We start from the raw sequence: 54260 nt of genomic DNA on the forward strand, positions 1-54260 counted from the left end.
TTCAACATCCAGCCCGGCGCCAACGGGCTCTGCCCCAACGGCCTGCCCCCCGCCGGAACCAATCCGTGCTCACCGCCGAATTCCGGGCCGATCAACAACTACAATATCGCTCATAAGAACTGGAACCCGGCCGACTATCTGGGCGGCCGAGTCGAAGCGCTCTACCAGATCAACGACGACTGGAACGTCCTGATCTCCGAAAGCGCCCAGCATCTGGACGCCGAGGGCATCTCCGCGGCGTATCCGATCGGTTCAGATGGCCAGAAGCTTCAACCGCTCCAAATCACGGCCTTCAACCCGTCCTATGAAAAGGACAGCTACGAGAACACCGCCTGGACCATCAACGGCAAGATCGGCCCGCTGAAGGCCGTCTATACCGGGTCCTATATGTCCCGGCACATTTCCGAGCAGATGGACTACGTGAACTATTCCCGCACGGCCGGCGGCATGTATTACCAATGCGTCGGCGGCGGCACAGGCTGGGCGGGATCGCCGAGCTGCTATTCGCCGAACGGCTATTGGCAGGACACGGTCAAGAACACCCACCTGACCAATGAGGTGCGCCTGAGCACGCCGGACACCTGGCGCATCCGGGCGATCGGCGGCGTATTTTTCGAAGATTTCAAGATCTACGACGACCAGAACTTCAACTACAGGACGATCCCCGCCTGCAACGCGACGACCCTCCCCATCGCCCTTGCGGGCGGGGCGACCTGCGTTGGCGACGTGGGGCCCCTGCCGGGCACGACGACCAACCATCCCGGATTGCGCAGCGACAGCACCGCCTTCGGTGAAGACGCCCAGCGCGGCTACGACCAGGACGCGGTGTTCGGCTCGGTCGATTTCGACGTCATTCCCGACGTCCTCACCGTTACGGCCGGCACCCGCTGGTACCGGTACTCGGAATACGAGGTGGGAACTCAGTACGGCACCAGCACCGCCTGCGCCAATGTGCTGGTCTGCTCCGCCGCAGACGTGAACATCGACGCCGCCCACGACCACAAGGTCTACACAGGCTTCCGCAGCCGCGCGAACGTCACCTGGCACATCACGCCCAACGTGCTGACCTATTTCACGTTCTCACAAGGTTTCCGGCCCGGCGGCTTCAACCGCTCGGTCAAGGGCGTGGCCAAGGACGCCGATGGCTTCGCGCAGTACGAAAAGCCCAACTCATACGCGCCGGACTCGCTGACCAACTACGAGATCGGCTTCAAGAGCGAACTGTTAGATCATCGTCTGCAGTTCAACCTGTCCGCCTACTACATGCAGTGGGAAAACGTTCAGTTCCTGTTCTTCAACCCGACCCAGCTGGGCAACACCACCTTCGGCGTCAACGGCCCCAACTACGAGGTCAAGGGCGTCGAGGCGCAATTCGTCGGCCGCGTCACCCACGAGCTGACGGTGCAGGGTTCGGCGTCCTACAATGACGCCACCCAGGCGAACTCGCCCTGCCTGGTAGCCAATATCGCGACGCCGGCCGGCGACACTGATCCCAATCGAGCCAAGGTCGGGCAGTGCATCACCGAGGTGAAGGGAAATCCGTTCCAGAACCCGTTCGGCTCGGTCGGCTCGACCCCCGCGTTTTCGCCGAAGTTCCAGGGCACCATCCGCGCCCGCTACGAGCGGGAGATCGGCGACAAGACGGCCTTCGCCACGGTCGGGGCCAACTATACCGGCAGCATGTTCAATCAGCCGGCCACCTATCAGTCGGGCGAGGGCGTGACCATCCCGACCACAACCTATCTGCGCTACAAGCAGCCGTCCTACACGACCTATGACGCTTCGGCCGGCATCGACATGGGCAAGTACACGGTGACCGTGTTCGGGGCCAATCTGGGGAACTCGCACGCCAGCATGTTCACCTCGTCGGCCCAGTTCATCAAATCGGAGGTGCCACTCCGGCCGACCACCTACGGCGTGAAGATCAACGCCAGCTTCTAGTGTCCGACCCAAACTAGTGTGACTATCCGCGGCGGGCGGCGACGCCCGCCGCGTCTTTACAGGGCTTCATGCAGATCACCCCAGCGACCGCGGCCTCCTCGCCGATCGAACACGAAGTGCGCCGCCTGCGGGCTTTGCAGCAGCAGGGCCAGTACGAGGAGGCCCTGCAGAGCGCCCTCCCCCTGTTGGCGCAGATCCCGGAAAATCGCGATCTCCTACTGATCATTGGCGGCAGCCTGCGGCTGCTCGGCCGCATCGCCGAGGCCCTGGAAGCGCTCGACCGGCTGGTGGCGCTGCAACCGCGCTTCAGCCTGGGCCACCAGGAACGCGGGCTCTGCTTCGTCGCGCTCAAGGATGCCCCGCGCTCCATCGAGGCGCTGTTGCAGGCGGTGAACATCAATCCGGCCCTGCCGATGAGCTGGCGCATGCTGGAAGGGGTCTATCGCATCGCCGGCGACGCCGAAAACGCCGCCAAGGCGGCCGCCCACGTCGCCACGCTGAAGGCCATGCCGCCGGAGGTGGTGACCGCCACCTCGCTGTTTTCCGACGGCGACCTCGTCCCGGCGGAACAGATCATCCGCGCCTTTCTCCTACGCCATGGCGACCATCCCGAGGCGATGCGCCTTCTCGCAAAGATCGGCATGGCCCACGACGTGCTGGACGATGCGGAGCTACTGCTCGAAGCGACCCTGGCGTTGGAGCCCGACCATCACGCAGCCCGTTACGACTACGCCCAGACCCTGATCAACCGGCACAAGCACGCCCAGGCCCGCGAACAGGTCCAGCAACTTCTGGCGATCGATCCCGGCAACCTGGACTACCGCTCCCTTGCCGCCACCGCCGCTGTGGGACTGGGCGAGCAGGAGGTGGCTATCGAGATCTATCGCGGCATGCTGGCGGATGTCCCCGGGTCCGCGGACATCCAGCTCTGGTTAGGTCATGCCCTGAAGACCACTGGACAGGTTCCATCCGCTATCGAAGCCTATCGCGGCGCGGCTGCGGCGCGGCCAGGCTTCGGCGACGCCTACTGGAGCCTCGCCAACCTCAAGACCTACCGCTTCGAGGACGCCGAAATCGCCTGCATGCAGGCCGAGGAGGCCTCCGCCTCGATCTCGACGGAAGACCGCACCCACCTCTGCTTCGCCCTCGGCAAGGCGTTCGAGGACCGCGGAGAGATCGAGCGATCCTGGTCGTTCTACGAACGCGGCAACCGGCTAAGGCGTAATGAAAGCCATTACCGCCCGGAGATCCTGGAGACCAACACCCGGCGTCAGATCGAGGTCTGCAACAGCGCGTTCTTCGAGCGCCGAACCGGCTGGGGCGATCCGCGGCCCGACCCGATCTTCATCCTCGGCCTGCCGCGCGCCGGGTCGACCCTGCTGGAACAGATCCTGGCCTCCCATTCGCAGGTCGAGGGCACTCAGGAATTGCCCGACATCCAGCGTTTCGCCCTGGACCTGCAAGGCCGCGATCCGGACCTCGACGATCCCCGCTACCCGGGCGCGCTCGAAGACCTGTCCGCCGACGACATCCGCCAGATGGGCGAAAAGTACCTGGCCGACACCCAAGTCTATCGCTCCGGCCGGCCGTTCTTCATCGACAAGATGCCGAACAATTTCCGCCACATCGGCCTGATCCACCTGATCCTGCCAAAAGCGAAGATCATCGACGCCAGGCGCGAACCGATGGCCTGCTGCTTTTCGAACCTCAAGCAGCTGTTCGCCCAGGGCCAGGAATTCTCGTACAGCCCTGAGGACATCGCCCGCTACTACCGCACCTATCTCGACCTGATGGAACACTGGGACCGCGCATTGCCAGGCCGCGTGCTGCGGGTGCACCACGAGGACATTATCGACGATCTGGAGAGCGGCGTGCGGCGAATCCTGGATTACTGCGGCCTCGACTTCGAACCCGGTTGCATCGAATTCCACAAGACGAGGCGCAGCGTGCGGACACCGAGCTCCGAACAGGTCCGCCAGCCCATCTTTCGCGACGGGCTGGACCAGTGGCGGGCCTACGAGCCCTGGCTGGGGCCGCTGAAGGACGCGCTGGGCGACGCGGTGATCAGATACAGGAGCAAACGCGCGTGAGCGTTCTCGAAGAGGCTGTCGCGCCTTCGCCCGCGCGCCGCGGGGGCCTGACCGCCTGGCTCGAGCGGGCGCCGCCGGCCCTGTTCTGCGCCTTCGCGGGACTCGCCGCCCTCTCGGCCTATTCGGCCATGTACGCCTTCAGAAAGCCGATCGCGGCGGCCAGTTTCGATCATGTGGCCGGCTGGCCCTTCGCTCTGGACTACAAGACCGCCCTGATCATCGCCCAGACACTGGGCTATGCCTTCTCCAAGATCGTCGGGGTCAAGCTGATCGCCGAGTTCGGACAGCGGCGGCGAGGCGTCGCCATCCTTGGCCTGATCGCCGCGGCCTGGGCGGCTCTCGTACTCTTTGCGATCCTGCCGGCGCCCTGGAACGTGGCCTGCCTGTTCCTCAATGGCGTGCCGCTGGGCCTGATCTGGGGCCTGGTGATCAGCTATCTGGAGGGTCGGCGCACCTCCGAGGTCCTGGGCGCAATCCTCTGCGCCAGCTTCGTGATCTCCTCCGGCGTCGTCAAATCGATCGGCCGCATTTTACTGGACCACTTCCAGGTCACCGAGTTCTGGATGCCGGCGGCGACCGGGGCGGTGTTTTTCCCGCTGCTGATCATCGCGGTCATGGGCCTTTCGGCCATTCCACCACCGAACGAGGCGGACAAGGCCCAACGCAGCCCGCGCTCACCGATGGATCGGACCCAGCGCCGCAATTTCGTGGCCGGTCACTGGGGCGCGCTCGTCCCGCTCGTGCTGGCCTATGTGCTGCTGACCGCCTTCCGCGATTTCCGCGACAACTTCGCCGCCGAGATCTGGCGAGCTCTGGGCTACCGCAACGTCGCGGCCATGTTCACCGGCAGCGAACTGCCGGTGGCGGTGGTGACGCTGGCGGCCGTGGCGGCCCTGATCAAGGTGCGCGACAACCTGAAGGCCCTGATGCTGGTCCACGGCATGATCGGCTTCGGCGCCGTGCTGCTGGCCGGCTCGACCATCGCCCAGACCATGGGGCTGATCGACCCCTTGAGCTGGATGATCCTCTCGGGCGCCGGCCTCTACATGGCCTATGTGCCCTACAACGCCGTGCTGTTCGACCGCATGATCGCGGTGACACGCGAGACCGGCAATGTGGGATTCCTGATCTATCTCAGCGACGCCACCGGCTATGCCGGTTCGGTCGGCCTGATGCTGCTGCGCGACTTCGCCACCCTGCACGCAGACTGGCTGGGCTTCTTCCGCGACGCGGCCTACGCCACGGCGGCGCTGTGCGCCGTTTGCGCGGCCCTGTCGGCGCGGCATTTCCTGAGGAATCACAGAGCCGCCTGAGCGGCGGTGCGCCATCTTCTGCTTCAGGGAGAAAGAATGGTGCCTGGGGGCGGGAGATCAATGACGCATTAAAACATTGGTTTTATTCGATTTTATTTTGAAAAAGCTTGAGAAGGCCAACAGCGAGGCCAACAATCTTCATCGCATCCAGATATGATAATGCATTGATTTATATACAATATTTCCGAGACCCTCTGGCAAAGCGCTTGGGACGATGGTCCAGCGCGTTACGAGGCGCGGCGCTCACGGTGTTGATCGTTGTGCCGGAGGAACGGCGGGCATCTCAACGACCCAAGCTCCATCCTTGAGCTGACCGGGCTCGGCCGTCGTGACGAGTGGCGGCATTTTCGAGCGCAAACGAACAAAGCGAATATGCGGGCACGCAAAGTCAAACGTGCGCTTCAGGTTCTGAGCCACGGCCGCCTCGCTTGGATTCATCTGTGAAGCGATCAGGTCACGGTTTGTTGTCGCCGCGGTCCGGTTTGTGGCATCACTCTCGGGAAATCGAGAAATTGCCCTGTCCATCCAGACCCACGCACCGGGCAAGCTTCGACTGACACCCCACCCAGAGTAGTACATCACACTCATGTGGAATTGCGCGACAGGGTCTTCCTGGCAGGCCGCTTTTTGATAGAGATCGAAGGCGACGCCCCAGTCTCGTGCAACACCTTCACCGTTATCGTAGAGCTGAGCCAGGCTTAGTTGCGCAGGCGCATATCCCTGATCCGCCGCCTTGCGATACCAGCCGATCGCCGCTGCTATGTCTGGCGGCCCATCAACTCCCTTCCTTTGATAGAGATCCGCAAGAGCAGTCTGGCCGTACCGGCTTCCGCCCTCAGCACTCTTTCGCAGCCAGGCTATCGCCTTGGCATGGTCTTTCGAAACCCCCTGACCTTGGTCATAAGCCAATGAAAGCGCGTATTGGGCATCGGCGTAGCCCTTGTCGGCCGCCTTTTGCCACCACTCTGCGGCGAGGGAATAGTCCTGCGAGACCCCGCGCCCATCGCGGTAAAAGACCGCTAGGTTGAACTGCGCCTCGTCATAACCCTGGTCGGCCGCTTTGCGATACCAAGACGCGGCTGCAACGGGGTCGGGGTTCACGCCGAGACCGCGGTCGTACAAGGAACCGATGTTAGATTGGGCCTCCGCCAATCCTTGGTCGGCGGCTCGATGCAACCATTTTTGTCCCTCGACGAGATTTTGAGGAACCCCTAGGCCATTGATGTAGAGGGTTCCAACGTCGTACTGCGCCGATGCGTCGCCAGAACGCGCTAATGGCAGCAGCAGCTTGATCGCTGTCGCATAGTCGCCGTGTTCAAATGCAGCCTTTCCATCCTCCAGCGGTCCCCCAACCGCAGTCCCTAACGCCGGTAGGGCCAGCAGGCAGCCCAATACAATCACAGAAGGGTTGAACCTCACCCTCGCCCCCTTAAGTCGTCTGTATCAGGGAAACAAAATGGGCTGGCGCACGATGTCAATCATCGGACAGCCTTGGCGCTAGCTTTTTAGACTAAGCCGTGCCGGCACGCGGCACCCGCGCAGTGTAGTTCGATTCCGGTAGCGGGAATCGAACCTCCGCCATCGGCGCTCTGGACTCGCTATCCGAGTCCTTGAGAATAGGCACAATTTCAACGTGTTACGGAAACCGCAAACGCGGAATTCTGTTGGCCTCGGCACCGACGCATGTTTGAGGGGGCCAACAAAAAAGCCAACAAATTTGTGTTTCTGATTGGGTCCGGGGGCCGAAGATTCGGCCAACCATCTGATTTTGTTGAATAACCCTTAGTTGAAAATGCAACCCAAAGTTGATGGTGCCTGGGGGCGGATTCGAACCACCGACACGCGGATTTTCAATCCGCTGCTCTACCAACTGAGCTACCCAGGCCCTTGGGAGCGCCGTCTATAAGGGAGGGGCCGCCGGCTGTCCAGGGCCGGTTTCGCGGTTTTCCACGGGCGCCGGCTAGTCGTCGCTGGGGGCCGGTGAGCCGGGCGTGTCCTCGTCTTCGTCCTCGCGGCTCCCGGCGATGACATAGCGACCGGAGAGCCAGCGCTGCAGGTCCACATCGGCGCAGCGCTTGGAGCAGAAGGGTCGAAATTCCGGGGTTTGCGGCCGACCGCAAGTCGGGCAGCGGGCGCTCATTGCGGGCTGATCTCCATCTCTTCGGGCGCCAGGCCGGCATCGGGCCGGATCTCGAACCGGGCGCCGATGCGCGCCGACAGGGCTGCACTATAGGCCGCCGACGCCTGGGCGACAGCCGGGTGACAGCGCGCAACCAAGCGAGCGCCGCGATCGGCCTCGGCCTCGCGCTCCAGGCTGCGCAGCAGGCGAAGCGCCAGGGTTTCGGGCGCAGGCTCAGAAACGCCCGCGCCACAGAGCTGCTCGGCCAGCGGCCGCACGCGCCAGGGAATTGCGAGTTGCAGCAGCCCGAACCGGCTGAGCGGCCCCAGCGCCACGCCCGGTTCATCCGGCGCGAAGGCCTGGCGGGCCACGGTGCTCAAGGCGGCGGCGTCATGGCCGGCGCCGACAAGGTCGATGACCACCAAGCCGCCCAGCCCCTTCAGCCGCAAAAGGCGTGCGGCCTCCTCCAGCGCCTGGTGGTTGACCTGGCGAGCGATGCGGCGGGCGTCGCCCTGGCGGGCGCCGAGGTCGACGTCGACGGCGACCAGGGCCCGGGTCGGCTCGATGGCCAGGGAGCCGCCGCCCGGCAGAGCGTGCTCGACGGTCAGCACCTCGGCCTCGGCGCGGTCGGCCATATCGCGGGCCTCGCGGCCCTGGACGATGGCCGCGCCAGGAACATAGGCCTGGAGCCGCGCGGCCGTGTCTGGGCGCTGGTTCAGGGCGCGGGCGGCCCCCTGCCCGGCCCCGACGAAGCGCGCCAGGGCCAGCTTGCCGCGACGGGCCTCGGCGGTGATTTCGATCTCGACGATCTGACCCTCGGCCAGGGCCTTGGCCTCGCCGCTCAAGGCCAGCAGCGCCTCCTGGCCGTCGCCGAGGTCGAGGAAGGCGCTGGCGATGGCCCGTTCGATGCGCGCCAGGCGAGCGACATGGCGCCCGCCCAGCCAGGGCGTCTCGGGCTCGCCGGCGCGATCGAGAATCAGCCGCTCGGGCCGGCCGCCCAGGGTGACCACGCCGCGGCGCTCGCCGGGGGCATCGTTCAGGTAAAGCTTACGGCGGCTCATGGCCGGCGAAACCCGAGCCCTTCCAAGAGGCAGAGGGTCTCATAGAGCGGCAGGCCCACCACCCCGCTGTAGGAGCCCTGCAGGTCGATGACGAAGCCGGCCGCCTCACCCTGAATGGCATAGCCGCCAGCCTTGCCATGCCATTCGCCGCCCGCGAGGTAGCGGCGGCGCTCGTCCGGGGTCAGGCGCTTGAAATGGACCTTGGTCTCGCTGAGCCGGGCCGAGCAGCGCCCGTCCGGGGCGATCACGGCGACGCCGGTCAGCACCTTGTGCGCTCGGCCGGACAGGAGCTCGAGGCAGGCGGCGGCCTCGGCCTCGGTCTCGGCCTTGGGCAACATGCGCCGGCCGACCGCGACAACGGTGTCGGCGGCAAGGACGAATCCCTCGGGCTCGGCCGCACGCACGGCCTCGGCCTTGGCCCTGGCCAGGCGCAGAGCGGCGAGCCGCGGCGTCTCCCTGGGCAAAGGCGTCTCGTCCAGATGCGCCGGAACCGTACGCGCCGGCTCCAGCCCCACCTGGCGCAGCAGGTCCAGGCGGCGCGGGCTGGCGCTCGCCAGGACAAGAAAGGAGGTGGTCGGGGTCATGAGCGCCGGACTTCTGGCGTCGAAAACATGGCCGGCGGACGAATCACGGTCGGCCGAAAGCCGGTGAAGCTGGCGGCGGGGCGCGCCAGCTATTTGAACCGGTAGGTGATGCGACCCTTGGTCAGGTCATAGGGAGTCATCTCGACCAGCACCTTGTCGCCGGCCAGCACCCGGATGCGGTTCTTGCGCATCTTGCCCGCGGTGTGGGCGATGATTTCGTGTTCGTTTTCAAGCTTCACACGGAACGTCGCGTTGGGCAGCAGTTCGCTGACGGTGCCCGGAAACTCCAAAAGTTCTTCTTTAGCCATACAGCCTCTCAAGCGGTGATCATAAAGCAAGACGGCCCGCGCCGGTTCCTAGGCCGGTGCGCGAGCCGCTCGCTGACGCAATCATACCTTAATTAGCCCCCCATCGTCGATGGTTCGCCGAAATGGCCGACAATGTAGGTTCGAAGTTGGTCGCGGACGGCGCGATAGGCCGCGAGCCGCGCTTCGCGCGAGCCTTCGGCATGGGTCGGATCGGCGGTGTCCCAATAGTCGACCTCGACCGAGCGTCCGCGCGAATAGTCGGCCGCGCGGGCCTGGGCTTCGGGGGTCAGGGTCACGATGACGTCGAACGAGCCGTCGGCCAGATCCTCGAAGCTCTTGGCCTGGTGGGCGGAAAGGTCGGCCCCGACCTCCTCCATCACCTGCAGCACGAACGGGTCGATATCTTCTTCCGGCCGCAGGCCGCAGCTATCGACATAGACCCGGGTCCCGTACAGCAGGCGCATCAACCCCGCCGCCATCGGCGAGCGCACGCGGTTGAAGTTGCAGGCGAACAATACGGCCCCGGGAAGATCGCCCACCGTCAGCCTCGCCAATGCAGGGCGCAGATCAGGGTGAAGAGGCGCCGCGCCGTGTCGAGGTCGGTGGCGACCTTCCCTTCCAGCCGGGTGCGCAGCAAGGTCGATCCCTCGTTGTGCAGGCCGCGGCGGCCCATGTCCAAGGCCTCGATCTGCGCCGGCGTCGAATTGCGGATGGCGTCGTAATAGCTTTCGCAGACCAGGAAATAGTCCTTGATCACGCTGCGGAACGGCGACAGCGAGAGCAGGTGCCGGTGCTGGTAGTTCGGGCCGGTGATGTCGAGCGCCAGCCGGTTGTCGATCAGGGCGATCTTCAGGTCGTAGGGGCCGCCCTCGGCGCCCTCGGGCTTGAAGGAATTGGCTTCCAGAAGGTCGAAAATAGCGACCTGGCGCTCGTGCTCCTGGTCGCGCGAGATCGAGCCCAGCGAGGCTTCGTCCAGCACGACGCTCTGCAGGAAATGCTTTGAGCTGTCCTCGGTCATCCAAAGCCGTTCAAAGGGAGCCGGCCGCGAGCGCCGCCGTAGGTCAGGTTTAGTGCATCCGGGGCCGGTTCGTCATCCAGGCGAATGCATTGCCGGCCGCGCCGTGGGCTCGAGGCCACACTAGGCTCTCGGGTTGAGGCGGATCGAGGCCGAGCGCGCGTGGGCCGGCAGGCCCTCGGCCTCGGCCAGGGCTACGGTCGGCGGCCCAAGGATCGCAAACGAGGCCGGATCGCACTTCACGATCGAGGTCCGCTTGATGAAGTCGTAGATCGACAGGCCCGAGGAGAACCTCGCCGCCCGGCTGGTCGGCAGGACGTGGTTGGAGCCGGCCACATAGTCGCCGATGGCTTCGGGGGTGTGCCGGCCCATGAAGATGGCGCCGGCATGGCGTACCCGGTCGGCCAGTCGCTCGGGCGCGTCGACCGCGAACTCGACGTGCTCGGGCGCTATGCGGTCCACCAGGCCCGGCGAGGCGTCCAGCGGGGACAGGATCACCGCGCCATGGTCGCGCCAGGAGGCGCGGGCGTCCTCGCCGGTGGCCAGGACCGCGAGTTGCCGATCGACCGCCTGCTCGACCTCGGCGGCGAAGGCGGCGTCGTCGGTGATCAGGATCGACTGGGCGGCCGGATCGTGCTCAGCCTGGGACAGAAGGTCCGCGGCGATCCAGTCGGGGTTGTTGGCCGCGTCGGCCACCACCACGATCTCGGACGGCCCGGCCAGGGCGTCGATGCCCACGACGCCATAGAGCCGGCGCTTGGCGGCGGTGACGAAGGCGTTGCCGGGACCGACGATCTTGTCCACTGGGCGGATCGGGCCGGCGCCGTAGGCCAGGGCCGCGCAGGCATGGGCCCCGCCGACCCGCCAGATCTCGGTCACCCCCGCCGCCTTCGCCGCCGCCAGCACCGCAGGCTGCAGCTTGCCGGGCGGCGTGACCATGGCGATGCGGCCGACGCCCGCGACCTTGGCCGGGACGGCGTTCATCAAGACGGTCGAGGGATAGGCCGCACGTCCGCCGGGCACATAGACCCCGACCGCCTCGAGCGGCGTCCAGCGCCAGCCGAGTTCGACCCCGGCCTCGTCGACGAAGCGGGCGTCGGCGGGGCGCTGGCGCTCGTGATAGGCGCGGATGCGCTCGGCGGCGAAGGCGATCGCCTGGCGCACATCCTCGGCGCAGTCGGCGGCGCCGGCCTCGATCTCGGCCGCGCTGACCCGGATCGATTGCTCGGTGAGATCGGCCCGATCGAAGCGGCGGGTGTAGTCCAGAAGCGCGGCAAGCCCGCCCGTGCGCACGCCCTCGATGATCTCGGCGGCGGCGGCGTCCACCTCGGCCGGCTGGCCGCGGCGCTCGTTCAGGTAGGCGTCGAAGGCGGCCTCGAAGCCGGCGTCTCGGGTGTCAAAGCGGCGCATGGGGCCTAGATGAAGATTACGCCCCGAAACTCAAGGGAAAATGTCGCCGCCCTCATTCGTGCTGCGGCGCGCGACGCGCCGGCCAGGCTTCGGAGACATCGGACAGCACGGCCTCGACGCACTCCACCTCCAGCTTCAGGTCCGCCCCACCGGCGAAGGTCAGGGTGATCGTCCCGCCTGGCGCTTCGCCGGGCTCGAACCCCAGGGTCAGGAGTTCTACCACGGCGCTCGGAGCGTCTCGCTTCAGCTTGCGCGACCTGACCGCCAGCACGCCGCCGAACTGCAGGCCGGTGCGCACCCGCTCGCGGGTCTTGGAGGCTGCTTCCCAGCGATAGCGGTTGAAGCCGATGGTCAGGCGCCGCGCCGAGGCCTCCCAGGCGATGTCGCCCAGCTTGGCGACCGCGTCCTGCAGGGCGGCCGCGATCACGCCGAGGTCCTCGGCGTCCTCGGCCAGCAAACGCAATGGTCCCCGCCCCTCGGCCATGCCCGTCCCTCTAAGCCTCGTCCTCGACGCCCTCGCCACCCTTCAGGCGGCGGACCTGGGCGCCGCAAGCGCCCAGCTTCTCCTCCAGGCGCTCGAAGCCGCGGTCCAGGTGATAGACGCGGTTGACGATGGTCTCGCCCTCGGCGGCCAGACCGGCGATCACCAGGCTGACCGAGGCGCGCAGGTCGGTGGCCATCACCTGTGCCCCCTGCAGGCGTTCGACGCCGCGCACCCGCGCCTCGCCCCCCTGGACCGTGATGTCGGCGCCCAGGCGCATCAGCTCGGGCACGTGCATGAAGCGGTTCTCGAAGATGGTCTCCTTGATCACGCTCTCGCCATCGGCGGTGGTCATCAGGGCCATGAACTGGGCCTGCAGGTCGGTGGCAAGGCCCGGATAGGGCTCGGTCTCGATGTCGACCGGCTGCAGCCGAGCGCCGTTGCGGCGGATGATCACCCCGTCATTCGTATGGTCGACCTCGGCGCCGGCGGCCTCGATCTTGTCCAGGAGGGCCTGGATGAAATCGCCGCGGGTCTTGGTCAGGCGAACCTCGCCCCCGGCCATGGCGACCGCCACGGCGTAGGTGCCGGTCTCGATGCGGTCGGGGATCACCGAATGGGTCGCGCCGTGCAGGCTGGTGACCCCGGTGATGGTGACGGTCGAGGTCCCCGCCCCTTCCACCTTGGCGCCCATGGCGTTCAGGCATTCGGCCAGGTCTTCCAGCTCGGGTTCGCGGGCGGCGTTCTCCAGCACGGTGACGCCCCTGGCCAGGACCGCGGCCAGCATTGCGTGCTCGGTCGCCCCGACCGAGACGAAGGGGAAGTGGATCTCGGCCCCCTTCAGGCCCCGCGGCGCCTGGGCGTAGACATAGCCTTCGTGCAGGTCGATGTGCGCGCCCAGGGCCTCCAGGGCCTTCAGGTGCAGGTCCACCGGCCGCGCGCCGATCGAACAGCCGCCCGGCAGGCTGACCTTGGCGTGCCCGGTGCGGGCCAGGAGCGGCCCCAGGACATTGAAAGAGGCGCGCATCTGGCGCACCAGGTCATAGGGGGCGAAGGCGCTGGTGACCTCGGGCGCGTGCAGCACGGTCTCGGATCCGTCGGGGCCGTCGCGCTCGACCACCTCCACGCCCAGGCGGCGCAGCAGCTGGCCCAGGAACCTTGTGTCGGCCAGGCGCGGCATGTTGGTCAGGCGCAGCGGCTGGTCGGTCAAGAGCGAGGCCGCCATCAGCTTGATGGCCGAGTTCTTGGCCCCGCTGATCGGGATCTCGCCATGAAGGCGGGCGCCGCCGGAGATCGCGATTCGATCCATGGATATTCCCGAGAAGGCTCGTCCCGTTGCGCCGGGGCGAAGGGCCAAAGAACTGGCTTCTACAAGACGCTAGGGGATGCGCAAGACCCGCTCAGCCCTCGGATGGGGACGTTTTTGCCCCGCCCTGTTTGCGTCGGCGCAGATTGGCGCGCAGGGCCTCGGCCAGGCGGGCCTCACGCGCCGTGGGCGGGGGCTTTCGCGCTGGCGGCGCGGCGGGTTTTTCGGGGCCGTTCGGATCCATCCACAACAAGAGTTGGTGGGTCAAAGCGTCCCGGTCAATGTTTTTGCTTCACCTCGCAGGCAAGGTTCGCTATAGCCCCGGCCTCCTGATCCCGCCGCCGTAGCTCAGTGGTAGAGCGCATCCTTGGTAAGGCTGAGGTCGGCAGTTCAATCCTGCCCGGCGGCACCATCGGAACCCAAGCCTTTTCGAGGGCTTGGGTTCCGGCCATTCCCCAACCGACATTGTCAGGAGCGGCCCGCGCCCTGCCTGAACGCGCGCGGCGATTGCCTTTCTCGCTGGGCGAAGAACCTCGAGAAATAGGCCGGATCGTCGAATCCCAGGTAGTAGGCGGTCTCGGCCACGGTCATGTTCGAATAGAGCAGCGCCCGCTTGGCCTCGAGCAGCAGGCGGTCCTGGATCAGCCTCGAGGGCGTGGTGCGCGCCGCCGACCAGCAGGCGCGGCGCAAGCGGGTGGGCGTCACCCCGAGCCGTTCGGCATAGGCGTCGACCGCAGCGCCGGAGCGATAATCGGCCTCCACCGCCTCTCGGAACCGGGCCACCAGGCGCGCGGCGCTGAGATCTTCGGCCGGCGCGGCGTCGGCGGCCTCGTGGCTGGCGCGCAGGGCGGTGACCAGCACCGAAAGCAGCTGCGCCTCCACCGCCGCGCCGTGGCCTGGCGCGGTCCAGGCCAGTTCGCGGTGCAGCCGAGCCAGGCAGTCGCCGACGTCGTGATCGGCCGCCAGCGGCAGCTGGGCCGCCGAACCGCCGAACAGGGCGCGAAAGCCCGACTCGCGACGCATCAGGTCGCGCAGATAGGCCTCGGCCATGGTCAGGACCCTGCCGGTGGTTTCGGGCTCATAGGCGAAGCCGTGCACCACGCCGGCCGGGATCACCAACAGGCATGGTGCGACGAAAGGAATGCGCTGCGCCTCGGCGAACATCTCCCCGCCGCCGGTCTCGATCAGGAAGACGTGGTTCAGTTCGGCATGGGCATGGGCGCGGATGTTCCAGTGGCTCGGACGGCTGCGATCGTCCAAGGCCTCCAGGTGAATGAAGCGGTCGGAGACCTCCTGCGGCGCTTCTCCAAACAGGAAAAAGCTCGGCACTACAGAATCTTGTAACACGACGGATCGTCCTCACCGACGCCAGCCGCGCCATGCACGGGTGTATCATTTGCAAGAATAGTCCAATTTTATGCGCGCTCTGTCCATCGCCGGGAGCGCGCGGGCGGCTATTCTCGGGCTATCGCGGAGGCGGAAAAGAGCCTCCGAGGCATGGGAGGATCGATGCACACCCAGGTGGCCATCATCGGCGCCGGACCGGCAGGGCTGCTCCTGTCCCAGCTCTTGCAGGGCGCCGGGATCGACTGCGTGGTGCTGGAGCGCCACGACCGCGCCTATGTGGAAAGCCGTATCCGCGCCGGCATCCTGGAACAGATCACCGTCGACCTTCTGGCCCGCGTCGGCGTCGACGCCCGCATGCGCCGCGAGGGCCTGCCCCACGACGGCTTCAACCTGGCGGTCGACGGCTCGACCTTCCGCATCGACATGACTGGCCTGACCGCGGGCTCCAAGGTGATGGTCTATGGCCAGACGGAGGTCACCCACGACCTGATCGAGGCGTGCCTGGAGCGCAATACGCCGCTGGTGTTCGAGGCGCAGGACGTGGCCCTGCACGATATCGAAAGCGACCGCCCCTTCGTCACCTTCACCAAGGATGGCCAGGCCCGGCGGCTGGACTGCGACTTCATCGCCGGCTGCGACGGCTTCCATGGGGTCAGCCGTCGCTCGATCCCCGAAGAGCGCCTGGCCGCGTTCGAGCGGGTCTATCCCTTCGGCTGGCTGGGCATACTGGCCGATGTGCCGCCCTGCGGCGAGGAATTGACCTACTCCAATCATGAGCGCGGCTTCGCCCTGGCCAGCATGCGCTCGCCCACCCGCAGCCGCTACTATGTCCAGTGTGGCCTGGATGAGCGGCTGGAGGACTGGCCGGACGAGCGCATCTGGGACGAGCTGGCGACACGCCTCGGCCCCGAGGCCGCCAGCCACATGACCCGCGGCCCGTCGATCGAGAAGAGCATCGCACCGCTCCGCAGCTTCGTCTGCGAGACCATGCGCCACGGCCGCCTGTTCCTGGCCGGGGACGCCGCCCACATCGTCCCGCCCACCGGCGCCAAGGGGCTGAACCTGGCCGCCTCGGACGTGGCCATCCTGTCCGACGCCTTGATCCGCTGGTACGGCGAGGGCGAAGCCTGTGGCCTGGACGGCTACGCCCGCCGGGCGCTAGCCCGGGTGTGGAAGGCCGAGCGGTTCTCCTGGTGGTTCACCGGTCTCACCCACCGCTTCCCCGACATGGACAGTTTCGCCCGCAAGATGCAGTTGGCGGAGCTGGACTACATCCGCGGCTCCCGCGCCGCCCAGACCACCTTGGCCGAGAACTATGTCGGCCTGCCCCTCGCCTGACTGAGCCTCCTGAGAGAGCCCTATGAGCCGCAAGATCTATGACAGCCCGGAGGCCGCCTTGGAGGGCGTGCTGTTCGACGGCATGACCATCATGTCCGGCGGCTTCGGCCTGTCCGGCAACCCCGAAAACCTGATCCCGGCGATCAAGGACGCCGGGGTGAAGAACCTGACGGTGATCTCGAACAACTGCGGCGCCGACGGCTTCGGCCTGTGGATGCTGCTGAACAACGGGCAGATCAAGAAGATGATCAGCTCCTATGTCGGGGAGAACAAGCTGTTCGAGCAGCTCTATCTGTCCGGCGAACTGGAGCTGGAGCTGAACCCTCAGGGCACCCTGGCCGAGCGGATCCGCGCCGGCGGCGCCGGCATCCCGGCCTTCTACACCAAGACCGGCGTCGGCACCGTGGTGGCCGAGGGCAAGCCGGTCGAGGAGTTCGAGGGCGAACTCTATGTGCGCGAACGCTGGCTGAGGGCGGACCTCGCCATCGTCAAGGCCTGGAAGGCCGACCCGGAGGGCAACCTCGTCTATCGGAAGACCGCGCGGAACTTCAATCCGGTGATGGCCACCGCCGGCAAGGTCACCATCGTCGAGGTCGAGGAGATCGTCGAAGCCGGCGCCCTGGGCGCCGACAACATCCATACCCCCGGCATCTATGTCGACCGCATCATCAAGGGCGCGCGCTACGACAAGCGCATCGAGCGGGTGACCACCCGGCCGCGTCCCGAGAAGGAAGCCGTCTGATGGCCCCCCTGCAAAAAGGATGGACCCGCGAACAGATGGCCGAGCGCGCCGCGCGCGAACTGAAGGACGGCTTCTACGTCAATCTCGGCATCGGCATCCCGACGCTTGTCGCCAACTACATCCCCGACGGCGTCAGCGTCACCCTGCAGAGCGAGAACGGCATGCTGGGCATGGGCCCCTTCCCTTTCGAGGGCGAAGAGGACGCCGACCTGATCAACGCCGGCAAGCAGACCATCACCGAGCTCGAGACCTCATCCTTCTTCTCGTCCGCCGACAGCTTCGCCATGATCCGCGGCGGACATATCGACCTGACCATCCTGGGCGCCATGGAGGTGGCCGAGAACGGCGACATCGCCAACTGGACCATCCCCGGCAAGATGCTGAAGGGCATGGGCGGGGCCATGGACCTGGTCGCCGGGGTCAAGCGCGTGATCGTGGTCATGGAGCACGCCAACAAGGCCGGCCAGTCCAAGGTGCTGAAGCGGTGCGCCCTGCCGCTGACCGGCGCCGGGTGCGTCGACCGGATCATCACCGACCTCTCCGTGTTCGACGTCGACCGCAAGGCCGGCGGCCTGATCCTGGTCGAGCTGGCGCCAAGCGTCGGACTCGACGAGGTGCGGGCCAAGACCGAGGCCCACTTCGAGATCGCCCTGGAGGCTGCGGAATGAGCGAAACCATCGAATATGCGCGCGAGGACGCCGGCCAGCCGCCGTCGCTGCATCCGCCCTACGCATCCACCGTGGCGCGATCGCCGCGTCAGCCGCTGGTGCGCATCCCCCAGACCCTGACCGAGACCACCGGCCCCGCCGACTGGAGCCGGCTGATGGGCGGGGCGATGGCCGACCTGACCAAGCAGCACGCCGGAGAGCCTCTGGGCCAGCGGATCATCGTCTCCGGCCGGGTGCTGGACGAGGCCGGCCGACCGGTTCCCAACACCGTGGTCGAGATCTGGCAGGCCAACGCCGCCGGCCGCTACATCCACAAGAAGGACCAGTGGGACGCGCCGCTGGACCCCAATTTCACCGGCGCGGGTCGTGTGATCACCGACACGGAAGGCCGCTATCGCTATGTCACCGTGCGGCCGGGCGCCTATCCGTGGAAGAACCACCACAACGCCTGGCGGCCGTCACACATCCACCTGTCGCTGCTGGGACCGGCCTTCGCCACCCGGCTGGTGACGCAGATGTACTTCCCGGACGATCCCCTGATTCCGATCGACCCCATCGCCGGCGCCGTGCCCGAGCCCTATCGCCAGCGGATGGTCTCGCGCTTCGACCTCGCCACCACCCAGCCGGAATGGGCCCTGGGTTATCTGTTCGACATTGTGCTGCGCGGCCCTGCGGCCACGCCCATGGGACTCTGATCATGGCCCAGGACAACCAGAGCCCCGAACTGTTCGGCCAGACCCCCTGGCAGACCGTCGGCCCGTTCTTCCACTACGGCCTGCCCTGGAAGGGCGGCGCCGACCTGACCGGCCGCTCGGACCTGGGCGCACGGCCGGAACTGATGCCGGACGAGAACTATGTGCTGGCCGAGCCTCGGGAGCGCGGCGCGATCGCCGGCCAGAAGATCGAGATCGTCGGCCAGGTGTTCGATGCGGCCGGCGCGCCGGTTCCGGACGCCATGATCGAGATCTGGCAGGCCAACGCCGCCGGCCGCTACGACAGCCCGGCCGACGACCGGGGCGAGCTGGCGCTGGACGAGGGCTTCACCGGCTTCGGTCGCGCCTCCACCGGCGACGACGGCGGCTTCCGTTTCCGCACGGTTCTGCCGGGCCGCGTTCCCGGCCCCGGCAACAGTCAGCAGGCGCCGCACATCGCCATTGGCGTGTTCGGTCGCGGGCTGATCAAGCGCCTGGTCACCCGGCTCTATTTCGAGGGCGGACCCGGCAATGACGAGGACCCGATCCTGGCGCTGGTCCCGGCCGCGCGGCGCGCGACCCTGATCGCGCGACCGGTCGAGGGCGAACCCCAAACCTGGCGCTTTGACATCCGCCTGCAGGGCGAGCACGAAACGGTGTTCTTCGACTGCTGATCTCAAGGAGCCTGCCCTGGCCTCGCTGCTTCGGGACCGACCGGCGACCACCCCCGCCATGCTCGCCGCCCTCGGCGATGAGACGCTGCTGCGCGCCGCCCTCGCCTTCGAGGCCGCCCTCGCCCGCGCCGAGGCTGCCGAAGGTCTGATTCCGGCCACAGCGGCGGAGGCGATCGCTGAGGTCTGCGCTGGCGCTGTGTTCGACATTGCAGAGCTGGCCGAAGAGGCGGCCCATGCCGGGACCCTGGCCATTCCGCTGGTCGCGCGCCTGCGCGGCCTGCTGGCCGAGCGCGATCCGGCGGCGTCGCAGCTCGTACACAAGGGCGCCACCAGCCAGGACCTGGCCGACACCGCCCTGATGCTGCAGGCGCGCGCCGGGAGCGACCTGGTCCTGGCCCAGGCGCGCAACCTGACTCACGCTTTGGCCGACCTGGCCGAAACGCATGCCGAGACGCCCATGCTGGGCCGGACCCTGCTGCAAGGCGCGCTGCCGATCACCTTCGGGCTCAAGGCGGCCGGCTGGCTGGTCGGCGTCGACGGCGCACGCCGCCGTTTCGAGCGGGAGGCCGCCCACGCCCTGCAGCTCCAGCTCGGCGGCGCCGCCGGGACCCTGGCCGGGCTCGAACTCGCCGTCACAGACCGCATGGCGGCCCAACTCGGCCTCAAAGCGCCGCCCCTGCCCTGGCACGCCAACCGTGAAGGCATGGCGGGCCTCGCTGCGGCGCTGGCCATCCAGGTCGGCGAAGTCGGCAAGATCGCGCGGGATCTGTCGCTGCTGGCCCAGAACGAGGTCGCCGAGGCCTTCGAACCCCGTGTCGCCGGTCGCGGCGGCTCCTCGGCCATGGCCCACAAGCGCAATCCCACCGGATGCCAGGTGGCGCTGTCGGCGGCGACCCGCGCGCCGGGTCTTGTCGCCGGCATCCTCGCCGGCCTGCCGCAGGAGCATGAGCGCGGTCTGGGCGGCTGGCAGGCGGAGGCGCCCGCCCTGGCCAGCCTGTTCGAGCTTGCGGACGGGGCGCTGACGGCGATCACCCCGGTGATCCAGGGGCTGGAGGTCGACACCGAAGCCATGGCCCGCAACCTAGCCGCCGCCCGGGTCGGACATGACGTCGGCCAGTCCGTCACCCTGGTCCGGCGGGCGCTCGATCACTACCGAAAGGAAGCCTGATGGCCTTTGCGGACAATGGCGGGGTGCGGCTCTACTGGAAGCTGGAGGGCGCGGCGGGCAAGCCAGTGCTGCTGCTGCTCAACTCCATCGGCACAGACATGAGCCTGTGGGACAGGGCGGCCCCGCACCTCCTGCCCCAGTTCCGCCTGCTGCGGATGGACACCCGCGGACACGGCGCATCCGATGCGCCCCCCGACGACTACAGCCTGGAGACCTTGGCGCGGGACGCCCAGGTGGTGATGGATGCGGCCGGGGTCGAGCGCGCCTGCGTCTGCGGCCTCTCGCTCGGTGGCATGATCGCCATGACCCTGGCGCTGCAGGCGCCGCGCCGGATCGAGGCCCTGATCCTGGCCTGCACCTCGCCCCAGATGGACAAGGCCCTTTGGACCCAGCGGGTGGAAACGGTGCGCACGCAAGGCCTCGCCGCGATCGTCGACGGCGCCATGGCGCGCTTCTTCTCGGAAGGGTTCGTCAGCCATCATCCCGAAGTCACCGATACCGCTCGAGCCGGCCTCCTCGCCATGAACCCGTGCGGTTATGCCGCCTGCGGGGCGGCCATCCGCGACATGGACCTGATCGGCCGGATCAGCGCCATCCAGGCGCCGACCCTCGTGATCCATGGCCGGCAGGATATCTCCACCCCTTATGCGGGCCACGCCGACCAGCTCCTGGCCCGGATAGAGGGCGCACAGGCCGCAGCGCTGGACGCCGCCCACCTGGCCTGCGTCGAGGCGCCGACCGCGTTCGCCGGCGCGATCCGGGGCTTCGTCTCGGGCCTGGCCGAGCAAGCGACCGGCGAGGCCGCTGAGACCCTGTTCGAGGCCGGGCTGAAGGTCCGCCGCAAGGTCTTGGGCGACGCCTGGGTCGACCGATCCCTCTCGTCTCGCACCCCGTTCAACGCCGACTTCCAGGCCATGATCACCCGCTACGCCTGGCAGGAGATCTGGGGCCGCCCCGGCCTGGATCATCGCACCCGGCGGCTGATCGTGATCGCCATCACCACCGCCCTCGGCCGCTGGGAGGAGTTTCGCCTGCATGTGAGGGCCGGCCTGGAACAGGGCGGCTTCACCGAGGACGAACTGAAGGAAGTCCTGATGCAGTCGGCCATCTATGCCGGCGTGCCCGCCGCCAACACCGCCTTCGCCGAAGCTGCGGCGGTGATCCGCGGTCTCGAGGCCGAAACACCCAATTCGGGTTGAAGCGGCCCCCAGGGCCGTGACAATGCGCCGTCTGGCTCCGCACGCGTACAGACTCCATTAAGGGATGCGCCCGCTCCTAGTCGCATGGCGGCGACTCGGGCGTAGTAGGCCGTCAACGGGAGGCAGACCTCGCTTTGAGATCGTCGCTTCGATTGAAATCCACCTTGACCGCGGCCGCCGCCCCCGAAGCCCGCGCCGGGAGGATGGCTGCGCCCCGAGCGGCGGTAGGTTCGGCCGACTATCTGTTCCACCTCCTGACCGTGGTCTCCCAGCTTCGCGATGCAGAGCTGGACCGGCGGCTGCAGCCGCTGCAGCTGAATGTCGGGCGCTATCGGGCCCTGGCCATGATCGACGCCTTCGGCCCCTGCACTATGTCGCTGTTCGCCAGCCACAGCCCGCTCGACCGCACCACCCTCTCACGGACCATCGACCATCTGGTGAGAGCGGGATGGGTCGCACGCAGCAAGGACTCGGAGGACCGGCGCCAGGTCTTCATCGACCTGACCCCGGAAGGCGCCGAGATCTTCAGCCGGGCCAGGGACATCGTGTCTGCGCACAACGCCACGCTGATCGAGGGCGTCGACGACGAGCTTCAGGCCCAGATCATCGCCGCCGAACTGATGCTCGCGGCCAAGCTGGAACCGCGCGGCGGCCAGTTCGTCGACCGCCAGAGCGAAAGCGGCGCCAGCCTGTCCAAGACGGCGATCGTCTCCTAGACCGAGGCTCGCGGCCGGTCGGCCCAGAAGGGGCCCATCCGCAGCCTGCACGCGCAGATTGTCGCACCCTCGGGCTGCAAGAGAAAATAAATTCAACGATTTAAAAGAGTTATCGAAGCGCGCGCTCTGCAACCCGCCGCGCCCCAGGATGGGGACCTGTGCATTAACCACCCATTAGCCTCCTCCGCGCCATGGGTACGCGGTCGAAGCGAACTCGCAAGGTGAAGCGGAGACCTGCCGCACAGCAGAAAAGTAACTGATTACGACGCCACGCGAATATATCGCGCGGCGACGCTGAACTTCTGACTAATCCAGGCAAAAATTGGAAAGCGCTTTCCAACTGTGGCGAGCGTTACTGAAGAGCTACGAGCAGATGGCGCGGAAGGGGTCCTCATGAGCTTCGATGATCTGAAACTGAGGACCAAGGTCCTGATCCCGCTGGTCGGCATGGCCGCAGTGTTCGCCTGTGTCGTCGCCGGCGCCACGCTGAAACTGAACGACCTGACCCACCGCTATGGCCAGATCACTTCCGGCGTGGATCCAGCCATCCTGCGCGTGAACCGCGTCCTGCGCATCGCCAACGAACTCGACCGCGACGTCTATGGCATCGTGGTCTACGACCCGGCCGATCCGCGTCACAAGGATGTCGAGGATCACTACGCCACGGCCAAGGAACAGGCCGAGAAGGCCCTGGACGAGGCCACCAAGCTGAACCCGGACAAGGCGGACACCTACGCAGCCTTCAAGCAGAGGTTCGACGCCATCTTCGAAGAGACCAAGGCGCCTAAGGCGATCGGCGACGCGGTGCCGGGCCTGGCCGTCGGCTCGAAGCTGTCGGCGAAGGATCTCGACCAGATGGCCGTCGCCGCCAAGGAGATGGAAGACCTGGACGGCCACATCAGCGCCTTTTCCAACGAGGTGCAGGCCTTCAACCACAAGGAAGAGGCCGACGACGAAGTGGTCGTCGAGACCCTGAAGCGCCAGTCGCAGCAGACCATCGCCATGATGATCGGCCTGGGCCTGCTCTCGATCCTGGGCGGGCTCGGCATCTCGGCCTGGATCGTCGGCGCCAAGGTCTCGGGGCCGCTGGTCAAGGTCGGCGAGCGGATGAAGGCCCTGGCCAATGGCGACCTGAAGGTGGTGATCGAGGGCCAGGAGCGCGCCGACGAGGTCGGGGCCATGGCCAAGGCGGTGCAGGTGTTCAAGGACAATGCCCTGAAGGCCGAGGCCATGGAGGCCGAGGCCGCGGGCCTGCGCGACCAGTCCGAGGCCGAGCGCCGGGCCGCCGAGCGCGAGCGCGCCGCCCGGGCCGCCGAACTGGCCAAGGTGGTCGAGGCCCTGGCGTCCGGCCTGGGCGCCCTGGCCGACGGGGTCCTGACCCATCGCATCGACGCCGCCTTCACCGGCGAATACGAAAAGCTGCGCCACGACTTCAACGCCGCCGTGGCCAAGCTCGAGGGCGCGGTCGGCCAGGTGGTCGGCTCGGCCCAGGCGATCAGCTCCGGCGCCGGCCAGATCACCCAGGCCGCCGACGACATGTCCCGCCGCACCGAGCAGCAGGCGGCCAGCCTGGAAGAAACCGCCGCGGCCCTGGACGAGATCACCGCCACGGTGAAGAAGACCGCCGAGGGCGCCCAGCACGCCCGAAGCGTGGTGGCCAAGGCCAAGGGCGACGCCGAGGCCTCCGGCGAGGTGGTGGAAGGCGCGGTCAAGGCCATGAGCGCCATCGAACGCTCCTCCAGCCAGATCAGCCAGATCATCGGGGTGATCGACGAGATCGCCTTCCAGACCAACCTTCTGGCCCTCAACGCCGGGGTCGAGGCGGCCCGGGCGGGCGAGGCTGGCCGCGGCTTTGCCGTCGTGGCCCAGGAAGTGCGGGCCCTGGCCCAGCGCTCGGCCGACGCGGCCAAGGAGATCAAGGGCCTGATCACCGCCTCCGCCGGCGAAGTCGGCCAGGGCGTGCAGCTGGTGGGCGAGGCAGGCGAGGCCCTGCGCCGCATCACCGACCAGGTGGCCGAGATCAACGCCATCGTCGAGGAGATCACCCACTCCACCCAGGAACAGGCCACCGGCCTTTCCCAGGTCAACACCGCCGTCAACCAGATGGACCAGATGACCCAGCAGAACGCCGCCATGGTCGAGGAGTCCACCGCCGCCAGCCACAGCCTGGCCAATGAATCCCGCTCTCTGGAAAGCCTGACCCGCGGCTTCCAGGTGAGCGGTGGCGGCCGAGCCGGCGCACCGCCCCCGCGCCGGCCGGCCGCCAACCCCGTCCATGCCGCTCAAGGGCGCGTGGCCAGCTTCGCCAAGTCCAACCTGGCCGTCGCCCAGGACCGGGACACCTGGGAGGAGTTCTGAGGCGGAGCTGATGCTCCCCTCGCCCATCCCCCCTCGACCCTGGAGCCAAGCCGCATGACCGAGACCGATCCGACCTTCGATTCCAAACTCGAACTGATCTCGTTCGAGATCGCCGGGCAGGAGTTCTGCATCGACATCCGCGCAGTGCGCGAGATCCGTGGCTGGACACCCGCGACCCCGATCCCCCAGACGCCCAGCTACGTCAAAGGCGTGATCAACCTGCGCGGAGCGGTGATCCCGGTGCTGGACCTGCGCAACCGCCTCGGCCTGGGCATGACCGAGCCCATGTCACGGCACGTGATCGTGGTCATACAGTACGAAGCCAATGTCGTCGGCCTTCTGGTCGACGGGGTGCAGGAGACGTTCCAGGTGGACGCGACGATGCTGCAGCCGCCGCCGGCCGTGGGCTCGACCGCGACCACCCGCTTCGTCGATGCGATCATTCCTATGGAAGGACGCATGCTGAGCCGGCTGGTGGTCGGCTCCCTGCTCCCGGCCGAGCAGCGCGAAGCCGCCTGACTACCGTGTCGAAAACCAAGGTGAAGGCGGCGGTCGCCGGGGCGCCGGCGACCGACCGCAACTCGATCAAGGTCAAGAACCGCCTGCGCGAGCTCATGCAGCAGCCCGGCGGCCGTTCCGTGGTGGAGGCCCTGCGCGGCGCCGACCAGCGGCTCGGCAAGATCCGCGACCAGTGTCTGGACGGCCTGGACCGCTCCCTGGCCCGCATGACCACGGCCTCTCAGGCCCTGGGACAGCCGCCCAGTCCCGACCTGATCGACGAAATCTATGCGTCGGCCAACGAGATCATCATGGTCGCAGGCCTGTTCGGCTTCGAGGCGCTGGACGAGCCGGCGCACGGCCTTTGCGAGTTGATCGACCGGTTCCGCGACGGCCTGCCTTGGAGCACCGAGGCCATCCAGGTCCACGTCGCCGCCCTGCAGCTGATGCGCGGACTGGACAAGGCCGACGAGGCCGAGGTCCGGCGCGTCAGCCTGGCCCTGCGCGAAGTCTGGGTCCACTTCGGCCTGATCTCGCCGCCCGCCAGCTGAACTCGGGTCACATCACGCGCGCCGCCGCCCGCTCCGCGCCGGCCAGGCGGTCGGGCAGCAGCTTGGCCATCCGCGCCTGGACCAATTCCAGCACTTCTTTGGGCGCGGTCTCTGGCCGGCCGGCGTTGAACGGCGGGGCGGGCGCATACTCGATATTGAGCTGCAGGGCCTGGGCGAAGGTGTCGCCGGCCAACTCCGCCGCCACCACCAGGGCGAAGTCGATGCCGGCGGTCACCCCGCCCCCGGTGATGATGTCGCCGTCACGCGCCACTCGCGCCGGGTCCGGCTCGGCGCCGAACAGCTTCAGCATGTCGCGCCAGCCCCAGTGACAGGCGGCGCGCCGGCCCTTCAGCAGCCCCGCAGCCCCAAGAACCAGCGAGCCGGTGCAGACCGAGGTCAGATAGCGGGCTGTTCCGGCGAGGCGCTTGAACTCGGCCATGAAAGCCAGGTCGTTGATCACGTCGGTCGTCGCCAGCCCACCGGGGACGAACAGCAGGTCGCAGCGTTCGATCTCCGCCAGACGCTTTGTGCCGGCAAAGACCAAGCCACCCTCGGACTCGATCTCGCCGCCGGGCTCCGAGGCGACGATGGTCTTCGTGTTGGGGATACGGCTGAACACCGTGTGCGGCCCGGTGAAATCGAGCTGGGTCATGCCCGGATAGAGGGCTTCGACGATGACGAAGGGCTGGTCGGACATGGGCGGCTCCAAACATTGACAGCCCACTATCGCTGCAAATAGCCTTGGCTGAAATGACAGGCTTCCCACGATATAGGCCATGATCCGCCAGATCGGCTTCCTGATCTTTCCCGATTTCCAGCTCTTGGACGCGACCGGGCCGATCTCGACCTTCGAGATCGGCGGCCGCTACGGCGGCGATCGCTACGCCCTGTCCGTGCTGGCGGCCGAGGCGGGGCCGGTGATCAGCTCCGCCGGCGCCAGCCTGAACGCGGTCGGGATCGAGGACGCCCCGCCGCTCGACACCCTGATCGTCTCCGGCGGCGATGGCACCCGCGTCGCGGCCCGCGATCCGGCGGTGCTGGACTTCGTACGGCGCATGGGCGTCTCGGCGCGGCGAGTCGCCAGCGTCTGTTCGGGGACCTACGTCCTGGCCGAGGCGGGGCTGCTGGATGGGCGGCGCGCCACCACCCACTGGAGCCGGGCGGCCGACTTCGCCCGACGCTATCCCAAGGTTCAGCTGGAGGCTGACCGCATCTTCATCCGCGACGGGACGGTCTGGAGTTCGGCCGGGATCACCGCCGGCATCGACCTGTCCCTGGCCCTGGTGGCCGAGGACCTGGGCGAGGAGATCGCCCAGCGCACCGCCCAGCAGCTGGTGGTCTATCGCCGCCGCCCGGGCGGGCAGAGCCAGTTCTCGGCCCTCCTCGAGCTGGAGCGCCCCGGCGGCCGCTTCGGCCCCCTGCTCGCCTGGGCGCGGGAGCGGCTGGACGAGCCCCTGACCGTGGAGCAGCTGGCCGAGCGGGCGGCGATGAGCCCGCGCAACTTCGCCCGCCGTTTCGCCGAGGAGACCGGCATGACCCCCGCCCGCGCGGTCGAGCGTCTGCGGATCGAGGCCGCGCGCGAGCGGGTCGAGGCGGGGCCTGAGCCGATCGACCAGATCGCCCTCGTGTCCGGCTTCGGCGATCCGGAGCGCATGCGCCGGGCCTTCGTCCGCGCCTTCGGCCAGCCGCCCCAGGCCCTGAGGCGCGCCGCCAGACGCTGATCGTGGCTTGACTCGCGCGTAAGCTATGACTTACGGTAAGTCATGCCTAACCAATCTGCCCTGTTCGCCGCCCTCGCCGACCCCACGCGCCGTCAGGTGCTGGAGCGGCTGCAGGCCGGGCCGGCGCCGGTGGGGCGCATCGCCGAGGGCCTGCCGGTCAGCCGGCCGGCGGTCTCCCAGCACCTGAAGGTCTTGAAGGAGGCAGGTCTGGTGACCGACCGGCCCGACGGGACACGACGGGTCTATCACATAGACCCCAAGGGCCTGGGCGCCCTGCGCGCCTGGCTGGACCAGTTCTGGACCACGTCGCTGGACGCCTTCGCCGCCGAGGTCGAGCGTCAGGAAAAGGCCGAGCGGACCAAGGAGGACCAATGACTCGAACGATCACCCCCGCCCCGGTGCGCCGCTCGGTCACCGTAAAGGCCTCGCGCGAGCGGGCCTGGGCCGTGTTCACCCATGACATCGGCCTCTGGTGGCCCCGCACGCACCACATCGGCGCCGCGGCGATGAAGACCGCGACCATCGAACCGCGAGCCGGCGGCCGCTGGTACGAGACCGGCGAGGACGGCTCGCAATGCCCCTGGGGCGAGGTGCTCACCTGGGAGCCGCCCAGCCGGCTGGTGCTGGTCTGGCGGATCGGCGGGGACTTCACCTACGACCCGACCCTGCACACAGAGGTCGAGGTGGTGTTCACCGAAACGGCCGACGGCGTGCGGGTTGACCTGGAGCACCGGTATCTGGAGCGCATGGGCGAGGCCGAGGGACGCGCCCGGGCCGCCTTCGAATCTCCCAACGGCTGGGGCGGTGTCCTGGCCCTGTTCGCCGAAGCCGTTTGACCAATTCACGCCAAGGAAGGAACCGCACCATGTCCCGTTCTCCCGTCACCCTGCATACCGTGCCCGGCAGTCCCTATGGCCGTGTGGTGATGATCGCCCTGGAGGAGAAGGGCGCGTCCTATCGGATCGCCCCGCTGGCCTTCGGCGACCACAAGAAGCCTAACTATCTGGCCCTGCAGCCCTTCGGTCGCATCCCGGTGCTGGATGACGGCGACTTCCGGCTCTACGAGACCCAGGCGATCCTGCGCTATGTCGACCGGGCCTTCGAAGGGCCGGCGCTGCAACCCAAGGAGCCCAAGGCCCTGGCGCGTATGGACCAACTGATGAACATCATCGACTGGTACCTGTTCCCGCAGGTGACCGTCACCATCCCCTACCAGCGCATCGTGGTCCCGCTGATGCTAGGCGGCCAGCCGGACGAGGCCGTGGTGGCGGAGGGCGTGCCGAAGGCGCGGCATTGCGTGGGCGCGATCGAGGATTTGATGGCGGGCCAGCCATTCCTGACTGGCGACAACTTGAGCCTCGCCGACATCATGATGTTCACCCACATCGACTATCTGGCGGCCACGCCGGAGGGCCGCGAGATCCTGGAGGGCCGGCCACTCCTGGCCTGGCTGGGCCGCATGCAGGCCCGCGACAGCGTCAAGGCCACCAACCCGCCGGCGCAGCCCGCCGCAGCCTGAGCGACCTCAGACCTTCAGGCGCATCGGTCCTGTGTAGTCGCGCTTGCCGATCGGCGCGCCCTTCATACGCAGGATGTCGTAGGCGGTGGTGGCGTGGAAGTGCAGGTTCGGCAGCGAGAAGGACAGCAAAAAGCCTTCCGCCACGAACGGCATCCTGTAGTCGCGGAACTGGAAGGTGACGTCCCGGCCCTCCAGGGCGTCCACCTCCTCCCGGCTCAGCGCCTTCAGGGCGGACAAGGAGTCGGCCACCACGCCCTGCAGGGCGGCGTAGTCGTGCGGGCGGCCGTCGCTGGGCGGCCCGAACACGCCTGCCTTGACCCCTTCGATGGCGCCCAGCGAGTGGTGCGCCACCGAAACGATCTGGAAGCGGAACGGGAACATGTCGGAATGGAGCCGGGTCTCGACGATCTCGTCCGGGTTGATGCCGTTCTCGGTGCAATAAGCCAGGCCCCGGTCGAGGAAGCCGGACACCCCGGTCAGGGTCTGGATGAAACAGGCGACGCTCGCGTCGTAGAGTGAAATCGCCATGGTGGACCACCTCCCGGAGATTCGATTGTGATTGGCGGCGAGCCTATCGAGGCGAGACCTGCTCGGGCAAGGAAAAGCGGCGGCCGCTCTTGAAAGCCGGACGCCCGATCATAACTCCGGTCGCCACCCCCTGCCCGGTTTCGCCGCCATGATGGACGCTGTCACGCTTCGCGCCCTGGAAGCCTTCCCCGATCAGCTGGAGGCCCATTTCGCCGCCTTTCCGCCAAGCTTTCGTCATTGGGCGCCGCCGTCCTGGGACGGTGTCCCCAGCGAGGCCTTCACCGCGATCGAGCAGGTCTGCCATGTGCGCGACATCGAGATCCTCGGCTATCACTTGCGCCTGCGCCGCACCCTGGCCGAAACCGATCCGATCCTGGCCTCGATCGACAGCGAAGTCCTGGCGATCGAGCGCGACTATGGCTCAGCCGACGCGCAAGCCGCTTTGGCCGCGTTCCGCGCCGCGCGCCTGGAGACCCTGGCGATCATCAGTGGACTGAGCGACGCCGATTTCGCCCGAACCGCCGTGTTCGAGGGTTACGGCCCGCTCACGCTGAGAAGCCTCATCCACTATCTCTGCAGCCATGACCAGCAGCACCTGGCCGGGTTGCAGTGGCTGCGGGGCAAGATCGACGCCGCCGGCCTGTCAGGCCACTGACGCCAGCAGGGCCGGCGGACGTTTCTTCGGCCACTGGGTGGCCTGGTCATAGGCGTAGGCCAGCTGGAGACAGGCCAGCTCGGCGTGGTTCGGGCCGACGATCTGCAGCCCCATCGGCAGGCCCTGGGGGCCGAACCCAGCCGGAACAGCCAGGGCCGGGCAACCAGTCATGCTGATCGGCAGCACCACCTTCATCCACTCGTGATAGGTCTCCATCTGGCGCCCGGCGATCTCGCTCGGCCAGTGCATATCGACGTTGAACGGGAACACCTGGGCCGTCGGCAGGACGAAATAGTCGTAGCGTTCGAACAGCTTGCGCACAGCCTGGTACCATTCGGCGCGCACGACCTCGGCCCGGGTCACGTCATAGGCCGAGAGCTTCATGCCGCTCTCGACCTCGAAGATCGCCTCGGGCTTGAGCAGGGCCCGATGGGCCGGATCGTTGTAGTGCGCCAGGAGCCCGCTGCCTTCCTGCCAGGCGCGAAACACCAGCCAGGCGCGCCAGACCTTGTCGATCGGATAGTCGGGAACCGCCTCCTCGACCACGCAGCCCAGGCTCTCGAAAGTCTTGAGGGCCACGCGACAGGTTTCCAGCACGCCCGGCTCGAACGGCAGATAGCCGCCGAAGTCGCCGCCCCAGGCGATCTTCAACCCCTTGACCTCCCGCTTCAAAGGCCCCGCGAACTGGGCTGGATCCTCGGGGATCGACAAAGGCGCGCGGGCGTCATAGCCAGCCTGGACCGACAGCAGCCAGGCGAGATCGGTCACGGTGCGCGCCATCGGCCCGGCCACGCCCATGGAGGGCAGGAAGATGTCCGGGCTCGCCGAGGGCACGCGGCCATAGCTGGTGCGGAAGCCATAGACGTTGTTCCAGCCCGCCGGGTTGCGCAGCGAGCCGCCATAGTCGCTGCCGTCCGCCACCGGCAGCATCCGCAGGGCCAGCGCCACCGCCGCCCCGCCGCTGCTGCCGCCGCTGGTGCGGCTCTGGTCGTAGGCGTTGCGGGTGGCGCCATAGACGTTGTTGTAGGTCTGCGAACCCAGGCCGAACTCCGGGGCGTTGGTCTTGCCGATCAGAATCGCGCCGGCCCTGCGCAGTCGCTCGACCATGATGCTGTCGAAGTCGGGGACGAAATCCTTGAAGATCGGCGAGCCGAAGGTGGTGCGTATGCCCTTGGTCGGCTGCAGGTCCTTCACGGCCAGCGGAAAGCCGTGCAGCGGCCCCAGCCGTTCGCCGCGAACCGCCCGCTCGTCGGCCTCAAGCGCCTCGGCCAGCAGCACCTCGCGCTCCCGCAGCGCGACGATGGCGTTGACCTTGGGGTTGAGCCTGTCGATCTGGTCCAGATAGGCGCCCATGGTTTCCCGCGCGGACAGCTTGCGCTTGCGCAGCGCCACCGCCAGGTCGACCGCATCCATCTCTACGAGGCCGGGCGCCTTGCCCACAGCCGTTCCCGCCGAGGCCATCACCGCCGCTCCCGAAAAGCCGAGAAAGTCGCGGCGGTCGAAGCCAGCCGAGTCGGCGCCGCAATCGTCCTTGCCCATGGCGCCCTCCAGCCCCGATCCGCCCATCTCTTGGGCGCCGATTTAGAGGGGTAAGCCAGTCGCTGCGCAAGCCGCCGTGATCGCCGCTCGCGCCCCGGCCGCGGTCACCGGCGCCCGCTGACCTTTTCGGGCAGGCCGCCTCGCACGCGGGGCGGGCGCGCACGTGAAGCATGCCCCAGGGGCGAGCGGCGCTTTACCGCTCCACGATGTCTCGTTCTTGCGGCGCCAGTTTGGCGAGCAGGCGGTTCTGGGCGCGAAACGGCACGCCCTCCCGGTCCATCGCCGTCTGCAGGTTCTCGACCAGGGCGTTGAAGTCGGTGCGCTGGATGCCGAGGTCCTTGTGCGACGCCTTCATGGTCCGGCCGGTATAGGCGCAGCCGCCGTTCAGGATGTAGCAGAACTGCTCCTTCAAGGTCCGGCGCAGGCGCTCGATGTCCTGGTTCTTGAAGATGTCCGAGATGCGCGGGTCGGCGAGGTTCAGGTCGACCATCCGATCGACGATCCGGCCTATGCCCTCACGTCCATGAAACGCCTTCAGCATGGCCTCGCCCTCGAACGGCCTCGCCCCGGCGTTGGCGTTCGACTGGACGTAGGGATCTACGGGCTGCTCTTCGGCGAAGGCGGCGACGGGCGCCAGGATCAAGCCCACAGCCAGGGCGATCGGCTTCAGCATCCTCAAAACCCCGTCTGCAGCGAAACATAGACCCCGTCCTGGCGGCGGAAGGTGGCGATGTCGCCGAGGTTCACATAGGCCAGGGTCGCCGAGACGTGCTTGTTCAGCGCATAGGCGGCGAACAGGTCCCACCAGTCGTTCTCGCGGGCGAAGCGCAGGTTGTCGGGCTTGGTCCTGTACTCCCCGCCCACGACAAGGCGGCGGCTGAGCATCACGCCGACCGAGCTTTCACTCTCCAGCGCATAGCCGCCCGAGCGGTCGCCGCCGAAGCCGAGGAGGCCGGTCTGGTTGGCGCGCGTCTCGCGCAGGGCCTCGTTCAGCACCAGGCTCCGGTCCAGCAGCAGCTTGGTCGCCGCCACATAGTAATCGACCCCGTCCGCCTGCCTGGCCCCCACTGCATGCAGCACGGCGGCCTGGCCGTTGTGCTTGTACTGCACGCCGACCGAGACCTGCGGCCACCAGCGGTCCTGGTCATAGACCGCATCGCCCAGTACATGCAGCTTGGCCCCGACCACGTCCTGGTCGAAGGTGAAGCCCTTGCCCAGGCCGAGCTTCGCCCCCGTCTCGCCGGTGTCGAACGACTGGCGGGCATAGGACAACTCCAGCCGGTCGCGGATCCCCATCGCCGCGCCATAGCTGGTCAGGGTGAAGTTCGGCAGAGCGATATAGGTCGCGTGCAGGTTCGCGCCATAGCCGTCTCGGGTGGCGTAGCCGGTGGTCACCGCCCAGGTCGCCAGCCCCCCGCCGCCGGCCCCCTCGATGCTGCTGACCCCGCCGGTCAGCAGCAGCTTGCCCTGATAGGCGATCTCTTCGGCGGCCTCGGCGGCGCCGGCCGGGAGCCCGAGGGTCACGGCGAACAGGGACAGCAACAGGACGGGCGTGCGCATGCCCCATGCCTTGCCAGACGCCGCCGCACAATTCGGTTAACGCCGCGACGTCAAACCGCCGCGCCAACTGGATTCGCGGGCGCCGCCGCATCGCCCGCTACCGCTCGGCGACGCCGGTCCCCTTGACCACGCCCTGGACGTTGACGTCCTCGGCGTCCCAGCGCCAGACCCAGGCGGTGTCGTCGCCGGCCGTGCGGCGACGCATCTGGATGATCCCGCCGTCGATGCAGTCGCCCTTGGTGATGTGCTCCTTGTAGCGCCAGGTGGTCCCGTCCGAGCCCAGGAACGAAAGGTCGCCGTCGCAGGAGACGGACGGATAGCTGATGCGCCCGCCGGCCCCGTCCAGGGTCATGGCCATCGGATAGGTCTCCGAGGTGTCGTTCTGCGTCACCCGCCCCTGCAGGGAGCCGCCGAGCCCGGACGCCCAGGCCCCGCCGGCCGCCAGCAGAGCCGCCGCCGCCACGCTGGCGCCCAAGGCCGAAAAGACTGCACGCTTCATCTGAAGTCTCCTCCTCGCCGTTCGCATCGTTTCTCGGGCCCGAGCGGGCGCCCGGGTCGCGACGATCCTTCCACCGTCAGGCCGTAGGCGCAAACGAATAGCCGCGGGCGCTCGGAACGCCCGCGGCCATGGCGACCCGGGCCGAGCCCGCGCCGCCTTCGTTCGCAATCGCAGCGGCCTGGACGGCGACGCTGCAAGGCGCCGCCGCTGGCCTGCCGGGTCAGGTCGCCGGCTTGGCGGCCACTGTGGCCGGCGCCGCCGCCGCAGGCGCCGCAGCGGGCGCCGGCGGGGTTGCGGCCGGCGTGGCCGTCGCGGCCGGCGCAGGCGTCGCAGCCACAGCCGCAGGGGCCGCCTCGGCCGCCTCGAGGTTCACGTGCAGCGGATTCGGGTCCAGATCCAAGGTCGCGCCGCTGCCGACGTCCACTGCCGCGCCGATCACGCCGCCGATCAGGGCGTTGCCGAGGAAGCCCGCCGCGCCGTTGCCGGCGATCTTCGGCTTTACGTCGACCGTCACCGACTTGTAGCCGGCCTTGGTCACGGTGACCGAAAAGCCGTCCTTGCGCGGCATGCGGATCGTGCATGGCGTGGACTCGCAGTTGAAGCCGCTCGTCGTCCGGGCCTGCGCCCCCGGCGGAGTCGATTCGATGGTGAATTGCTGGCTGGTGCCGCGCGTAACCGTGGCGCAGCCGCCCAGGCCGGCTGTCAGCGCAACGGCTGACAGCCCATAAATGATGGCTCGCATAAGTCCCCCCTTGAGAAACACGCCGCGCGGGCGCCCCGCCCCGCGGCTCCCGCGAGCGTAGCAAGCTTGGCTTTGGCTCGTCAACGGACAGCATGTTCGGGGGCGCAGACCCCAGCCGGTTGCCGAAGCTTTGCCTTGGTGTATAGCCGGTCAAGCGATTGGGGGGAATCAATGCAGCGTTCAATCTTGACGATCCTTGCGGCCGTTGCCGCGGCGTCCGCCGCTTCACCTGCGGCCCTGGCCCAGTCCGCAGCTATGGCGCAGCCCGCAGCGCCGGCGACCGCCGAGGCGCCGGCCGCTCAGCCTGCCGCCCCGTCTTCGGCGACTCAGCCCGCCGCGCCTTCCCCGTCGGCGCCGACGCCAGCCCCCGCCGCGCCCGGGCCGGACTCGGCGGCCCAGACCGCCGCGCCCCAGACCACCGCGGCTCCCGCCGCCGCCAGCGCCACGACCCAGCCGGCGCCGGCCCAGGGCGCGACCGCGGGCGCAGTCACCGTCGCCTATGTCAAACACACCAAGCCGCCGCTTCTCTCCGACACCACCCCCGGCAAGGCCGGCATGGCCATGGTCGGCGCCATCGTCGCCCTGTCCACGGGCAAGGAGATCGTCGAAACCAACGACATCCAGGACCCGTCGGGGGCCATGGCCCACGACATCGCCGCCGCCTACGCCGCCGCGCACGGGGCGCAGGTTCAGGACGCACCCATCTCCAGCGACCGCGCCATGACTCGCGCCAAGCCGGAAGAGCTGGCGCAGCAGGCCGCCGGCGCGCGCTATGTCGTGGACGTCGACCCGCCCGGCCTCAACCTGATCTATTTCGGCCTCGACTGGGGCAAGTACGACCTGATGTTCATGGACTACGTGCGGATCATCGACACCTCCAGCAACACGGTGGTGGCCCACGCCAAGTGCTTCCTCAGGACCGAGAAGACCCCGGACAGCCCGAGCCACGACGCCTTGCTGGCCAATCGGGCCGAGAAGCTGAAGGCGCTGCTCGCCAAGAAGAGCCAGACCTGCGTCGAGCGCATGAAGGCCGACCTCAAGCTCTGAGGCTGTCGAGCTCGCGCCCCTAGCGCCGTCGATCGCCAGACGGTCCCGCTGCAAAGGCCGGCCGTTTCTCCCCGGTCACCCGTCGTCCCATCCGGCCGCCCAGCGCGCCTTGCGGCGGGCTTCGGCGGCGTAGGGGGAGCCGCGGGCGCGGGTCTCGGCTTCCCGGCCGGCCCAGGCCTCGTCGCGCCACAGGCCCCAGTCGGGCCGGAGGCCGAGATCGGCGCAGATGCGGGCGATGGTCTCGCTGACCGGCCGGTCGGCGAAGTCCGCCTCGGTCGGCTCGTTCAGCCGCTCGGCCAGGGCGTCCAGCAGCGGCTCGATATCGCACGCCTCCGCCTCGGTCTCGATCAGGGTCTCGATCGCCTTGCGCGCCGCCGCCTGGTTGTTCACGGCGATGATGTTGCGCCCGACCCGTTCGGTCAGGGCCCGGTCCTCGGCCCGCGCGCGCCTGGCCGCCTCGGCCTCGCGCCGCGCCTCGACCTCAGGGCCCGACGCCCTCTCCGCCGGCCCCTCGGCCAGCCGCGCCTCCAGCGCCAGGGTCAGGCGCACGGCCCGGGCGATGCGCGAGAAGGCTAGCCCGGGATCGCCCGCCGCCGCCGGCCCGGCCTCACCGGCCTCCGCCGCCTCGGCCCGCGCCCGGGCCTCGCGCCCCAGCGCCTCGGCCATCTCCATGCCGATCTCGGCCAGCCGCGCCAGCACCCGCCCATGCCGCAGCGCCCGCGCCTCGGCGGGGCTGAGGGCGGGGTCGGCGTCATCGAAACCTGACTGCGGGACCGGAGCGTTCATGCGCGCCAGCGCACCAGAGATTCAAGGCGCGGTCAAGAAAATGTTGCTGTTTTGTTCTTAAACCGATTTGAGGCCGCCGAAGACTTGACGCTACGGCCAAGCCGGCCTGAGATGCACGCGGGCGTAAGGGCCGGGCGCAGACCACCTCAAGGGTTGCGCGCCGTCGGTTCGGGATTGGGGGACAGTTCATGACCATGGCGGCCAGCGTCGGCGCGCGCTCGGGCGGCGACATGGGAGATGTGGTCCGCAGGGCCGTGGCGCTGGTGCGCCGCCATCCCCTCGCCTTCCTCGGCGGGGGCGCGCTGCTGGTCGGCCTGCCGCGCGTCGCACAACAGGCCTTCGTGCTTCACCTTTCCAAGCTCGCACCCGGCATCTTCGTCCGGCCGGACAGCAGCCATGTCGTGCTCAGCGTCCTGCTGCTCGCGGCTCCGTTCGCGGTCACCCTTGCGCTCACGGCGCTCTACAGTGCGTGGATGTGCCGGTTGGCTCTGGCCAGCGCTGCGGGTGGGCCGGCCACGCCCGCCTCGAGCCTGGTCGAGTGTAGCCGCCGCGCCGGCCCGATCATTCTGGCGGGCCTCGCCGTCGCGATCCTGACCCTGCTGGGCGCTGTTGTTCTGATCGTGCCCGGCGTGTTCTTCAGCCTGGCGAGCTTCCTCACGATTCCAGCCCTGACGATGGAGGAGTTGAGGCCGTTCGACGCCATCCGGCGCAGTTTCGACATCACCCAGGGCCGCCGCGGAACCATCTTCCTGCTCAGCGCCGCGATCGTGATCGCCGAGCTCGTCGCCACCATCCTGGCCGAGCTCGCGTTGGTCGCCAGCGGTCACTGGAACTTCGGCAACGCCGCCATTGCGCCCCTGTTCGCCTACGCCCTCAATCCGCTGATCATCGCCATCAGCCAGATCGCCTTCGCAGCCGTGGCCGTCGCCCTCTATGACGCTCGGACCAGCGGCGCCTACCGTCCGGCGACGGCCATCGCCGACGTGTTTTCGTAGGGCGGGAATGGGCTTGCAGGAGCGAGGATCGCGGTGACTTCAGCATGGACGCCAGGCCCGGCGCCACGCGCCCGTTTCGGCCAGGTGTTCGCTCGCGCAGTCATGGTGCTTGGAACCGCCTGGCCCGCTCTGGCGGGGCTCACCGTGCTGCTGGCCCTTGCGCCCAGCCTCGCGGTCGCCGCCTTCCTGGCTCCAGCCTTGGCCCGCACGACGCCCGCCTGGGCCGATATCGTCGTGCGAGAGCTGATCTGGCGCGTCACCCACGCCCTGTTCGCCGCGGCGGTGAGCGGCGTCGCCCTCAGCCGTCTTGCGTTCGAGCCGCGACTGGATCCGGGGGGCATCCTCCGCTCCACGCTGAAGGCGTTCCCGATCGCCATCGCCTTTGGCCTCGCCCAGCACTGGGTTTCGCTGGCGGACGCCTGGCTGAAGGGACCCGTCGCCGTCCCCAGCGACCGCGCCACGCTGCTGGCCGTCGTCACGGTCGCCGGCTTCATCACCACCACGGCCCTGATGGCCTGGTTTGCCCTCGCCGTCCCCGCGGCGGTCGCAAACAGAGGCGGCCCAGGCCGCGCGGTCGCGGCGAGCCTGGCGGCCGTTCGTGGTTTCCGCTGGCCGATCCTCGGCGCCTACCTGTTCGTGCGCCTCGCCGAAACCCAGGCCACCGTCTTCATGCACCTGACTCTGCTGTCGCTGTTCCACCCGGCCAGCGGCACGCCCCTCGCCTACCTCAAGGCCTCGCTCGCCGTCTTACCCAGCCGGGTGATCGACCTCGCCTGGATCGTGTTCATCGCGGCGGCCTATTACAGTCAGGCGGAACTGCAGGGGCGCGCCCAGCCGCAGGGGATCGCCGAGGTGTTCGATTGAGTCCCGGCCCCGAGCCTGTGACACGCGGCACAAACACATCATAACATCGCCGAAACAAACTTGACCGTAGAGGCGACGCAGACCACACGCCGCCCCCGGCAGCCTTGGGTTGCCTTTTCAAATGGGGGACTTTGTGAAAGTTGTTGTCTTCGCCGCCGCGGCCATTGCGGCTTCCATCGCCACCGCCGCGCAGGCCGCCGATACCCACACCACGCTGGAGGTCGGCTACACCCGTTCCGACTTCAGCAACACCAGCCCGAACTTCGGCCTGAACACGGTCGACGTGCGCGGCGGCTATCAGATGACCAAGCACTGGGGCGCGGAAATGGAAGGCGCCTTCGGCGTCGGCTCCACCGACGTGTCGGTCGGCGGCGTCAATGTCAGCGTCAAGCAGGACTGGGAAGTCGGCCTCTATGGCGTGGGCTACCTGCCGCTGCCGCACAACTTCGACCTGATCGGCCGGGTCGGCTATTCGCGCACCCAGATCACGGCCAGCGCCGGCGGCTTCTCGGACAAGGGCCAGGACAACGGCGCCGCGGCCGGGGTCGGCCTGCGCCAGTTCCCGGGCGGCGGCGCCAACGGCTGGCGGGTCGACTACACCCACCACTTCTACGGTTCGGACAACCTCGACACCTTCAGCGTCGGCTACGTGCGCCGGTTCTGATCCGAACAGGGCCTGGCGGCGCCTCGACCAGCGTCGCCAGGTTATGGGCTACCGGGGGCACGGCCTACCTCAATTACGCGATGTCACCGTCACCGTAATTCCGTAATCTTATTCGTTGCCCTTAAAGCCAAGCTTGCCTCTATAGGCACAAGGACGGGCTGGTTCCGTCGCGAAGCTTGGGGCGGGTTTCGAGGGCTGGGATTTCGCATGGTGGCTGCGGCCATTGATTCACCTCGCGTCGAGTTCGGAGCCGGCCAATCTATGGGCCGCGCCATCGCGCTCGTGAGAAGCCGTCCCGCAAGTTTCCTGGTCGGGGCGCTGCTTTTGGCAGGATCCGCCCAGGCGGCTGAGAACGCCTTCCATGTCTACCGCGACACTTTTCTGACGCTGTTGCTACAGCGGCCGGTGAAACTGGGTACGTTCAACGGAATGGCGGCCGACTTTGTCGACGACATTGCGCCGGCGGTGGTCAATACCTTCTACTTCGCCTGGATCAGCCGCCTTTGCCTTGCGACGGGTTCGGCTGGCGCCGCTGCTACGCCGGGGGCAAGCTTGGCCGACTGCGGCCGGCGCTTCTGGCCGATCGCGGCGTTGTCTGTCGTCATGTACGTCCTGACGCAGCTAGGCATGCTGCTTGTGCTGGCGCCCGGCCTGTTCTTCATGATGGCCAGCTACGTCGCTGTACAGGCGTTCGTTGTGGAGCGGTTGCGCCCACTCGTCGCCATCCGACGCAGCTTCGACCTGACCAAAGGTCGGCGATGGAACCTGTTTGGCCTGACGCTCGCCATCAGCATAGCTGCGCTCATAGCCATGACCATCTTGAAAATGGCCCTGGTGCCAAAGGGCGTGAAGCTCAACACCCTGGCCGCGCCGCCGCTGTTCACCTATTTCGTCAGCCCGATGATCGCCTCGGCGAACCAAGTCATATTCGCTGCGCTCTCAACGGCGATCTACGAGCAGCTTACCGGGACCTCGCGCCAGCCGGCGACGGTCATCGCCGAGGTTTTCTCCTAGACTCCAAGCCCTTGGCGCGATCGAAGCTACAGCCTGGAGCTGGGACACTGGTCGGCCTGCAGGGCCAACCGCCCAGCGGCGGCGCTTGCGCGCCGCCCTTGAGGCGAGCTCAGGGCGTGGCAGGATAGTGATCAAAGGGCTGGGCGAGCAATTTTGTAAACTGTCACCGTAATTCCTAGCTGCCCACCGCACGGCGCAAAATGTCGTTGATCCGGCTCTGCCAACCAGGACCGGAGGCACGAAGGCTGTCAACTAGATCGCTATCCAGCCGAATGGTGACCTGGCGCTTTGGATGCTCCATCCGGGGGCGGCCGCGGCGGGTCAGCGTGCCCGTAGCAGGCCTCAGCACAGCCTCGCCCTCCTTCAGGGCGGCGCGCGCGAAGACTTCGCCCGTCAGTTCCGGCGCGTCGTCAGGGTCCACCCAAGCGGACTTTAAATCTTTTACGTTCCTTGGCATTGCACTTTCTCATCGAAATGATGCGACGCGCTTCGCCCCTCGGGGTCCAGACGATGGCAACCATGGCGCGACCTAGCCGCCCGACGGTGATCCATCGCGTCTCCCCATAGTTCTGCCGATCATCTTCGATCTCGAAGTGAACACCAGCAAAGACTTTGGTCGCATCCTCGAAGTCGAGTCCTCTTTCCTTAAGCGTTACTGCCCGTTTGGCGGGATCGAACTCGATGCGCATGGAGCAGCACCCTTTCCTTAATGATACGTTTGATCATGGCGCTCTCCCTTTCCATTTTGAGGACAAGGCTGCCGTAGCGGCCTTCCTGATATTTTTGTAACGACATTTATTCTATGGGTCAAGATTTTTTGTGGCTACAGAAATCCGGGGAAATTCTGAAATTCGGGAAATTCTGGGGACAGGAGCACAATTCCCCAAAACCAACCACATCAAGCAACCCCCCTACCCCGGCCGCCACTTCCCGCCCTTCGGCTTGCCGCCCTTCCGGAACCGCTCCGCCGCCTCGGCCCTCGCCGCCGCGCGCATCTGCTTCGGCGCGCTCCGGTCCACCGCCTCGCCGCCCGGGGTCAGGATGTCGTTGGCGAATTCCAGGTCCATCAGTTTCAGGCGCTTGATCTCGTCGCGCAGGCGGGCGGCGGTTTCGAATTCCAGGTTGGCGGCGGCCTCGCGCATCTTGGCTTCCAGGTCCTTGAGCGTGGTCTGGAAGTTGCTCCCCAAGAACGGCTTGGCGTCCTCGGCCACCCCGGCCGGCACGGTGACCCGGTCGCGCTCGTAGGGGCTGGCGAGGATGTCCTTGATGTGGCTCTTCACGCTCTCGGGCGTGATGCCGTGCTCCATGTTATAGGCGTTCTGCTTCTCCCGCCGCCGGGCGGTCTCGGCCATGGCCCGCTCCATCGAGCCGGTGAGGTGGTCGGCATAGAGGATCACCTTGCCGTCGACGTTGCGGGCGGCGCGGCCGATGGTCTGGATCAGGCTGGTCTCCGAGCGCAGGAAGCCCTCCTTGTCGGCGTCCAGGATCGCCACCAGGCCGCATTCGGGGATGTCCAGGCCCTCGCGCAGCAGGTTGATGCCGACCAGGATGTCGAAGGCCCCCAGGCGCAGGTCGCGGATGATCTCGATCCGCTCCAGGGTGTCGACGTCGGAGTGCATGTAGCGCACGCGCAGGCCCTGCTCGTGCATGTACTCGGTCAGGTCCTCGGCCATCTTCTTGGTCAGCACGGTGACCAGGGTACGATAGCCGCGCCGGGCGGCGTCGCGGGCCTCGGCGATCACGTCGTCGACCTGGGATGCGCCGTCCTTGGCCACCGGGCGGATCTCCACCGGCGGGTCGATCAGGCCGGTGGGGCGGATCACCTGCTCGGCGAAGACGCCGCCGGCGCGCTCCATCTCCCAGGGGCCGGGGGTGGCGGAGACGAACACGCTGTCCGGCCGCATCGCGTCCCACTCCTCGAACTTCAGCGGGCGGTTGTCCATGCAGCTGGGCAGGCGGAAGCCGTATTCGGCCAGGGTGAACTTGCGGCGATAGTCGCCGCGGTACATGGCCCCGATCTGCGGCGTGGTCTGGTGGCTCTCGTCGACGAACAACAGGGCGTTGTCGGGGATGTATTCGAAGAAGGTCGGCGGCGGCTCGCCCGGGCGGCGGCCGGTGAGGTAGCGGCTGTAGTTCTCGATGCCGGCGCAGGAGCCGGTGGTCTCGATCATCTCCAGGTCGAACTGGGTGCGCTGCTCCAGCCGCTGGGCTTCCAAGAGCTTGCCGTTGGCGATCAGCCAGTCCAGGCGCTGCTTCAGCTCCTCGCGGATCGCCTTGGTCGCCTGGTTCAGGGTCGGGCGCGGCGTGACGTAGTGGCTGTTCGCATAGATCTTGACCGCCGGCAGGTCGGCGGTCTTGCGGCCGGTCAGGGGGTCGAACTCCATGATCGCCTCGACCTCGTCGCCGAACATGGAGACGCGCCAGGCGCGGTCCTCGTAGTGGGCGGGGAAGATCTCGATCACGTCGCCGCGGCGGCGGAACGTGCCGCGCTCGAAGGCGGCGTCGTTGCGCTTGTACTGCTGGGCCACCAGGTCGGCCAGCAACTGGCGCTCATTGACCTTCTGCCCCACCTCCAGGGTGAAGGTCATGGCGGTGTAGGTCTCCACCGAGCCGATGCCGTATATGCACGAGACCGAGGCGACCACGATCACGTCGTCCCGCTCCAGGATCGCCCGCGTCGCCGAGTGGCGCATGCGGTCGATCTGCTCGTTGATCGAGCTGTCCTTCTCTATGTAGGTGTCGGTGCGCGGGACGTAGGCTTCCGGCTGGTAGTAGTCGTAATAGCTGACGAAATACTCGACCGCGTTGTCGGGAAAGAACGACTTGAACTCGGAATAGAGCTGGGCGGCCAGGGTCTTGTTGGGGGCCAGGATCAGGGCCGGGCGCTGGGTGGCCTCGATGATCTTGGCCATGGTGAAGGTCTTGCCCGAACCGGTGACGCCCAGCAGCACCTGGTCGCGCTCGCGTCCCTCCAGCCCGGCGACGAGCTCGGCGATGGCGGTCGGCTGGTCCCCGGCCGGCTCATAGTCCGACTGCACCCGGAACCGCCGCCCCCCCTCCGACTTCTCCGGCCGCGCCGGCCGGTGCGGCGTCCACAGCGCGGGCGCGAGGTCCGGAGCGTCATGCATGAACCGGGCGGAAACCTCGCCCACGCCGGGATTTTGGATGTCGCTGGGCATGGGAGGAAGTTAGGCGCCCAGCCGCGCCCTGGCTAGTGGGCCTGCTGACAGGGTTGTGTCAGCAGGATGGCGGGAGGAGTGCGTGGTTCGAGACGCGCCCCCGAGGGTCGCTCTCACCATGACGAATTTCGCATACTCAAGACCACGTCATGGTGAGGAGGGCGCGAAGCGACCGTCTCGAACCACGCCCCCTACCCGATCGCCCTCTGAAAGAACGCCACGACCGCCGCGTCGAAGTCCTCGTGGAACTTCACCCGGTCGAATCCCGGGCGCGAGGTGCAGATCTCCGGCAGCCGCTTGGCCATGTCCGCGCTGCAGGGGGCCAGGAAGTCGTAGTGGTCGGCGTTCTTCGCCACATGATAGTCCGCCGGCCCCGGCAGGGCGTCGCGGGCGGCCTCGGCATAGTCGGGGCTGGGCAGCACGTGGTCGTACTCGGCCCGCCAGATCTGCACGGGGACCGTCACCCCCTTCAGTCCCCCATGCAGGAAGGTGAAGGCCAGCCCAGGCGCGGCCGAGACCACCGCCTTGACCCGCAGATCGTGGGTCCAGGCCGAGGCCGGCGGCGGCGGGGCGTCCAGCTTGCCGGTCATGCGCGACAGCTTGCAGTCGAAATTGTCCGGCAGAGCGTCGCAATGCGGCCGGATGGTCGAATAGTCCGGCACGCCCCCGGCCTCCACCAGCACCGTGAAGCCGCCGGCCGAAAAGCCGAACGCCCCCACCCGCGCCGGGTCTATGGCGTCTTTTTCCCGCGAGGCCTCCAGCATGAAGTCGATCAGCCGGTGCAGGTCGCGCGGCCGGTCGGGCATGTCGGTCTGGCGGCTCATGTCCTCGTAGTTGTCGCCGGGGTGGGTGAGGGCCGCGACCACGAAGCCGGCATGGGCCAGGGCCAGGGCGGTGTCGTAGTGCCCGCCGGCCCAGCCGCCGTTGCCATGGCTGATCACCACCAGCGGATGTCGCCCCGGCGCAGGCGCGGCGCCCGGCGCCACCGCCTGGGTCCAGCCGCCCAACCGCTGCGGGCTGGCCGCCGCGTCGGTCGGATACCAGACCAGCATCTCGAACGCCGGCCCGGCGCCCGAGGGCACGGTCGCGCTATCGAAGCCGACATTGGCCGAAGGCTCGGCGGCCCGCACGAGCGCCGGCGCGAGGACCAATAGGCCGATCAGGGCGAGGCGGTTGAGCATGGCGATCTCCGGCAATGTTGACGGCGCTGACATTTGCGCTCCAATGTTAGACGTGTCAACATTCACCCATGAGCAAGGACGGCTACCACCACGGCGACCTGCGCCGCGCCCTGATCGAGGCGGCCCTGGCCGTGGTCGAACAGGCCGGCGCCGAGGCCGTCTCACTCCGCGAACTGGCCGAACAGGCCGGAGTCTCCCGCGCAGCGCCCTATCGCCACTTCGCCGACCGCGACGAGCTCTTGGCCTGCGTGGCTGCGCGCGGGTTCGAGGACCTTAACGCCGGCTACGAGGCCGCCCTCGCCGCCCCTGGCGACGGGCGCGAGCGGCTGCGGCGGGCCAGCCTGGTCTATGTTGACTTCGCCGCGCGCCGCCCTGGCCTCTTCAAGCTGATGTTCGAGAGCGACCTCCTGGCTCCCGGCAAGGTGCCTGCGGTGATGGTCCCGGCCGCCAATCAGTCCTACTACCTGTTGTGGCGCGCCGTGGAGGGCGCCGACCCGTCGGCCGACGACAAGACCGTCAAGGCGCGCACCATCACCCTTTGGTCGACCCTCTACGGCTTTCTGGCGCTCGACGGCGCCGGCCGCTTCAAGCCGTTCATGACCGAGCCCCTGACTCGAGAGGAGATCGTCGAGGCGGTGGTGTCCGCCGCCACCAGGGGCTGATCCGGCGACTTATCCACATTTTGTCCAAGGCCAAACGCGCCTTCGACCAAGGGCCAAGGCGCGCCGATAACGCATTGAAACAATGCGAAAAAATGTGTGAAAAAATCCTTAATGCGGCGCTTGACACCATGGTGCAGTGCAGCATGGGGTTGCGACTCGGTCATAGAGGCGCCATAAACCTCGCGGAATTAGCGTTCGTCTTGGCCAACCGTGTTGCGGCCGAGCGCCCGTTTTGAGGCGTCTAGCGGGATGCAGGCGACTTGAAACGTCGATGTCGGGGGGCGTGTTCGCCCTCGCCGAATAGGACACGTAAGGTTTGATTTTTACAGATTTAGCGCGAGCGGATGCGCGCGCGCTGACAGGTGGCCTCGTCGCTGGGGCCGCTGTCGGCCTCGTATTGGGCGGCGCCTACATGGCTGGGGCGTCCGCCCGATCATCCGATGACCATCTGCGCGCCGCGCGCCTGGCGAATGCGGCTGCGCGTCAGTTTTCCGAAGGCGCCCTGCGCGCCGAAACCCAGGGCATGGCCCCGGGCGCCGTCGCCCTGGCCCAGCGCCACGACCCGCTTTCAGCCGCGGCGCATGACGCTCCGACCAATCTACAGATCGCCTCGCCGGCCGCTGTGGCCGGGGTCACCCCCGCCGCCCAGGCGTTGGCGCACCCGAGCGTAATGCGCGTCAGCCTGCCGGCCGCCGCCGGCCCCGCTGCACGGCCCTTCCGCCTGCCCACCGCCGACACCCTGCAGTCGGCCCGCGACCTCGATTGCCTGACCGACGCGGTCTATTACGAGGCCCGCGGCGAGACGGCCGCCGGCCAGGCCGCCGTGGCCCAGGTGGTGCTGAACCGCGTGCGCCATACGGGCTTCCCCAAGTCGGTCTGCGGCGTGGTGTTCCAGGGCGTCAGTCAGGACGGCTGCCAGTTCAGCTTCGCCTGCGACGGCTCCATGCACCGGCCCAAGGAGGCCGAGGCCTGGCGCCGGGCCGAGCAGGTCGCCGCCCGCGCCCTGACCGGCTTCGTCATGCCCGCCGTCGGCAACGCCACCCACTTCCACGCGGTCGGCGCGGATCCGGGCTGGGGCCCTGGCCTGCTGCGCGTGGCCCAGGTCGGCCTGCACGTCTTCTATCGCTTCGGCGGCTACAATGGCGCCCCGGCCAGCTTCAAGGGTCAGCCCCAGGGCTCGACGCCGGAAGACGCCGGCCAAGCCGCCCCGCCGCCGATCCAGACCGCCTCGGCCGACGGCGCCCGAGCCGGCGGCCAGTACATCCTGGCCAGCGCCACCGTGGCCCAGCCGACGCCGCAGAGCGCCCCGACCGCAAAGCCGGCCGAGTCCGCGTCTCAGCCCAAGACAGAAGCACCCAAGAAAGCCGACAGCGGGGCCTGACCAGCCCCGCCCCTACCCGTCCAGCTGCGCCTCGATCGCCGCAACAAGCCGCGGGTCGTCCGGCTTGACCACAGGCGAGAAGCGGCCGACCACGGCCCCCTGGCGGTTCACCAGGAACTTCTCGAAGTTCCACGAGACCTCGCCGGTCTTGGGCGCATTGTCCGGCGCGCCCACCGCCTCGGTCACCGCGGCGGTCAGGGCCTTGTAGAGCGGGTGCTGGCCCTCGCCCTTGACCACGATCTTCTCGAACATCGGGAAGGTGACGCCGAAGCTGGTCTCGCAGAAGGCGGCGATCTCGGCGTTGCTCCCCGGCTCCTGGCCGGCGAACTCGTTGGCGGGGAAGCCCGCCACCACCAGCCCGCGGCCGCGATAGGCCTCATAGAGCTTCTCCAGGCCCTCATACTGCGGGGTCAGGCCGCATTTCGACGCCACATTGACCACCAGCACCACCTTGCCGGCGAACTCGCCCAGGGAGCCCGGCGAGCCATCGATATGATTGACGCTGATCTCCTGCAGGCTGGCGGCCATGATTCCTCTCCTGTGCTCGATGATGCGTCTTCAACGCTATCGTGCGGCCTGTAGTTTGCAAACGACCGCTCTGCGGCAACGCTTGATCGCTTCGCGCGTTCAACCCGCCGAAGGGGGCTTCAATGAAAGACTTCGCCATGAAGAGAGCTTGCCTGCCCCTGATCGCCGCCCTGGCGGCGACCACCGCAATGACCGCGCCGGCCCTGGCCCAGCCCTACGGCCCGCCGGCGCCTCCCGGCTACGGGGCCGCTGAGCGCCATGAGGGCTGGGAGATCGACCGCCGCATCGACTGGACCCAGGACCGCATCGATCGCGGCCGCGCCGACGGCTCGCTCGACCGCCACGAATTCCGCCGGGTCCAGGGACAGCTGAACCGCATCCGTCACGATTTCGAGCGCGCCCGTTACCGCAGCGGCGGTCGCCTCGACGGTCGCGCCCGCGCCTCGCTCGCCGGCCGCCTGGACCGGCTGAACGACGAAATCCACTGGCTGAGGCACAACGACGAACGCCGGCCCTGGTAAGTCAGGACAACGCCTTCAGAACCCTTCCCCGCCGGGGAAGGGTTCTCTCTATGCGAGGATATCCTCGTGCTCCCGATGCCGGCGCATCCAGGCCTGGGCATAGGTGCAGACCGGCACGATCTTCAGGCCCGCCTCGCGGGCGTGGGCCACGATCCCTTCCATCAGCCGTGCGGCGACGCCATGGCCGCGCAGGGCCTGCGGGGTCTCCACATGCGGGATCACCAGGCGGTCGCCGTCGCGCCAATAGTCGGCGAAGGCGACCTGGCCGTCGACCGCCAGCTCGAAGCGGCTCTTGCCCTGATTGTCGGTCACGGACTGGTCGGCCAAGGTTTCAGCTCCCGCCTTGCATGCAGCGCCCTACCCTGGGCTGCCAATGCGATTGATCTTGGCCAGATTCTGGCGTTCGAATTGTGTCATCGAGCACGGCCCGGCGACAGACCGGCCGCACGGGAGGAGACCGTCATGCGCCCCTGGATCCTGGCCGCCCTGAGCTTTGCCGCCCTGACGCCCCTGGCCGGCTGCAACAGGCCGGTCGTCGCCTCCAGCGCGGCCCCGGCGGCGGCCTCGGCCGCGGTGTCCGCAGCCCCCGCGCCCCAGGCGGCGGCCTATCCGCACCGCAAGGCCGGCCTCTGGCGCCAGACCATGTCCATGGCCGGCGGCCCCGCCATGCCCGCCACCGAAATGTGCCTCGACGACGCCAGCCAAGCCAAGCTGTCCATGGTCGGCCAGGAAATGAGCCGCAACCATTGCAGCCCGCCTCAGTTCACCCGCAATCCGGACGGATCGTTCAGCTTCACAGCCAGCTGCGACATGGGCGAGGCGGGCCGGAGCACCACCACCGGAACCGTCACCGGCGACTTCAATTCCAGCTACCAGACCATGATCGACTCCAAGATCACCGGCGCGGCGACCGCGGCCGCCAATGGCGAGCACAAGATGACCATGACCGCCACCTGGCTCGGCCCCTGCACAGCCGACCAGAAGCCCGGCGACATGATCATGTCCAACGGCATGAAGATGAACATGCTGGACCGCGCCGGCGGTTGATCGGCCGGGGCTGTCAACGGTTATATGAAACCATCGCCTGAGCCGCGCGTTGACCCGGACGCCTGTGTCAAACCTCGGCGCAGGCCCGTCTCAGCCGCGGCGATAGGCGTTGCGGCGACCGCCTTGGACCTCGATTTCGTTCGTGCCGCGTCTTCGTAAGAGATCCATCAGTCTGTCCGGCCACGCCACCTCGCTGGCGCTGGAGCCCGAGTTCTGGGAGGCCCTTAGCGCCATGGCCGCCGCCCGGGCGATGAGCCTGGCTGGCCTGATCGTCGACATCGACGCCGGCCGCGCCGATCGCCCCTTGGCCTCGGCCTGCCGCGTCGCCGCCCTCGCCTGGGCCCGCAACGGCGGCTGAGCTCTCAGGCGCCGGCGCTTCTGTCGGGCCGCCAACGTGCTACATATGTTCCAGATTCTTCCTGTTTCTGGTCCATCAGCTTGTCCGACATCCCTACGCCCCGCATCAGCGACCTCGCCCGGGTCGCCGCCCCCGCCGCCTCGCACCTCGACGGGCTGAACCCCGAGCAGCGCCGGGCGGTCGAGGCGATCGAGGGGCCGGTGCTGGTGCTGGCCGGCGCCGGCACAGGCAAGACCCGGGTGCTCACCAGCCGCCTGGCCCAGATTCTGGCCACCGGCCGCGCCCGGCCGTGGCAGATCCTGGCCGTCACCTTCACCAACAAGGCCGCGCGCGAAATGCGCGAGCGCACCACCGCAATGGTCGGTCCCCAGGCCGAGGGCCTGCGCTGGCTGGGCACCTTCCACTCCATCGCCGCCCAGATCCTGCGCCGCCACGCCGAGCTGGTGGGGATGAAGTCCAACTTCACCATCCTCGACACCGACGACCAGGAACGGCTGATCAAACAGCTCTTGGAAGCCGAGAACATCGACCCCAAGCGCTGGACCCCGCGCAACTTCGCCGGCCTGGTCGACCACTGGAAGAACCGGGGCTGGACGCCCGAGCGCCTGCCGCCGGCCGAGGGCGCGCATTTCGCCAACAACCGCGGCGCGGCCCTCTACAAGCTGTACCAGGAACGGCTGAGGGTGCTGAACGCCTGCGATTTCGGCGACCTGTTGCTGCACAACATCACCATCTTCACCGCCAACCCGGACGTGCTGGCCGACTATCACGACCGCTTCCGCTACATCCTGGTCGACGAGTACCAGGACACCAATGTCGCCCAGTACCTGTGGCTGCGCCTCCTGGCCCAGAACCGGCAGAACATCTGCTGCGTCGGCGACGACGACCAATCGATCTATGGCTGGCGCGGCGCCGAGGTGGACAACATCCTGCGCTTCGAGCGCGACTTCCCCGGCGCCGAGGTGATCCGGCTGGAGCGCAACTATCGCTCAACCGAGCACATCCTGGCCGCCGCCTCGGGCCTGATCACCGCCAACAAGGGCCGCCTGGGCAAGACCCTGTGGACCGAGGCCAAGGGCGGCCAGAAGGTCCAGGTGCGCGGGGTCTGGGACGGCGAGGCCGAGAGCCGCCTGGTGGCCGACGAGATCGAGCGGGCCAAACGCGCGGGCCGCCGCTTCCGCGACATGGCCATACTGGTGCGCGCCTCGTTCCAGATGCGCGCCTTCGAAGAGCGCTTCGTGCTCTTGCAGATCCCCTACACCGTGATCGGCGGCCCGCGCTTCTTCGAGCGCGCCGAGATCCGCGACGCCCACGCCTATCTGCGCCTGATCCAGTCCGAGGACGACGACCTCGCCTTCGAGCGCATCGTCAACGTGCCCAAGCGCGGCATCGGCGACACCACCGTCTCGCGCCTCTTGCAACTCGCGCGCGGCCAGGGCCTGTCGGTCGCGGTCGCCTCCCGCGCCCTGGTGCACACCGACGAGCTGGCCGCCCGCACCCGCACCGCCCTCTCCAACTTCCTGCGCGATCTCGACCGCTGGCGCTCGCTCAGGGACACCACCGACCACGCGCGGCTTTTGGAAATGGTGCTGGAGGAGAGCGGCTATACCGACGCCCTGCGTCTCGACAAGGGCCCCACCAGCCAGACCCGCCTGGAGAACCTGAAGGAGCTGGTCCAGTCCATGGCCGCCTTCGAGAACCTGCAGGCCTATCTGGAGCACGTCTCCCTGGTCATGGACCTGGACCGCGGCGCCTCGGAAGACGCCGTGCAGATCATGACCCTGCACGCGGCCAAGGGCCTCGAGTTCCCCCTGGTCTTCCTGCCCGGCTGGGAGGAAGGCGTGTTCCCCTCCCAGCGCAGCATCGACGAGAAGGGCGAGAAGGGCCTCGAGGAGGAGCGGCGCCTGGCCTATGTCGGCATCACCCGCGCCCGCGAGGACGCGCGCATCACCTTCGCCGCCAACCGGCAGGTCTACGGCCGCTGGACCAGCCAGCTGCCCAGCCGCTTCGTCGACGAACTGCCCATCGCCCACGTCGAGGCCTCCAGTGAGACCGGCTACTATGGCGGCGGGCCGGGCATGCAGGAGCCCAAGAGCCGGTGGGACGAGGCCCCCGCATTCCGCTCCAGCTACGACAGCCCCGGCTGGCGGCGGGCGCAGACCCGCGGCTCTGCCGGCGGCGGCTCGCGCCAGCCGGTGATCGAGGGCGATGGGCGGCTGGTGGCGGTCTCCGAACCCTCCGCCAGCGGCGCCTACGCCCGCGGCGACCGGGTGTTCCACCAGAAGTTCGGCTACGGCTTCGTCCGCGCCATCGAAGGCAACAAGCTCACCGTCAGCTTCGACAAGGCCGGCGAGAAGAAGGTCATCGACAGCTTCGTGGAGAAGGCGTGAGCGAAGCCGACCGCCTGATCGCGGCCCTCGGCCTTCAGCCCCATCCGGAAGGTGGCTGGTACGCCGAAACCTTCCGCGCGCCGTCCCCGGACGGCCGGCGGCCCGCCGCCACGGCCATCCTGTTCCTGCTCAAGGCCGGCGAGGCCAGCCATTGGCACCGGGTCGATGCGGTCGAAATCTGGTGCTGGCATCGCGGCGCGCCGCTGGAGCTGAAGATCCACGATGGGACCGGCCTGCGCACCCTAAGCCTAGGACCAGGCATAGAATCCGGCGAAACACCCCAGGGCGTGGTCCCCGAGAGCGCCTGGCAGGCCGCCCGCTCCCTCGGCGACTACACCCTGGTCAGTTGCGCCGTCGCCCCCGGCTTCGACTTCGCCGGGTTCGAACTGGCGCCGCCAGGGTTCGAACCTACCCCTTGATCGCGATCCGCGACCGCGCCTTCTCCGCCGTGGCTTTGCGCGGCAGGGTTATGTGCAGCACCCCGTCCTTGTAGCTGGCCTCGATCGCGCTGCGGTTCACGTCCGCCGCAATCGGGAACCGCCGCTCGAAGCGGCCGAAACGGCGCTCGCTCAGGCGATAGGTGGTGGTGGCGTCCTTGTGTTCCTCGCTCTTGTGGCCGCAGACCACCAGGTTGTCGCCCTCGACGGCCAGGTCGAGGTCAGCGAGGGTCATGCCCGGAACCTCCAGCGCCAAGCTGTAGGCGGCGTCGGTTTCGGTCAGGTCGACCGGCGGCTGGCCGAACAGCCTGCCCGGGCTGAAGCCGGCGAAGGGTTGTGTGGCCCGCATCGCCGGCAGCGCGCCCAGGCCCATGGCCGAGCGCCAGAACTCGTCGAACAGCCGCCCCGCCTCCATCTGCATCGCTGGCAGGCTGTCGAACGGCGCGCGCCAGAACTCCAGAAGGTCCGCGGGCGCCCCGGTCTGAGCGGCTCGCTTCCCCGCCTCGGCGGTGCGATGCGCGACCTGCAGTCCGAGCGGCGAGCCCGCTCCGTTGTCAGCGAAACTGCGGCGTTCGCCCTCGGCGGGCTTGCCGGCGGCGGTCTTGGTCTGGGCCGTCTTCTCCGCCGTTTCAGGCCGCTGGGCGGCTTGCGATTCGAGATGGTCAGCCATTGGAAACTCCCGGGTCTGGAGATAAAGGCGCCTCCCGCGCCCGCCCCGGATCATAGGCGCCCCAGGTCACAGGTCCGCTACAACCTGAATCAAGTTATTTTGATTTTCCCGCAAAGGTTGATTTATCCCGGGGGCAGCCGCGCCCACACCGCTTCGATCGGCTCGGGGGTCGTCAGCCCGAACAAATCGTCCAGCACCGCGCCCAGTTCGGCCGCGCTGGCCAGCAGCCGCTCGCGCGCCTCCCCATCCCGCCGCTCGATCAGCCGGTTGTTGAGCAGGCTGTAGCGCGCTTCCGGCGTCAGCCGCTCCATCAGGAGCGCGTTGCGGAACAGCGAGGTCGGGTGGGTCGAGGTCCACCAGTTGCCGGCTTCGTAGTCGGCCTGGACCGCCGGCTCCAGGGTGAAGCGATAGACATCCTGCCAGCCGGACGACAGCAGCACCTGCAGGGTGTGGAGCGGCCCGTCAGCGATGATCCTGTGACGACCCCCGGGAGTTTCCTGCTCCACGTTCAGTTCGTAACGCAGCGGCTCGGCGACCAGGTAACCGCCGAAGCCGACATCGGCCAGAAACGGCCCTTCGGGCAGTTCGACCCGCATCAGCGTGTGGCTGCGCGGCCCCTCCGGCCGCTCCGGCGGGGCCATCCAGCGCACTCGCGCGATCAGCGGGGAAAGCTCAAACCCGAGTTGCTCCAGCACCGCCCGGAACAGGCCGTTGATCTCGAAGCAGTAGCCCCCGCGCCGCCCGCGAACCAGCTTCTCCTGCAGGCTGTCCAGGTCCAGCCGAACCGGCCGCTCCAGCAGCGGATCCAGGTTCTCGAACGGAATCGCCGCCGGTTGAAGCGTGTGAAGCCGCCTCAGCACCGCCAGGGTCGGCTCGCGCGGCCCGGTATAGCCGATGCGCGCGAAATAGGCGTCCAGATCCAGGCTCATTTGCGGCCCTCCCCGCAGGCACATATAGGCGCAGCGACGGCATTTCCATGGCCGAGGTTTGCCCTTACTAAGCCCGCCATGACCGACCCCGCCTACCAGATCATCGCCCGCGGCCCCCGCGCCGACGCCGAGGCCGCCGCCGTCGCCATCGACAGCGACCCGATGCTGGAGGGCGCCACCTATTCGATCCTGGAGGAGGACGAGGACAAGGGAATCTGGCGCATCGACGCCTTCCCCACCTCGACCGAGGAGACCGAGGGCCTGAAGGCCGTCCTGACCGGCTTCCCGACCCTCAAGGTCACCCAGGAGGTCCTGGCCGACGCCGACTGGCTGGCCATGGCCCTCTCCGGCCTGCCGCCGGTGCGCGCCGGCCGCTTCTTCATCTACGGCGTCCACGACCGCGGCCGGGTCCCGGCCAACACCGTCAACCTGCGCATCGAGGCGGGGGCCGCCTTCGGCACCGGCCACCACGGCACCACGGTGGGCTGCCTGCTGGCCTATGACCGGCTGCTCAAAGCCCATCGCTTCGCGCGCGTGCTCGACGTCGGCTGCGGGACCGGGGTCCTGGCCATCGCCGCCGCCCGCACCGCCAGCCGCGCCTGCGTCGGCACCGACATCGACCCGGTCTCGGTGCGCATCGCCCGCGAGAACGCCGCCGTCAACCAGACTCGCGCCCGCTTCGTCCACGCCTCGGGCCTGGGCCACGCCCGGGTGCGGGCCAGCGCCCCCTACGACCTGGTCTTCGCCAACATCCTGGCCCGGCCGCTGGTCCACCTGTCCCACGACATCCACGGCGCCCTGAAGCCGGGAGGCCTCGCTATCCTCTCCGGCCTGCTACGCACCCAGGAGCGGATGGTGCGCGCCGCCTATCTGTCCAAGGGCTTCCACGTAGTCCGTCGCATCCACCGCGACGCCTGGGCCACCCTGGTGCTGCGGCGGGGTTAGCCCCCTGGCGGCGGCGTGCGCGGACGGCTAGAAATCCGCTCATGCTCCAGACCTTCGACGAAACCACCGATCCGTCCTTCGGCCCGCGCCACGTCCCGCTGATCCGCCAGGCCATGCAGGCCCAGGGCCTGGACGGCTTCCTCGTCCCGCACGAGGACGAGCACCAGAACGAATACCTGCCGGCGGCCAACGACCGCCTGGCCTGGGCCACCGGCTTCACCGGCTCGGCCGGGGCGGCAGTGATCTTCGCCGACAAGGCCGCCGTCTTCGTCGACGGCCGCTACACCCTGCAGGTGCGCGACCAGGTCGATCACGAACTG

The 54260-nt window shown here is 68.1% G+C and carries 60 protein-coding genes and 2 tRNA genes (2 of these 62 cut by a window edge); 34 read left to right on the plus strand and 28 right to left on the minus strand.

Annotation, left to right across the window (positions count from 1 at the left end; genetic code table 11):
• The 3 genes from KCG34_RS04595 to KCG34_RS04605 form a co-directional block, all read left to right on the plus strand.
• Positions 1 to 1941: the 3' portion of a TonB-dependent receptor gene (locus tag KCG34_RS04595; RefSeq protein ID WP_211939220.1), read on the plus strand. It extends 747 nt beyond the left edge of the window; only the last 1941 of its 2688 coding nucleotides appear in the window; its start codon lies beyond the left edge, outside the window; it ends in the stop codon at positions 1939 to 1941.
• 68 nt (positions 1942 to 2009) lie between these two features.
• Entirely contained in the window at positions 2010 to 4031 is a 2022-nt protein-coding gene (locus KCG34_RS04600) for a tetratricopeptide repeat-containing sulfotransferase family protein (RefSeq protein WP_211939221.1), read from the plus strand.
• On the plus strand, positions 4028 to 5344 hold the full coding sequence (locus KCG34_RS04605) for a DUF5690 family protein (RefSeq protein WP_249138217.1): 1317 nt from the start codon (positions 4028 to 4030) through the stop codon (positions 5342 to 5344). The genes KCG34_RS04600 and KCG34_RS04605 overlap by 4 nt, the downstream gene beginning before the upstream one ends.
• A 243-nt stretch (positions 5345 to 5587) precedes the next feature.
• Here KCG34_RS04605 and KCG34_RS04610 read toward each other — a convergent pair whose 3' ends face one another.
• The 11 genes from KCG34_RS04610 to murA all read right to left on the minus strand — a co-directional run bounded on the left by KCG34_RS04610 (position 5588) and on the right by murA (position 13631).
• Complete coding sequence (locus tag KCG34_RS04610) at positions 5588 to 6763, minus strand: tetratricopeptide repeat protein (protein WP_211939222.1); 1176 nt, start codon at positions 6761 to 6763, stop codon at positions 5588 to 5590.
• A gap of 390 nt (positions 6764 to 7153) precedes the next feature.
• Positions 7154 to 7229: transfer RNA gene (locus KCG34_RS04615), tRNA-Phe, on the minus strand.
• 75 nt (positions 7230 to 7304) lie between these two features.
• Positions 7305 to 7484, minus strand: coding sequence for a DNA gyrase inhibitor YacG (locus KCG34_RS04620; RefSeq protein WP_211939223.1), 180 nt, complete (start codon positions 7482 to 7484; stop codon positions 7305 to 7307).
• Complete coding sequence (locus tag KCG34_RS04625; RefSeq protein WP_211939224.1) at positions 7481 to 8524, minus strand: ribonuclease E/G; 1044 nt, start codon at positions 8522 to 8524, stop codon at positions 7481 to 7483. The genes KCG34_RS04620 and KCG34_RS04625 overlap by 4 nt, the downstream gene beginning before the upstream one ends.
• Positions 8521 to 9108 carry a Maf family protein gene (locus tag KCG34_RS04630; RefSeq protein ID WP_211939225.1) on the minus strand — a complete coding sequence of 196 codons (588 nt, stop codon included), beginning with the start codon at positions 9106 to 9108 and terminating at the stop codon, positions 8521 to 8523. The genes KCG34_RS04625 and KCG34_RS04630 overlap by 4 nt, the downstream gene beginning before the upstream one ends.
• Positions 9109 to 9197: 89 nt before the next feature.
• A complete protein-coding gene (gene infA, locus KCG34_RS04635) occupies positions 9198 to 9416 on the minus strand; it encodes a translation initiation factor IF-1 (RefSeq protein WP_211939226.1) in 219 nt (72 codons plus the stop codon).
• Between the two features lie 92 nt (positions 9417 to 9508).
• On the minus strand, positions 9509 to 9955 hold the full coding sequence (locus tag KCG34_RS04640; RefSeq protein WP_211939227.1) for an arsenate reductase ArsC: 447 nt from the start codon (positions 9953 to 9955) through the stop codon (positions 9509 to 9511).
• Between the two features lie 2 nt (positions 9956 to 9957).
• Positions 9958 to 10434 carry a UPF0262 family protein gene (locus KCG34_RS04645; protein ID WP_211939228.1) on the minus strand — a complete coding sequence of 159 codons (477 nt, stop codon included), beginning with the start codon at positions 10432 to 10434 and terminating at the stop codon, positions 9958 to 9960.
• A gap of 120 nt (positions 10435 to 10554) precedes the next feature.
• Complete coding sequence (gene hisD, locus KCG34_RS04650) at positions 10555 to 11841, minus strand: histidinol dehydrogenase (protein WP_211939229.1); 1287 nt, start codon at positions 11839 to 11841, stop codon at positions 10555 to 10557.
• Between the two features lie 52 nt (positions 11842 to 11893).
• Complete coding sequence (locus tag KCG34_RS04655; protein ID WP_211939230.1) at positions 11894 to 12325, minus strand: DUF2948 family protein; 432 nt, start codon at positions 12323 to 12325, stop codon at positions 11894 to 11896.
• A gap of 10 nt (positions 12326 to 12335) precedes the next feature.
• A complete protein-coding gene (murA, locus tag KCG34_RS04660; RefSeq protein WP_211939231.1) occupies positions 12336 to 13631 on the minus strand; it encodes a UDP-N-acetylglucosamine 1-carboxyvinyltransferase in 1296 nt (431 codons plus the stop codon).
• A 334-nt stretch (positions 13632 to 13965) separates the two neighbouring features.
• On the opposite strand from murA, the gene KCG34_RS04665 reads away from it, so the two are divergent.
• Positions 13966 to 14040 (plus strand) — tRNA-Thr (locus KCG34_RS04665).
• A 56-nt stretch (positions 14041 to 14096) separates the two neighbouring features.
• Here KCG34_RS04665 and KCG34_RS04670 read toward each other — a convergent pair.
• Positions 14097 to 14957, minus strand: a complete 861-nt coding sequence (locus KCG34_RS04670; protein ID WP_249138218.1) for a helix-turn-helix domain-containing protein — start codon at positions 14955 to 14957, stop codon at positions 14097 to 14099.
• 180 nt (positions 14958 to 15137) lie between these two features.
• Between KCG34_RS04670 and pobA the strand changes: the two genes are divergently transcribed.
• The 11 genes from pobA (at position 15138) to KCG34_RS04725 (ending at position 25579) form a co-directional block, all read left to right on the plus strand.
• Positions 15138 to 16313: a 4-hydroxybenzoate 3-monooxygenase gene (gene pobA / locus KCG34_RS04675; protein ID WP_211939233.1), complete on the plus strand. Its 1176-nt coding sequence runs from the start codon at positions 15138 to 15140 to the stop codon at positions 16311 to 16313.
• Positions 16314 to 16335: 22 nt separating this feature from the next.
• Entirely contained in the window at positions 16336 to 17055 is a 720-nt protein-coding gene (locus tag KCG34_RS04680; RefSeq protein WP_211939235.1) for a CoA transferase subunit A, read from the plus strand.
• The gene (locus KCG34_RS04685; protein WP_211939236.1) at positions 17055 to 17723 is read left to right on the plus strand and encodes a 3-oxoacid CoA-transferase subunit B; all 669 of its coding nucleotides are present in this window, start codon (positions 17055 to 17057) and stop codon (positions 17721 to 17723) included. The genes KCG34_RS04680 and KCG34_RS04685 overlap by 1 nt, the downstream gene beginning before the upstream one ends.
• Positions 17720 to 18418, plus strand: a complete 699-nt coding sequence (pcaH, locus tag KCG34_RS04690) for a protocatechuate 3,4-dioxygenase subunit beta (protein WP_211939237.1) — start codon at positions 17720 to 17722, stop codon at positions 18416 to 18418. Before KCG34_RS04685 ends, pcaH begins: the two co-directional genes overlap by 4 nt.
• Positions 18419 to 18420: 2 nt before the next feature.
• Positions 18421 to 19089, plus strand: a complete 669-nt coding sequence (gene pcaG / locus KCG34_RS04695; protein WP_211939238.1) for a protocatechuate 3,4-dioxygenase subunit alpha — start codon at positions 18421 to 18423, stop codon at positions 19087 to 19089.
• Positions 19090 to 19147: 58 nt separating this feature from the next.
• Positions 19148 to 20257: a 3-carboxy-cis,cis-muconate cycloisomerase gene (pcaB, locus tag KCG34_RS04700; protein WP_249138219.1), complete on the plus strand. Its 1110-nt coding sequence runs from the start codon at positions 19148 to 19150 to the stop codon at positions 20255 to 20257.
• On the plus strand, positions 20257 to 21456 hold the full coding sequence (gene pcaDC / locus KCG34_RS26205) for a bifunctional 3-oxoadipate enol-lactonase/4-carboxymuconolactone decarboxylase PcaDC (RefSeq protein ID WP_211939239.1): 1200 nt from the start codon (positions 20257 to 20259) through the stop codon (positions 21454 to 21456). Before pcaB ends, pcaDC begins: the two co-directional genes overlap by 1 nt.
• Positions 21457 to 21620: 164 nt before the next feature.
• The gene (locus KCG34_RS04710) at positions 21621 to 22172 is read left to right on the plus strand and encodes a MarR family winged helix-turn-helix transcriptional regulator (RefSeq protein ID WP_211939240.1); all 552 of its coding nucleotides are present in this window, start codon (positions 21621 to 21623) and stop codon (positions 22170 to 22172) included.
• Positions 22173 to 22565: 393 nt separating this feature from the next.
• On the plus strand, positions 22566 to 24530 hold the full coding sequence (locus KCG34_RS04715) for a methyl-accepting chemotaxis protein (RefSeq protein ID WP_249138220.1): 1965 nt from the start codon (positions 22566 to 22568) through the stop codon (positions 24528 to 24530).
• A 54-nt stretch (positions 24531 to 24584) separates the two neighbouring features.
• Positions 24585 to 25049, plus strand: a complete 465-nt coding sequence (locus KCG34_RS04720) for a chemotaxis protein CheW (protein WP_211939241.1) — start codon at positions 24585 to 24587, stop codon at positions 25047 to 25049.
• Between the two features lie 5 nt (positions 25050 to 25054).
• On the plus strand, positions 25055 to 25579 hold the full coding sequence (locus KCG34_RS04725) for a hypothetical protein (RefSeq protein ID WP_211939242.1): 525 nt from the start codon (positions 25055 to 25057) through the stop codon (positions 25577 to 25579).
• Positions 25580 to 25586: 7 nt separating this feature from the next.
• On the opposite strand, the gene KCG34_RS04730 is transcribed toward KCG34_RS04725, so the two are convergent.
• Positions 25587 to 26276, minus strand: a complete 690-nt coding sequence (locus KCG34_RS04730; RefSeq protein ID WP_211939243.1) for a DJ-1/PfpI family protein — start codon at positions 26274 to 26276, stop codon at positions 25587 to 25589.
• 79 nt (positions 26277 to 26355) lie between these two features.
• Between KCG34_RS04730 and KCG34_RS04735 the strand changes: the two genes are divergently transcribed.
• From KCG34_RS04735 to KCG34_RS04750, 4 genes are read left to right on the plus strand one after another with little or no spacing between them, the layout of a single operon-like run.
• Positions 26356 to 27300 carry a GlxA family transcriptional regulator gene (locus tag KCG34_RS04735; RefSeq protein ID WP_211939244.1) on the plus strand — a complete coding sequence of 315 codons (945 nt, stop codon included), beginning with the start codon at positions 26356 to 26358 and terminating at the stop codon, positions 27298 to 27300.
• 42 nt (positions 27301 to 27342) lie between these two features.
• Complete coding sequence (locus tag KCG34_RS04740; RefSeq protein WP_211939245.1) at positions 27343 to 27675, plus strand: ArsR/SmtB family transcription factor; 333 nt, start codon at positions 27343 to 27345, stop codon at positions 27673 to 27675.
• Positions 27672 to 28136 (plus strand): SRPBCC family protein, encoded by a 465-nt coding sequence (locus KCG34_RS04745; RefSeq protein ID WP_211939246.1) that lies wholly within the window; start codon positions 27672 to 27674, stop codon positions 28134 to 28136. The genes KCG34_RS04740 and KCG34_RS04745 overlap by 4 nt, the downstream gene beginning before the upstream one ends.
• A gap of 29 nt (positions 28137 to 28165) precedes the next feature.
• Positions 28166 to 28819, plus strand: coding sequence for a glutathione S-transferase family protein (locus KCG34_RS04750; protein WP_211939247.1), 654 nt, complete (start codon positions 28166 to 28168; stop codon positions 28817 to 28819).
• A gap of 6 nt (positions 28820 to 28825) precedes the next feature.
• On the opposite strand, the gene KCG34_RS04755 is transcribed toward KCG34_RS04750, so the two are convergent.
• Positions 28826 to 29347 (minus strand): DUF1993 domain-containing protein, encoded by a 522-nt coding sequence (locus tag KCG34_RS04755; RefSeq protein WP_211939248.1) that lies wholly within the window; start codon positions 29345 to 29347, stop codon positions 28826 to 28828.
• Between the two features lie 148 nt (positions 29348 to 29495).
• Between KCG34_RS04755 and KCG34_RS04760 the strand changes: the two genes are divergently transcribed.
• Positions 29496 to 30002, plus strand: a complete 507-nt coding sequence (locus KCG34_RS04760) for a DinB family protein (protein ID WP_249138221.1) — start codon at positions 29496 to 29498, stop codon at positions 30000 to 30002.
• On the opposite strand, the gene KCG34_RS04765 is transcribed toward KCG34_RS04760, so the two are convergent.
• The 5 genes from KCG34_RS04765 to KCG34_RS04785 all read right to left on the minus strand — a co-directional run bounded on the left by KCG34_RS04765 (position 29991) and on the right by KCG34_RS04785 (position 34342).
• Entirely contained in the window at positions 29991 to 31541 is a 1551-nt protein-coding gene (locus tag KCG34_RS04765; RefSeq protein ID WP_211939249.1) for an amidase, read from the minus strand. The two genes, KCG34_RS04760 and KCG34_RS04765, sit on opposite strands and share 12 nt — an antisense overlap.
• Positions 31542 to 31734: 193 nt before the next feature.
• Positions 31735 to 32214 carry a group I truncated hemoglobin gene (locus KCG34_RS04770; RefSeq protein WP_211939250.1) on the minus strand — a complete coding sequence of 160 codons (480 nt, stop codon included), beginning with the start codon at positions 32212 to 32214 and terminating at the stop codon, positions 31735 to 31737.
• Between the two features lie 2 nt (positions 32215 to 32216).
• Entirely contained in the window at positions 32217 to 33101 is an 885-nt protein-coding gene (locus tag KCG34_RS04775; protein ID WP_211939251.1) for a DUF3034 family protein, read from the minus strand.
• A 97-nt stretch (positions 33102 to 33198) separates the two neighbouring features.
• On the minus strand, positions 33199 to 33600 hold the full coding sequence (locus KCG34_RS04780) for a hypothetical protein (protein ID WP_211939252.1): 402 nt from the start codon (positions 33598 to 33600) through the stop codon (positions 33199 to 33201).
• Between the two features lie 220 nt (positions 33601 to 33820).
• Positions 33821 to 34342 (minus strand): translation initiation factor 2, encoded by a 522-nt coding sequence (locus KCG34_RS04785; protein ID WP_211939253.1) that lies wholly within the window; start codon positions 34340 to 34342, stop codon positions 33821 to 33823.
• Positions 34343 to 34513: 171 nt separating this feature from the next.
• On the opposite strand from KCG34_RS04785, the gene KCG34_RS04790 reads away from it, so the two are divergent.
• Positions 34514 to 35389 (plus strand): hypothetical protein, encoded by an 876-nt coding sequence (locus KCG34_RS04790; protein ID WP_211939254.1) that lies wholly within the window; start codon positions 34514 to 34516, stop codon positions 35387 to 35389.
• A gap of 75 nt (positions 35390 to 35464) precedes the next feature.
• On the opposite strand, the gene KCG34_RS04795 is transcribed toward KCG34_RS04790, so the two are convergent.
• Entirely contained in the window at positions 35465 to 36175 is a 711-nt protein-coding gene (locus KCG34_RS04795) for a hypothetical protein (RefSeq protein WP_211939255.1), read from the minus strand.
• 188 nt (positions 36176 to 36363) lie between these two features.
• Between KCG34_RS04795 and KCG34_RS04800 the strand changes: the two genes are divergently transcribed.
• The 4 genes from KCG34_RS04800 (at position 36364) to KCG34_RS04815 (ending at position 39712) form a co-directional block, all read left to right on the plus strand.
• Entirely contained in the window at positions 36364 to 37170 is an 807-nt protein-coding gene (locus tag KCG34_RS04800; protein WP_211939256.1) for a hypothetical protein, read from the plus strand.
• Between the two features lie 33 nt (positions 37171 to 37203).
• On the plus strand, positions 37204 to 38034 hold the full coding sequence (locus KCG34_RS04805) for a hypothetical protein (RefSeq protein ID WP_211939257.1): 831 nt from the start codon (positions 37204 to 37206) through the stop codon (positions 38032 to 38034).
• Between the two features lie 133 nt (positions 38035 to 38167).
• Positions 38168 to 38698 (plus strand): outer membrane beta-barrel protein, encoded by a 531-nt coding sequence (locus tag KCG34_RS04810; RefSeq protein ID WP_211939258.1) that lies wholly within the window; start codon positions 38168 to 38170, stop codon positions 38696 to 38698.
• A 207-nt stretch (positions 38699 to 38905) separates the two neighbouring features.
• A complete protein-coding gene (locus KCG34_RS04815) occupies positions 38906 to 39712 on the plus strand; it encodes a hypothetical protein (protein ID WP_211939259.1) in 807 nt (268 codons plus the stop codon).
• A gap of 175 nt (positions 39713 to 39887) precedes the next feature.
• Here KCG34_RS04815 and KCG34_RS04820 read toward each other — a convergent pair whose 3' ends face one another.
• The 4 genes from KCG34_RS04820 to KCG34_RS04835 form a co-directional block, all read right to left on the minus strand.
• Positions 39888 to 40169 carry a BrnA antitoxin family protein gene (locus tag KCG34_RS04820; protein ID WP_211939260.1) on the minus strand — a complete coding sequence of 94 codons (282 nt, stop codon included), beginning with the start codon at positions 40167 to 40169 and terminating at the stop codon, positions 39888 to 39890.
• Positions 40123 to 40401, minus strand: a complete 279-nt coding sequence (locus KCG34_RS04825; RefSeq protein ID WP_211939261.1) for a BrnT family toxin — start codon at positions 40399 to 40401, stop codon at positions 40123 to 40125. Before KCG34_RS04825 ends, KCG34_RS04820 begins: the two co-directional genes overlap by 47 nt.
• A 222-nt stretch (positions 40402 to 40623) precedes the next feature.
• Positions 40624 to 42891 carry an excinuclease ABC subunit UvrB gene (uvrB, locus tag KCG34_RS04830; protein ID WP_211939262.1) on the minus strand — a complete coding sequence of 756 codons (2268 nt, stop codon included), beginning with the start codon at positions 42889 to 42891 and terminating at the stop codon, positions 40624 to 40626.
• A gap of 191 nt (positions 42892 to 43082) precedes the next feature.
• Positions 43083 to 44072 (minus strand): alpha/beta hydrolase family protein, encoded by a 990-nt coding sequence (locus KCG34_RS04835; protein ID WP_211939263.1) that lies wholly within the window; start codon positions 44070 to 44072, stop codon positions 43083 to 43085.
• A gap of 68 nt (positions 44073 to 44140) precedes the next feature.
• On the opposite strand from KCG34_RS04835, the gene KCG34_RS04840 reads away from it, so the two are divergent.
• Both KCG34_RS04840 and KCG34_RS04845 read left to right on the plus strand, forming a co-directional pair.
• Positions 44141 to 44734, plus strand: coding sequence for a TetR/AcrR family transcriptional regulator (locus tag KCG34_RS04840; protein WP_211939264.1), 594 nt, complete (start codon positions 44141 to 44143; stop codon positions 44732 to 44734).
• A 412-nt stretch (positions 44735 to 45146) separates the two neighbouring features.
• Complete coding sequence (locus KCG34_RS04845; RefSeq protein ID WP_211939265.1) at positions 45147 to 46115, plus strand: cell wall hydrolase; 969 nt, start codon at positions 45147 to 45149, stop codon at positions 46113 to 46115.
• A 12-nt stretch (positions 46116 to 46127) separates the two neighbouring features.
• Here KCG34_RS04845 and KCG34_RS04850 read toward each other — a convergent pair whose 3' ends face one another.
• A complete protein-coding gene (locus KCG34_RS04850) occupies positions 46128 to 46643 on the minus strand; it encodes a glutathione peroxidase (protein ID WP_211939266.1) in 516 nt (171 codons plus the stop codon).
• Between the two features lie 137 nt (positions 46644 to 46780).
• Between KCG34_RS04850 and KCG34_RS04855 the strand changes: the two genes are divergently transcribed.
• Positions 46781 to 47164: a hypothetical protein gene (locus KCG34_RS04855; protein WP_211939267.1), complete on the plus strand. Its 384-nt coding sequence runs from the start codon at positions 46781 to 46783 to the stop codon at positions 47162 to 47164.
• Between the two features lie 48 nt (positions 47165 to 47212).
• On the opposite strand, the gene KCG34_RS04860 is transcribed toward KCG34_RS04855, so the two are convergent.
• Positions 47213 to 47491: a GNAT family N-acetyltransferase gene (locus KCG34_RS04860; protein ID WP_249138222.1), complete on the minus strand. Its 279-nt coding sequence runs from the start codon at positions 47489 to 47491 to the stop codon at positions 47213 to 47215.
• A 135-nt stretch (positions 47492 to 47626) separates the two neighbouring features.
• Between KCG34_RS04860 and KCG34_RS04865 the strand changes: the two genes are divergently transcribed.
• The 4 genes from KCG34_RS04865 (at position 47627) to KCG34_RS04880 (ending at position 51378) form a co-directional block, all read left to right on the plus strand.
• The gene (locus KCG34_RS04865) at positions 47627 to 48211 is read left to right on the plus strand and encodes a DUF3617 domain-containing protein (RefSeq protein ID WP_211939268.1); all 585 of its coding nucleotides are present in this window, start codon (positions 47627 to 47629) and stop codon (positions 48209 to 48211) included.
• A 142-nt stretch (positions 48212 to 48353) separates the two neighbouring features.
• Entirely contained in the window at positions 48354 to 48569 is a 216-nt protein-coding gene (locus KCG34_RS04870; protein ID WP_211939269.1) for a ribbon-helix-helix domain-containing protein, read from the plus strand.
• An 80-nt stretch (positions 48570 to 48649) separates the two neighbouring features.
• Complete coding sequence (locus KCG34_RS04875; RefSeq protein ID WP_249138223.1) at positions 48650 to 50959, plus strand: ATP-dependent helicase; 2310 nt, start codon at positions 48650 to 48652, stop codon at positions 50957 to 50959.
• A complete protein-coding gene (locus KCG34_RS04880; protein WP_211939270.1) occupies positions 50956 to 51378 on the plus strand; it encodes a cupin domain-containing protein in 423 nt (140 codons plus the stop codon). The genes KCG34_RS04875 and KCG34_RS04880 overlap by 4 nt, the downstream gene beginning before the upstream one ends.
• On the opposite strand, the gene KCG34_RS04885 is transcribed toward KCG34_RS04880, so the two are convergent.
• Both KCG34_RS04885 and KCG34_RS04890 read right to left on the minus strand, forming a co-directional pair.
• Positions 51368 to 52066, minus strand: coding sequence for an Hsp20/alpha crystallin family protein (locus tag KCG34_RS04885; protein ID WP_211939271.1), 699 nt, complete (start codon positions 52064 to 52066; stop codon positions 51368 to 51370). The genes KCG34_RS04880 and KCG34_RS04885 overlap by 11 nt on opposite strands.
• A gap of 122 nt (positions 52067 to 52188) precedes the next feature.
• The gene (locus tag KCG34_RS04890; RefSeq protein WP_211939272.1) at positions 52189 to 52995 is read right to left on the minus strand and encodes an arylamine N-acetyltransferase family protein; all 807 of its coding nucleotides are present in this window, start codon (positions 52993 to 52995) and stop codon (positions 52189 to 52191) included.
• A 78-nt stretch (positions 52996 to 53073) separates the two neighbouring features.
• Here KCG34_RS04890 and KCG34_RS04895 point away from each other — a divergent pair, with 78 nt between their 5' ends.
• Together KCG34_RS04895 and KCG34_RS04900 are read left to right on the plus strand one after the other, a co-directional pair.
• The gene (locus tag KCG34_RS04895) at positions 53074 to 53940 is read left to right on the plus strand and encodes a 50S ribosomal protein L11 methyltransferase (protein WP_211939273.1); all 867 of its coding nucleotides are present in this window, start codon (positions 53074 to 53076) and stop codon (positions 53938 to 53940) included.
• Between the two features lie 41 nt (positions 53941 to 53981).
• Positions 53982 to 54260: the 5' end (the start) of an aminopeptidase P family protein gene (locus KCG34_RS04900; RefSeq protein WP_211939274.1), read on the plus strand. 1536 nt of this gene lie beyond the right edge of the window; only the first 279 of its 1815 coding nucleotides appear in the window; the start codon lies at positions 53982 to 53984; its stop codon lies off the right edge, out of view.

This window comes from Phenylobacterium montanum, from assembly GCF_018135625.1.
Lineage (GTDB): Bacteria > Pseudomonadota > Alphaproteobacteria > Caulobacterales > Caulobacteraceae > Poindextera > Poindextera montana.

Excerpts from the sequence above, each read along its gene's own strand:
- KCG34_RS04600 (WP_211939221.1), top strand. The coding sequence starts at position 2,010 with ATGCAGATCACCCCAGCGACCGCGGCCTCCTCGCCGATCGAACACGAA.
- KCG34_RS04620 (WP_211939223.1), bottom strand. The coding sequence starts at position 7,484 with ATGAGCGCCCGCTGCCCGACTTGCGGTCGGCCGCAAACCCCGGAATTT.
- KCG34_RS04625 (WP_211939224.1), bottom strand. The coding sequence starts at position 8,524 with ATGAGCCGCCGTAAGCTTTACCTGAACGATGCCCCCGGCGAGCGCCGC.
- KCG34_RS04630 (WP_211939225.1), bottom strand. The coding sequence starts at position 9,108 with ATGACCCCGACCACCTCCTTTCTTGTCCTGGCGAGCGCCAGCCCGCGC.
- infA (WP_211939226.1), bottom strand. The coding sequence starts at position 9,416 with ATGGCTAAAGAAGAACTTTTGGAGTTTCCGGGCACCGTCAGCGAACTG.
- KCG34_RS04645 (WP_211939228.1), bottom strand. The coding sequence starts at position 10,434 with ATGACCGAGGACAGCTCAAAGCATTTCCTGCAGAGCGTCGTGCTGGAC.
- hisD (WP_211939229.1), bottom strand. The coding sequence starts at position 11,841 with ATGCGCCGCTTTGACACCCGAGACGCCGGCTTCGAGGCCGCCTTCGAC.
- KCG34_RS04655 (WP_211939230.1), bottom strand. The coding sequence starts at position 12,325 with ATGGCCGAGGGGCGGGGACCATTGCGTTTGCTGGCCGAGGACGCCGAG.
- murA (WP_211939231.1), bottom strand. The coding sequence starts at position 13,631 with ATGGATCGAATCGCGATCTCCGGCGGCGCCCGCCTTCATGGCGAGATC.
- pobA (WP_211939233.1), top strand. The coding sequence starts at position 15,138 with ATGCACACCCAGGTGGCCATCATCGGCGCCGGACCGGCAGGGCTGCTC.
- KCG34_RS04680 (WP_211939235.1), top strand. The coding sequence starts at position 16,336 with ATGAGCCGCAAGATCTATGACAGCCCGGAGGCCGCCTTGGAGGGCGTG.
- KCG34_RS04685 (WP_211939236.1), top strand. The coding sequence starts at position 17,055 with ATGGCCCCCCTGCAAAAAGGATGGACCCGCGAACAGATGGCCGAGCGC.
- pcaH (WP_211939237.1), top strand. The coding sequence starts at position 17,720 with ATGAGCGAAACCATCGAATATGCGCGCGAGGACGCCGGCCAGCCGCCG.
- pcaG (WP_211939238.1), top strand. The coding sequence starts at position 18,421 with ATGGCCCAGGACAACCAGAGCCCCGAACTGTTCGGCCAGACCCCCTGG.
- pcaB (WP_249138219.1), top strand. The coding sequence starts at position 19,148 with ATGCTCGCCGCCCTCGGCGATGAGACGCTGCTGCGCGCCGCCCTCGCC.
- pcaDC (WP_211939239.1), top strand. The coding sequence starts at position 20,257 with ATGGCCTTTGCGGACAATGGCGGGGTGCGGCTCTACTGGAAGCTGGAG.
- KCG34_RS04715 (WP_249138220.1), top strand. The coding sequence starts at position 22,566 with ATGAGCTTCGATGATCTGAAACTGAGGACCAAGGTCCTGATCCCGCTG.
- KCG34_RS04720 (WP_211939241.1), top strand. The coding sequence starts at position 24,585 with ATGACCGAGACCGATCCGACCTTCGATTCCAAACTCGAACTGATCTCG.
- KCG34_RS04730 (WP_211939243.1), bottom strand. The coding sequence starts at position 26,276 with ATGTCCGACCAGCCCTTCGTCATCGTCGAAGCCCTCTATCCGGGCATG.
- KCG34_RS04735 (WP_211939244.1), top strand. The coding sequence starts at position 26,356 with ATGATCCGCCAGATCGGCTTCCTGATCTTTCCCGATTTCCAGCTCTTG.
- KCG34_RS04740 (WP_211939245.1), top strand. The coding sequence starts at position 27,343 with ATGCCTAACCAATCTGCCCTGTTCGCCGCCCTCGCCGACCCCACGCGC.
- KCG34_RS04745 (WP_211939246.1), top strand. The coding sequence starts at position 27,672 with ATGACTCGAACGATCACCCCCGCCCCGGTGCGCCGCTCGGTCACCGTA.
- KCG34_RS04750 (WP_211939247.1), top strand. The coding sequence starts at position 28,166 with ATGTCCCGTTCTCCCGTCACCCTGCATACCGTGCCCGGCAGTCCCTAT.
- KCG34_RS04755 (WP_211939248.1), bottom strand. The coding sequence starts at position 29,347 with ATGGCGATTTCACTCTACGACGCGAGCGTCGCCTGTTTCATCCAGACC.
- KCG34_RS04760 (WP_249138221.1), top strand. The coding sequence starts at position 29,496 with ATGATGGACGCTGTCACGCTTCGCGCCCTGGAAGCCTTCCCCGATCAG.
- KCG34_RS04765 (WP_211939249.1), bottom strand. The coding sequence starts at position 31,541 with ATGGGCAAGGACGATTGCGGCGCCGACTCGGCTGGCTTCGACCGCCGC.
- KCG34_RS04770 (WP_211939250.1), bottom strand. The coding sequence starts at position 32,214 with ATGCTGAAGCCGATCGCCCTGGCTGTGGGCTTGATCCTGGCGCCCGTC.
- KCG34_RS04775 (WP_211939251.1), bottom strand. The coding sequence starts at position 33,101 with ATGCGCACGCCCGTCCTGTTGCTGTCCCTGTTCGCCGTGACCCTCGGG.
- KCG34_RS04780 (WP_211939252.1), bottom strand. The coding sequence starts at position 33,600 with ATGAAGCGTGCAGTCTTTTCGGCCTTGGGCGCCAGCGTGGCGGCGGCG.
- KCG34_RS04785 (WP_211939253.1), bottom strand. The coding sequence starts at position 34,342 with ATGCGAGCCATCATTTATGGGCTGTCAGCCGTTGCGCTGACAGCCGGC.
- KCG34_RS04790 (WP_211939254.1), top strand. The coding sequence starts at position 34,514 with ATGCAGCGTTCAATCTTGACGATCCTTGCGGCCGTTGCCGCGGCGTCC.
- KCG34_RS04795 (WP_211939255.1), bottom strand. The coding sequence starts at position 36,175 with ATGAACGCTCCGGTCCCGCAGTCAGGTTTCGATGACGCCGACCCCGCC.
- KCG34_RS04800 (WP_211939256.1), top strand. The coding sequence starts at position 36,364 with ATGACCATGGCGGCCAGCGTCGGCGCGCGCTCGGGCGGCGACATGGGA.
- KCG34_RS04815 (WP_211939259.1), top strand. The coding sequence starts at position 38,906 with ATGGTGGCTGCGGCCATTGATTCACCTCGCGTCGAGTTCGGAGCCGGC.
- KCG34_RS04820 (WP_211939260.1), bottom strand. The coding sequence starts at position 40,169 with ATGCCAAGGAACGTAAAAGATTTAAAGTCCGCTTGGGTGGACCCTGAC.
- KCG34_RS04825 (WP_211939261.1), bottom strand. The coding sequence starts at position 40,401 with ATGCGCATCGAGTTCGATCCCGCCAAACGGGCAGTAACGCTTAAGGAA.
- uvrB (WP_211939262.1), bottom strand. The coding sequence starts at position 42,891 with ATGCCCAGCGACATCCAAAATCCCGGCGTGGGCGAGGTTTCCGCCCGG.
- KCG34_RS04835 (WP_211939263.1), bottom strand. The coding sequence starts at position 44,072 with ATGCTCAACCGCCTCGCCCTGATCGGCCTATTGGTCCTCGCGCCGGCG.
- KCG34_RS04840 (WP_211939264.1), top strand. The coding sequence starts at position 44,141 with ATGAGCAAGGACGGCTACCACCACGGCGACCTGCGCCGCGCCCTGATC.
- KCG34_RS04845 (WP_211939265.1), top strand. The coding sequence starts at position 45,147 with ATGGCTGGGGCGTCCGCCCGATCATCCGATGACCATCTGCGCGCCGCG.
- KCG34_RS04850 (WP_211939266.1), bottom strand. The coding sequence starts at position 46,643 with ATGGCCGCCAGCCTGCAGGAGATCAGCGTCAATCATATCGATGGCTCG.
- KCG34_RS04855 (WP_211939267.1), top strand. The coding sequence starts at position 46,781 with ATGAAGAGAGCTTGCCTGCCCCTGATCGCCGCCCTGGCGGCGACCACC.
- KCG34_RS04865 (WP_211939268.1), top strand. The coding sequence starts at position 47,627 with ATGCGCCCCTGGATCCTGGCCGCCCTGAGCTTTGCCGCCCTGACGCCC.
- KCG34_RS04885 (WP_211939271.1), bottom strand. The coding sequence starts at position 52,066 with ATGGCTGACCATCTCGAATCGCAAGCCGCCCAGCGGCCTGAAACGGCG.
- KCG34_RS04890 (WP_211939272.1), bottom strand. The coding sequence starts at position 52,995 with ATGAGCCTGGATCTGGACGCCTATTTCGCGCGCATCGGCTATACCGGG.
- KCG34_RS04895 (WP_211939273.1), top strand. The coding sequence starts at position 53,074 with ATGACCGACCCCGCCTACCAGATCATCGCCCGCGGCCCCCGCGCCGAC.